This is a genomic window from Limnohabitans sp. 2KL-27, assembly GCF_001269345.1.
Lineage (GTDB): Bacteria > Pseudomonadota > Gammaproteobacteria > Burkholderiales > Burkholderiaceae_C > Limnohabitans_A.
Map to the genome: position 1 here is coordinate 227237 of NZ_CXOP01000001.1, position 56489 is coordinate 283725.

General features: G+C 60.2%; 54 protein-coding genes (2 of these 54 running past the window's edge). 16 read left to right on the forward strand and 38 right to left on the reverse strand.

The window, feature by feature from the left end; translation table 11 throughout:
• The 6 genes from fdhF to LHAB_RS01130 all read right to left on the reverse strand — a co-directional run.
• Positions 1-323: the beginning of a formate dehydrogenase subunit alpha gene (gene fdhF / locus LHAB_RS01105; RefSeq protein ID WP_090043538.1), read on the reverse strand. It extends 2464 nt beyond the left edge of the window; the window shows 323 of its 2787 coding nt (coding positions 1-323); its start codon is at positions 321-323; its stop codon lies beyond the left edge, outside the window.
• Entirely contained in the window at positions 320-2032 is a 1713-nt protein-coding gene (locus tag LHAB_RS01110) for an NADH-ubiquinone oxidoreductase-F iron-sulfur binding region domain-containing protein (RefSeq protein WP_090043539.1), read from the reverse strand. Before LHAB_RS01110 ends, fdhF begins: the two co-directional genes overlap by 4 nt.
• Positions 2033-2037: 5 nt before the next feature.
• Positions 2038-3360, reverse strand: coding sequence for a benzoyl-CoA 2,3-epoxidase subunit BoxA (gene boxA / locus LHAB_RS01115; protein ID WP_090043540.1), 1323 nt, complete (start codon positions 3358-3360; stop codon positions 2038-2040).
• Between the two features lie 459 nt (positions 3361-3819).
• Positions 3820-5247: a benzoyl-CoA 2,3-epoxidase subunit BoxB gene (boxB, locus tag LHAB_RS01120; RefSeq protein WP_090043541.1), complete on the reverse strand. Its 1428-nt coding sequence runs from the start codon at positions 5245-5247 to the stop codon at positions 3820-3822.
• Positions 5248-5336: 89 nt separating this feature from the next.
• The gene (gene boxC / locus LHAB_RS01125) at positions 5337-6995 is read right to left on the reverse strand and encodes a 2,3-epoxybenzoyl-CoA dihydrolase (RefSeq protein ID WP_090043542.1); all 1659 of its coding nucleotides are present in this window, start codon (positions 6993-6995) and stop codon (positions 5337-5339) included.
• 160 nt (positions 6996-7155) lie between these two features.
• Positions 7156-8079: a helix-turn-helix transcriptional regulator gene (locus LHAB_RS01130; protein ID WP_090043543.1), complete on the reverse strand. Its 924-nt coding sequence runs from the start codon at positions 8077-8079 to the stop codon at positions 7156-7158.
• A gap of 208 nt (positions 8080-8287) precedes the next feature.
• On the opposite strand from LHAB_RS01130, the gene LHAB_RS01135 reads away from it, so the two are divergent.
• A complete protein-coding gene (locus LHAB_RS01135) occupies positions 8288-9859 on the forward strand; it encodes a 3,4-dehydroadipyl-CoA semialdehyde dehydrogenase (RefSeq protein ID WP_090043830.1) in 1572 nt (523 codons plus the stop codon).
• A 130-nt stretch (positions 9860-9989) separates the two neighbouring features.
• Positions 9990-11555 (forward strand): benzoate-CoA ligase family protein, encoded by a 1566-nt coding sequence (locus LHAB_RS01140; RefSeq protein ID WP_090043544.1) that lies wholly within the window; start codon positions 9990-9992, stop codon positions 11553-11555.
• A gap of 18 nt (positions 11556-11573) precedes the next feature.
• Here the strand turns inward: LHAB_RS01140 and apbC are convergent, their stop codons facing one another.
• The gene (gene apbC / locus LHAB_RS01145) at positions 11574-12662 is read right to left on the reverse strand and encodes an iron-sulfur cluster carrier protein ApbC (RefSeq protein ID WP_090043545.1); all 1089 of its coding nucleotides are present in this window, start codon (positions 12660-12662) and stop codon (positions 11574-11576) included.
• A gap of 86 nt (positions 12663-12748) precedes the next feature.
• Here apbC and metG point away from each other — a divergent pair, with 86 nt between their 5' ends.
• The 4 genes from metG (at position 12749) to LHAB_RS01165 (ending at position 17738) form a co-directional block, all read left to right on the forward strand.
• A complete protein-coding gene (gene metG, locus LHAB_RS01150) occupies positions 12749-14842 on the forward strand; it encodes a methionine--tRNA ligase (RefSeq protein ID WP_090043546.1) in 2094 nt (697 codons plus the stop codon).
• A gap of 36 nt (positions 14843-14878) precedes the next feature.
• Positions 14879-16537 (forward strand): SulP family inorganic anion transporter, encoded by a 1659-nt coding sequence (locus LHAB_RS01155; RefSeq protein ID WP_090043547.1) that lies wholly within the window; start codon positions 14879-14881, stop codon positions 16535-16537.
• A gap of 74 nt (positions 16538-16611) precedes the next feature.
• Positions 16612-16818 carry a DUF3460 family protein gene (locus LHAB_RS01160; protein WP_090043548.1) on the forward strand — a complete coding sequence of 69 codons (207 nt, stop codon included), beginning with the start codon at positions 16612-16614 and terminating at the stop codon, positions 16816-16818.
• Between the two features lie 62 nt (positions 16819-16880).
• Positions 16881-17738: a segregation and condensation protein A gene (locus LHAB_RS01165; protein WP_090043549.1), complete on the forward strand. Its 858-nt coding sequence runs from the start codon at positions 16881-16883 to the stop codon at positions 17736-17738.
• Positions 17739-17742: 4 nt separating this feature from the next.
• Here the strand turns inward: LHAB_RS01165 and LHAB_RS01170 are convergent, their stop codons facing one another.
• The 4 genes from LHAB_RS01170 to LHAB_RS01185 form a co-directional block, all read right to left on the reverse strand.
• A complete protein-coding gene (locus LHAB_RS01170) occupies positions 17743-18744 on the reverse strand; it encodes an NAD(P)H-dependent glycerol-3-phosphate dehydrogenase (protein WP_090043550.1) in 1002 nt (333 codons plus the stop codon).
• An 18-nt stretch (positions 18745-18762) separates the two neighbouring features.
• Positions 18763-19224: a protein-export chaperone SecB gene (gene secB, locus LHAB_RS01175; protein ID WP_090043551.1), complete on the reverse strand. Its 462-nt coding sequence runs from the start codon at positions 19222-19224 to the stop codon at positions 18763-18765.
• Positions 19225-19346: 122 nt separating this feature from the next.
• On the reverse strand, positions 19347-19607 hold the full coding sequence (gene grxC / locus LHAB_RS01180) for a glutaredoxin 3 (protein ID WP_090043552.1): 261 nt from the start codon (positions 19605-19607) through the stop codon (positions 19347-19349).
• Between the two features lie 15 nt (positions 19608-19622).
• A complete protein-coding gene (locus tag LHAB_RS01185) occupies positions 19623-20024 on the reverse strand; it encodes a rhodanese-like domain-containing protein (RefSeq protein ID WP_090043553.1) in 402 nt (133 codons plus the stop codon).
• 113 nt (positions 20025-20137) lie between these two features.
• Here LHAB_RS01185 and gpmA point away from each other — a divergent pair, with 113 nt between their 5' ends.
• The 5 genes from gpmA to iaaH (LHAB_RS01210) all read left to right on the forward strand — a co-directional run bounded on the left by gpmA (position 20138) and on the right by iaaH (LHAB_RS01210) (position 25881).
• The gene (gpmA, locus tag LHAB_RS01190) at positions 20138-20875 is read left to right on the forward strand and encodes a 2,3-diphosphoglycerate-dependent phosphoglycerate mutase (protein ID WP_090043554.1); all 738 of its coding nucleotides are present in this window, start codon (positions 20138-20140) and stop codon (positions 20873-20875) included.
• A gap of 103 nt (positions 20876-20978) precedes the next feature.
• A complete protein-coding gene (locus LHAB_RS01195; protein WP_090043555.1) occupies positions 20979-22430 on the forward strand; it encodes a S41 family peptidase in 1452 nt (483 codons plus the stop codon).
• A gap of 18 nt (positions 22431-22448) precedes the next feature.
• Positions 22449-23207 carry a HesA/MoeB/ThiF family protein gene (locus LHAB_RS01200; RefSeq protein ID WP_090043556.1) on the forward strand — a complete coding sequence of 253 codons (759 nt, stop codon included), beginning with the start codon at positions 22449-22451 and terminating at the stop codon, positions 23205-23207.
• A gap of 227 nt (positions 23208-23434) precedes the next feature.
• Complete coding sequence (locus tag LHAB_RS01205) at positions 23435-24169, forward strand: response regulator transcription factor (RefSeq protein WP_090043557.1); 735 nt, start codon at positions 23435-23437, stop codon at positions 24167-24169.
• A gap of 200 nt (positions 24170-24369) precedes the next feature.
• Positions 24370-25881, forward strand: a complete 1512-nt coding sequence (gene iaaH / locus LHAB_RS01210) for an indoleacetamide hydrolase (RefSeq protein WP_228763324.1) — start codon at positions 24370-24372, stop codon at positions 25879-25881.
• Between the two features lie 85 nt (positions 25882-25966).
• On the opposite strand, the gene LHAB_RS01215 is transcribed toward iaaH (LHAB_RS01210), so the two are convergent.
• Positions 25967-26923 (reverse strand): Bug family tripartite tricarboxylate transporter substrate binding protein, encoded by a 957-nt coding sequence (locus LHAB_RS01215; RefSeq protein WP_090043558.1) that lies wholly within the window; start codon positions 26921-26923, stop codon positions 25967-25969.
• Between the two features lie 178 nt (positions 26924-27101).
• Here LHAB_RS01215 and LHAB_RS01220 point away from each other — a divergent pair, with 178 nt between their 5' ends.
• The gene (locus LHAB_RS01220) at positions 27102-27881 is read left to right on the forward strand and encodes a helix-turn-helix transcriptional regulator (protein ID WP_090043559.1); all 780 of its coding nucleotides are present in this window, start codon (positions 27102-27104) and stop codon (positions 27879-27881) included.
• Here LHAB_RS01220 and iaaH (LHAB_RS01225) read toward each other — a convergent pair.
• The 3 genes from iaaH (LHAB_RS01225) to LHAB_RS01235 all read right to left on the reverse strand — a co-directional run bounded on the left by iaaH (LHAB_RS01225) (position 27872) and on the right by LHAB_RS01235 (position 30397).
• Entirely contained in the window at positions 27872-29281 is a 1410-nt protein-coding gene (iaaH, locus tag LHAB_RS01225) for an indoleacetamide hydrolase (RefSeq protein ID WP_090043560.1), read from the reverse strand. The two genes, LHAB_RS01220 and iaaH (LHAB_RS01225), sit on opposite strands and share 10 nt — an antisense overlap.
• A gap of 103 nt (positions 29282-29384) precedes the next feature.
• On the reverse strand, positions 29385-29882 hold the full coding sequence (locus tag LHAB_RS01230) for a thermonuclease family protein (protein WP_228763299.1): 498 nt from the start codon (positions 29880-29882) through the stop codon (positions 29385-29387).
• Positions 29879-30397 carry a MarR family winged helix-turn-helix transcriptional regulator gene (locus tag LHAB_RS01235; protein WP_228763300.1) on the reverse strand — a complete coding sequence of 173 codons (519 nt, stop codon included), beginning with the start codon at positions 30395-30397 and terminating at the stop codon, positions 29879-29881. Before LHAB_RS01235 ends, LHAB_RS01230 begins: the two co-directional genes overlap by 4 nt.
• A 139-nt stretch (positions 30398-30536) precedes the next feature.
• On the opposite strand from LHAB_RS01235, the gene LHAB_RS01240 reads away from it, so the two are divergent.
• Complete coding sequence (locus LHAB_RS01240; protein WP_090043563.1) at positions 30537-31868, forward strand: sulfatase family protein; 1332 nt, start codon at positions 30537-30539, stop codon at positions 31866-31868.
• 23 nt (positions 31869-31891) lie between these two features.
• The gene (locus tag LHAB_RS01245) at positions 31892-33577 is read left to right on the forward strand and encodes a SulP family inorganic anion transporter (protein ID WP_090043564.1); all 1686 of its coding nucleotides are present in this window, start codon (positions 31892-31894) and stop codon (positions 33575-33577) included.
• Between the two features lie 6 nt (positions 33578-33583).
• Here the strand turns inward: LHAB_RS01245 and LHAB_RS01250 are convergent, their stop codons facing one another.
• From LHAB_RS01250 to LHAB_RS01310, 13 genes are all read right to left on the reverse strand, one after another.
• Positions 33584-34027 (reverse strand): SRPBCC family protein, encoded by a 444-nt coding sequence (locus LHAB_RS01250; protein ID WP_090043565.1) that lies wholly within the window; start codon positions 34025-34027, stop codon positions 33584-33586.
• Positions 34028-34061: 34 nt separating this feature from the next.
• Complete coding sequence (locus LHAB_RS01255) at positions 34062-35018, reverse strand: putative transporter (protein WP_090043566.1); 957 nt, start codon at positions 35016-35018, stop codon at positions 34062-34064.
• A 4-nt stretch (positions 35019-35022) separates the two neighbouring features.
• A complete protein-coding gene (locus LHAB_RS01260; protein WP_090043567.1) occupies positions 35023-35421 on the reverse strand; it encodes a cupin domain-containing protein in 399 nt (132 codons plus the stop codon).
• A 40-nt stretch (positions 35422-35461) separates the two neighbouring features.
• Complete coding sequence (locus LHAB_RS01265; protein ID WP_194943045.1) at positions 35462-36442, reverse strand: alpha/beta hydrolase family protein; 981 nt, start codon at positions 36440-36442, stop codon at positions 35462-35464.
• Positions 36443-36529: 87 nt separating this feature from the next.
• Positions 36530-37354: a DUF429 domain-containing protein gene (locus LHAB_RS01270; RefSeq protein WP_090043569.1), complete on the reverse strand. Its 825-nt coding sequence runs from the start codon at positions 37352-37354 to the stop codon at positions 36530-36532.
• A 1-nt stretch (position 37355) separates the two neighbouring features.
• Positions 37356-38234 carry a DMT family transporter gene (locus LHAB_RS01275; protein WP_090043570.1) on the reverse strand — a complete coding sequence of 293 codons (879 nt, stop codon included), beginning with the start codon at positions 38232-38234 and terminating at the stop codon, positions 37356-37358.
• Between the two features lie 42 nt (positions 38235-38276).
• Positions 38277-38699: a BLUF domain-containing protein gene (locus tag LHAB_RS01280; protein WP_090043571.1), complete on the reverse strand. Its 423-nt coding sequence runs from the start codon at positions 38697-38699 to the stop codon at positions 38277-38279.
• A 2-nt stretch (positions 38700-38701) separates the two neighbouring features.
• Positions 38702-39430 (reverse strand): GTP cyclohydrolase I, encoded by a 729-nt coding sequence (gene folE, locus LHAB_RS01285; RefSeq protein WP_090043572.1) that lies wholly within the window; start codon positions 39428-39430, stop codon positions 38702-38704.
• An 85-nt stretch (positions 39431-39515) separates the two neighbouring features.
• The gene (gene clsB / locus LHAB_RS01290) at positions 39516-40742 is read right to left on the reverse strand and encodes a cardiolipin synthase ClsB (protein ID WP_090043573.1); all 1227 of its coding nucleotides are present in this window, start codon (positions 40740-40742) and stop codon (positions 39516-39518) included.
• 2 nt (positions 40743-40744) lie between these two features.
• On the reverse strand, positions 40745-41497 hold the full coding sequence (locus tag LHAB_RS01295) for an endonuclease/exonuclease/phosphatase family protein (RefSeq protein WP_090043574.1): 753 nt from the start codon (positions 41495-41497) through the stop codon (positions 40745-40747).
• Between the two features lie 2 nt (positions 41498-41499).
• A complete protein-coding gene (gene nudB, locus LHAB_RS01300) occupies positions 41500-41967 on the reverse strand; it encodes a dihydroneopterin triphosphate diphosphatase (RefSeq protein ID WP_090043575.1) in 468 nt (155 codons plus the stop codon).
• Positions 41968-42013: 46 nt separating this feature from the next.
• A complete protein-coding gene (locus tag LHAB_RS01305; RefSeq protein ID WP_090043576.1) occupies positions 42014-43903 on the reverse strand; it encodes a response regulator in 1890 nt (629 codons plus the stop codon).
• Positions 43903-44247 (reverse strand): putative pterin-binding protein, encoded by a 345-nt coding sequence (locus LHAB_RS01310; protein WP_228763301.1) that lies wholly within the window; start codon positions 44245-44247, stop codon positions 43903-43905. The genes LHAB_RS01305 and LHAB_RS01310 overlap by 1 nt, the downstream gene beginning before the upstream one ends.
• Before the next feature lie 372 nt (positions 44248-44619).
• On the opposite strand from LHAB_RS01310, the gene LHAB_RS01315 reads away from it, so the two are divergent.
• Together LHAB_RS01315 and LHAB_RS01320 are read left to right on the forward strand one after the other, a co-directional pair.
• Entirely contained in the window at positions 44620-45267 is a 648-nt protein-coding gene (locus LHAB_RS01315; RefSeq protein WP_228763302.1) for an ABC transporter ATP-binding protein, read from the forward strand.
• Positions 45268-45542: 275 nt separating this feature from the next.
• The gene (locus tag LHAB_RS01320) at positions 45543-45977 is read left to right on the forward strand and encodes an RNA recognition motif domain-containing protein (RefSeq protein WP_090043578.1); all 435 of its coding nucleotides are present in this window, start codon (positions 45543-45545) and stop codon (positions 45975-45977) included.
• A 246-nt stretch (positions 45978-46223) separates the two neighbouring features.
• On the opposite strand, the gene aspS is transcribed toward LHAB_RS01320, so the two are convergent.
• The 10 genes from aspS to LHAB_RS01370 form a co-directional block, all read right to left on the reverse strand.
• Positions 46224-48038, reverse strand: coding sequence for an aspartate--tRNA ligase (gene aspS / locus LHAB_RS01325; RefSeq protein WP_090043579.1), 1815 nt, complete (start codon positions 48036-48038; stop codon positions 46224-46226).
• A 49-nt stretch (positions 48039-48087) separates the two neighbouring features.
• A complete protein-coding gene (locus LHAB_RS01330; RefSeq protein WP_090043580.1) occupies positions 48088-48759 on the reverse strand; it encodes a DUF502 domain-containing protein in 672 nt (223 codons plus the stop codon).
• Between the two features lie 37 nt (positions 48760-48796).
• Positions 48797-49120 carry an FmdB family zinc ribbon protein gene (locus LHAB_RS01335; RefSeq protein WP_090043581.1) on the reverse strand — a complete coding sequence of 108 codons (324 nt, stop codon included), beginning with the start codon at positions 49118-49120 and terminating at the stop codon, positions 48797-48799.
• A 116-nt stretch (positions 49121-49236) separates the two neighbouring features.
• Entirely contained in the window at positions 49237-50712 is a 1476-nt protein-coding gene (locus LHAB_RS01340) for a high affinity choline transporter 1 (protein ID WP_090043833.1), read from the reverse strand.
• A 24-nt stretch (positions 50713-50736) separates the two neighbouring features.
• Entirely contained in the window at positions 50737-52314 is a 1578-nt protein-coding gene (gene ubiB / locus LHAB_RS01345) for a ubiquinone biosynthesis regulatory protein kinase UbiB (protein ID WP_090043582.1), read from the reverse strand.
• Positions 52311-52871 (reverse strand): hypothetical protein, encoded by a 561-nt coding sequence (locus tag LHAB_RS01350; protein WP_090043583.1) that lies wholly within the window; start codon positions 52869-52871, stop codon positions 52311-52313. Before LHAB_RS01350 ends, ubiB begins: the two co-directional genes overlap by 4 nt.
• 59 nt (positions 52872-52930) lie before the next feature.
• Positions 52931-53938 (reverse strand): Tim44 domain-containing protein, encoded by a 1008-nt coding sequence (locus tag LHAB_RS01355; RefSeq protein ID WP_228763303.1) that lies wholly within the window; start codon positions 53936-53938, stop codon positions 52931-52933.
• A gap of 35 nt (positions 53939-53973) precedes the next feature.
• A complete protein-coding gene (gene ubiE / locus LHAB_RS01360) occupies positions 53974-54705 on the reverse strand; it encodes a bifunctional demethylmenaquinone methyltransferase/2-methoxy-6-polyprenyl-1,4-benzoquinol methylase UbiE (RefSeq protein ID WP_090043584.1) in 732 nt (243 codons plus the stop codon).
• Positions 54706-54715: 10 nt separating this feature from the next.
• Positions 54716-55135, reverse strand: a complete 420-nt coding sequence (locus LHAB_RS01365) for a gamma-butyrobetaine hydroxylase family protein (RefSeq protein WP_090043585.1) — start codon at positions 55133-55135, stop codon at positions 54716-54718.
• 41 nt (positions 55136-55176) lie between these two features.
• On the reverse strand, positions 55177-56489 hold the final stretch of the coding sequence (locus tag LHAB_RS01370; protein ID WP_090043586.1) for a DUF3683 domain-containing protein. Its footprint extends 2566 nt past the window's final position; the window shows 1313 of its 3879 coding nt (coding positions 2567-3879); its start codon lies off the right edge, out of view; its stop codon occupies positions 55177-55179.

Consider the following 56489-nt stretch of genomic DNA (forward strand, 5'->3'; position numbering starts at 1 on the left):
GCGCGGTCGTCCAGCCATTTGTAGCCCTGCTCGGGCAGATCGGCCAACAGCATCTCGAGCACCATTTTTTGGCTTTTGACCGCACGTTCGCTGTTCGTTTGCACCTGCATGCCGGGCGTGGCGCTGCGGCAGCAGCTGGGGGCCAGCGTGCGCTCGCCTTGCACTTCGACCACGCAGGCGCGGCAGTTGCCGTCAGGGGCCAGGCCCTCCTTGTGGCACAGATGCGGGATGGCGATGCCCAGCTCTTTGGCGATTTTGAAAATGCTTTGGCCGGCTGGTGCCTCGACGCTTTGCCCGTTGAGGGTGAATTGAACGGTGCTCATGCTGGTGCCCCCACTTCGTGCGGGAAATACTGCAGCACACACCGGATCGGGTTGGGCGCGGCCTGTCCCAGACCGCAAATCGACGCGTCGCCCATCACCTGCGCCAAGTCTTGCAAGGTGTCGGCATCCCAAACTGGGGCGGTCATGAGTTGCGCGGCTTTGTCGGTGCCCACGCGACAAGGCGTGCACTGGCCGCAGCTTTCGTGCGCAAAAAAGCGCATCACGTTCAGGGCCGCTTCGCGGGCGCTGTCGTGCTGGCTGAGCACCATCACGGCCGCCGAGCCGATGAAGCAACCGTGCGTTTGCAGCGTGTCAAAGTCCAGCGGCACATCGGCCAGCCGCGCGGGCAAGATGCCGCCGCTGGCACCACCGGGCAGGTAGGCGTAAAGCGTGTGCTCCTCGGCCATACCGCCGCAATATTCATCTACCAACTCGCGCAGGGTGATGCCTGCGGGCGCGAGCTTGACGCCCGGGTGCTTGACGCGCCCGCTCACGCTGAAGCGGCGCAAGCCTTTTCGGCCATGCCGCCCTTGCGATGCAAAACTGTCCGCGCCCTGCTCCAACAGTTCGCGAATCCAGTACAAGGTCTCGAAATTGTGTTCCAGTGTCGGTCGACCAAACAGGCCCACCTCGGCGATGTAGGGTGGGCGCATGCGCGGCTCGCCCCGTTTGCCTTCGATGCTCTCAATCATGGCGGACTCTTCGCCGCAGATGTACGCGCCCGCGCCCCGGCGCAGTTCGATGCGTGGCAAGGCGCAAGGCGGCTTGGCCTGCAATGCAGCGATTTCTTGCGTGAGCAAGACACGCGCTTCGTGGTACTCGTCGCGCAGGTAAATGTAGACCGCCTCGCAACCCACCACGCTGGCGGCAATCAGCACGCCTTCCAGAAAACGGTGCGGGTCGGCCTCTAAACAGGTGCGGTCCTTGAAGGTGCCGGGCTCGCCCTCGTCGATGTTCACCGCCATCAGACGTGGGCCGGGCTGGCTGCGCACGATGCGCCATTTGCGCCCGGCCGGGAAACCCGCGCCACCCAAACCCCGCAGGCCCGAAGACTCCAGGCACTGGATGACCGATTCATGGTCCTTAATACCGGCCGCTACCTGCATTGCCAGTTGGTAACCGCCCGATTGCCGATAAGCCTCCAGCCGAATGGCCTCTGGCAAAGGATGGGGCGACGTTTGCTGTGCGACCACCCGCTCGGTCACGGTCTGCACCGTGGCTTGCGCCACGGCCTGCTGGCCGACCTGCGCGGCAGGCGCCTGCTCGCAACGTCCCAAACAAGGCACAGGCACCACTTTCACGTCCAGCAAATCGTTTTGCAATTGACGCAGCAGCGTGTCGCTGCCCGCCAGGCTGCAGCTCAGGCTGTCGCACACCCGCACGGTGATCCGTGGCGCGGTTGCCTCGTCTTTCAGGATCTCGAAGTGGTGGTAGAAAGAAGCGACCTCGAACACCTCGACCACCGACAGGCGCATTTCGGCGGCCAAGGCCACGATGTGGCGCTCGAACAGGCCGTGGAAGTGGTCGTTGAGCACATGCAGGTGTTCGATCAGCAGGTCCCGGCGGTGGCCGTCTTTGGGCGGCAGGCCGATGAGGGTGCGCACCTCAGCGCGGGCCTCATCCGAGGCCTGGCGGCCTTTCAATTGGGCGCGGGGCTGGCGCAGTTGCTGGCGAACCTGGTCCAGGCCAATGTGGGTAGCGTTCGCCATGTTGTTCAGTAGGTTTCGAGGTGCAAACGGCCTTCTTTTTTGAGCGCAGCGCCCACAGTATCCCAATCGAGCCCGGCGTTCTGTGCGATGTCTCGCAAGGCCATGACCACGCCCTCTTCCATGCTCTTGAGGCCGCACACATAAAAACAGGTGTTGGGGTCCTTGAGCTGGGCCGCGATGTCGGCCGCGCGCTCGCGCATGGCGTCTTGCACATAACGCTTGGGCTTGCCCACCTCGCGCGAGAACGCGAACTCGGTGTCGATGAAATCTTTGGGCAGGTTGTTCAGCGGACCAAAGTACGGCAATTCAGCAGGCGTGCGGGCCCCAAAAAACAGCATGAGTTTGCCGCCCTCGAACTTGCCGCTGGCGCGCAGGCGGCGACGCCATTCGGTCATGGCGCGCATGGGGGCCGAGCCCGTGCCGGTGCAGATCATGACGATGTTGCTCTTGGGGTGGTTGGGCATGAGGAAGCTCGCGCCAAACGGTCCAATCACCTGCACTTTTTCACCCACATTCAGATCGCACATGAAGTTGGAGGCCACGCCACGCACGGGTTTTCCGTCGTGGTCTTCAAGCACGCGCTTGATGGTCAGCGACAGGTTGTTGTGGCCGGGGCGCTCGCCATTGCGGGGGCTGGCGATCGAGTACTGGCGGGCATGGTGGGGTTTACCGTTGGCATCCATCCCGGGCGGAATGATGCCGATCGACTGGCCTTCGAGCACCGGGAAAGGCAGGCTGCCGAAGTCCAGCACGATGTGGTGGGTGTCGTAGTCTTGCTGACCATCGAGTTTGCCCACTTCGGTCACACGCAAGTTACCGGTCACGGTAGCGGTGATGGTTTTGTCTTGTGCCTTAGGTCCATACAGGTTGGTGTAGGCGTGGGCCGCAGACCAAGGGGGGATGGTCGCGCCGAACTGGGCCGAGTTAAATCCCGAGGCTGCGGCGGTACTGACGGCCGACGAAGACGATGCTGCAGCTTGCACGGCAGCTTGGGCTTCTTGCTGTGCCAGACCGGCATCGCCACCCGTGTCACCTGTTGCTTCGGCCAATTCTTCGGCGCTCAGTTCAGCGGGCAGGTCGAACCACTTGAGTTGTTCTTCGATGCTGTAGGCCTTGGCCTTGGGCACCATGCGCCAGTTGTCAATCGAGCCTGTGGGGCATGGCGAGATGCAGTCCATGCAACCGTTGCAGATGTCGGCCTTGACGACGTAGTTGAGTGAGTCGTGCGTGATCGCTCCCACAGGACAGATGGCTTCGCAGGTGTTGCAGCGGATGCAAATTTCCGGGTCGATCAGGTGTTGTTTGATCAGCGTGGCTTCGGTGCTCATGTCTTTGACTTTCTTATATTTGGTGTTTTATGTCTGTGGTCTGCGAGGTCCGCAACGGAATGGCTTGGGGCCGGGCACCTCATACGGAGTACCGGAAAATCGGTGCCCGGCCCCAAGCCATTCCGTCGCTCTGAGCCTGCTTCAACGCTCAGAGTCTACTGGGACCCTGATCGCTCAGCACACCCATGTCATTGAAAGGGCAAGGGGCGGGTGACGATTTTCGGTACCCCGTCATGAGGAACCCGCCCCTTGCCCTTTCGATGACCGCCTCCAATCAATGCAGAACATAGAAACGACCAGCCACACAGCCACCAACAGACGCTCAACAAACACCATGCAGTTGACAGGGGACGGGGCGGGTGACGATTTCTGGTACCCCAGTATGAGGAACCCGCCCCTTCCTCTGTCAACTGCCGCCCCCGTAACGAAACAGAGACAGCAGTCAAATCGGAAGATCAATCAATTGAAGCGGACGTAATCAAAGTCCACAGGTTGACGGTTGATGCCCATGACGGGTGGCGCGATCCAGTTGGCGAACTTGCCGGGCTCAACGCAGCGACCCATCAGGCTGGCCACATAAGCGCGGTCTTCGTTGGTGGGCAACCACTCGCCCACTTGGGCCATCCACTCGGCGTCGGTCACCACACGGCCATCGGGCGTGATCTTGGCACCAGACAAAGAACCGATGTTGCGGTGGAAAGCCTTGTGCGGCGCCGTCAAGGTGAAAGGAATGCCGGCCTTGCTGATCACGCGGTTCCAGCGGTCGATGCCGCCTTTGGAGTCGGTGATGTAGTCGTCGCGCAGCACTTCGTTCAATGCGTTGAGCATCGGCACTTCTTTTTCGACCAGTTTGCCGTCTTCGACCGACAAGATCTTGTAGCTGTTGCCCTTGAGCACGTGGTCATCACCACGTTTGCCCTCTTCGTAACGGCCCTTCAAGCCCGAGCTGTAGAAAGTGGCGGCGTTGGACGACTGGTCGGCGCCAAACAGGTCGATGGTCACCGAGAAATGGAAGTTGATGTAGCGCTGGATGGTGGGCAGGTCGATCACGCCGGCGGCACGCAACTTGCCCACGTCGTCGGTCTTGAGCTGGTTCATCACGTCCACCGTGCGCTGGATGGTGCGACTCACGCCGGACTCGCCCACAAACATGTGGTGCGCCTCTTCGGTCAGCATGAACTTGGTGGTGCGGGCCAGGGGGTCGAAAGCCGACTCGGCCAGAGCGCACAGCTGGAACTTGCCGTCGCGGTCGGTGAAGTAGGTGAACATGAAGAAGGACAACCAGTCGGGGGTCTTCTCGTTGAAGGCCTGCAAGATGCGGGGGTTGTCTTCGTTGCCGCTGTTGCGTTGCAGCAGGGCGTCGGCTTCTTCACGGCCGTCCTTGCCGAAGTATTTGTGCAACAGGTACACCATGGCCCACAGGTGGCGGCCTTCTTCGACGTTGATCTGGAACAGGTTGCGCAGGTCGTACATGCTGGGGGCTGTCAGGCCCAGGTGGCGCTGCTGCTCCACCGATGCGGGTTCGGTGTCACCTTGTGTGACGATGATGCGGCGCAGGTTGGCGCGGTGTTCGCCAGGCACGTCTTGCCAGGCTTTTTCGCCAATGTGGTCACCAAAGTGAATCTTGCGGTCTTGCTCGCCAGGGTTCAGAAACACCCCCCAACGGTAGTCGCGCATTTTGACGTGGCCAAACTGGGCCCAGCCTTGTGGGTCCACGCTCACGGCGGTACGCAGGTACACGTCCATGTCGGTGGAGCCTTCGGGGCCCATGTCGTCCCACCAGTTGATGAAGTTGGGCTGCCACTGCTCCAAGGCACGTTGCAGCGTGCGGTCTTCGCTCAGGTTGACGTTGTTGGGGATTTTTTCGCTGTAGTTGATACCGGACATGAGAGTCTCCAGAAATGAAAAGCAACGGTGGGGTCAAATTTCGGTTGCAGCGCGGACCACCGGGCACCACGCAGCACAACGCAAAAACATCAAACGCGGTTCATGTCGAACTGGACTTTTTCGCCCTTGCCGTAGACCTTCAGGGCACCTTTTTCGCCGACGGCGTTGGGGCGCTGGAAGATCCAGTTCTGCCATGCGGTCAAACGACCGAAAATGCGGGTGGCCATGTTTTCCTTTTGGGCAAAACGCAGGTTGGCTTCCAAACCGGTCAGGGCGTCCGGCGACATGGACGAACGCTCTTCCAAGGCCAGACGGATCTCGTCGGACCAATCGATGTCGTCCGGTGCAGCCGTGACCAGGCCCAGGGCCAGAGCGGCGTCGGCATCGAGTGCTTGGCCAATGGCGCCGCGAGCGGCTTCCATGGCAGGCACTTCTTCATAAAAGCGGCGCTGAAGGCGGGTCTGGTCGTTGACCATGGGGAAAAAGCCGAAATTCATCTCGCTCAATTGGATTTTGGGGGCCTTGGCGGCATCGTCAGGCAAAGCCAGCATGTATGCGCGGTCGGCGCAGAAAGCCAGCTCGGCGAGTGTGCCGACAAAGCATGTCCCCTCTTCGATCAGGGCGAACAGGCTGCGCGAAGACACGTCCATGCGCGCCAGTGTGCGGCGCAGGTGGCCTATAGTTTCGCGCACCAACCAGTGGTCTTTGTGGGCCAGCAAGGTCGCGTCAGACGCCAACACGGCGGCGGCATCGCCCGATGTTTTGAGTACCCAAGTGCCGATGTCGAGTTCGTTGGTGCGCATGTGCAAGATGGCGTCGTCGAGTTCGCGCACCATCTGCAGCGGCCACCAGTTCACGCCGGCGGCTTCGATGCCGGCGATGTCGGTGGGCTGCGCTGTGGCGGGGGCCTTGACGGTGAAGGTGGCGATGCGCTTGGCGCGGTCGATTTCCACGGTGACGTTGGTGTAAGTCAGGGCATCGGCCGCAATGCTGCGGTTCAGGGGGGTCAATTCAACGCCTTTGACGCCTGCGGTGCGAATGCTGCCGGCAGCCAGTTTTTTGGCACGGGTTTGCACGGCTTCCTTGAACACAGCAGGCTTGGCGATCGCATCGACCAGACGCCAGTCCACGGCTTTTTGACCGCGAACGCCTTCCACGCTGGTGCAGAAGATGTCGGCCAGGTCGTGGCGCACATGGCGCTTGTCGGTCACGCGGGTCAGGCCACCGGTGCCGGGCAAGACGCCGAGCAGGGGGACTTCGGGCAGCGACACGGCGCTGGAGCGGTCGTCCACCAGCACGATGTCGTCGCAAGCCAGGGCCAGCTCGTAGCCGCCGCCAGCGCAGGCACCATTCAAGGCAGCGACGAATTTCAGGCCGTCGTGCTTGCTGGAGTCTTCAATGCCGTTGCGGGTTTCATTGGTAAACTTGCAGAAGTTCACTTTCCAGCCGTGGGTGGACACACCCAGCATGAAGATGTTGGCACCGGAGCAGAACACGCGGTCCTTCAAACTGGTCACCACCACCGTGCGCACTTCGGGGTGCTCGAAACGGATGCGTTGCAGCGCGTCGTGCAGTTCGATGTCCACACCCAGGTCATAGCTGTTGAGCTTGAGCTTGTAGCCAGGGCGGATGCCGGCGTCTTCGTTGATATTGATCGACAAGGTCGCAATCTCGCCATCAAAAGCCAGGTTGATGTGCTTGTATTGAGAAGGGTTGGTTTGGTAGTCAACCTGGAAAGCTTGCGTCATGTGGGTGTCTCCGTTGAAGAAGGTGGGTCTTGATTTCGGTCAAAAATGCATTTCAGTGCATGTTGCATTGAATTTTATTGCAGGTTATTCGGTCCCGCAACATGCACTTTAATGCATTTACTAAGTATTTACCCTAGGAAATGCATTTTTCTTCCACGCTTCAATTCGGCAGCGTCAAATGCTGGCGAACCGAAGTACGCAAGGCCGCAAAGGCCTGGTCTTCATTCCGCCCACTGGTGTTGATAGCCATGTCCGCCTTGGAATAGAAGGCCGCTCGCCCTTCCAGAATGCGCTTGAGGTCTTCCATGGCTTCGCGGCTGCCGGCCATGGGGCGCATGTCGCCCTGTGCCGCCACGCGGCCCATGTGGTCGGACGCATCGGCTTGCAGCCACACGGTGGTGCAGTGCGAGAGCAGCAAATTGAAGTTGGCCGAATCCGACACCAGGCCGCCCGGCGTGGCGATGACCGCTTCGGGGTAAATCTGGATCGACTCTTCGAGTGCACGGCGCTCGTAACGGCGGTAGGCGTTGGCGCCATAGAGGTTGTGGATCTCGCTGATCTGGCAACCGGCAAACTGCTCGATCTCGCGGCTCAGCTCAATGAAGGGAAAGCCCAGATCGTCGGCCAGGCGCTGGCCCAGCGCGGTTTTTCCAGCGCCACGCAAACCGATCAGGGCGATGCGGTTTTTGCGTTCTTGCGCATTGCCACCTTCGCCAAACATCTCGCTCAGTTGCACACGGGCCCGGCGCAAATCGGCCTCACTGCGCTTTCCCAATAACTCGCGGATCAGCAGCCACTCGGGCGAGGTGGTGGTCACGTCACCCAGCAACTCGGCCAGCGAGCATTGCAAAGCATTGGCCACTTGCAACAGCACCAAGACCGACACATTGCCCGTGCCGTATTCCAGATTGGCCAAATGCCGCTCAGACACATCGGCCGCCACCGCCACAGCGCGGCGCGTCATGCCCTTGCGCGAGCGCAGTGTGCGCACCCGCTCGCCCAGCGATTCCAAAAACGGGCTGCGCTTGCTGTCTGCGTCCTGCGCGTTTGTCTCCACCTGCACCGATTCCTCTTGTGATGCCATGCTCAACTTTCTCCCATTGATTAGGGAAAACCCTTTAATTTCAACAAACACAAAACATGCACTTTAATGCATACTCACGAACACGCAAAATAATGCATCAATCCGTGTTTATACCGCCAACTGAACCCTGGGAACAGTTTTTTGTTGCATGCCACGGCATGTCAACACCCACAAAGCGCCTCAGGGCGCACCCGGAAAGAACTTGCACATGACCACCGCTTTGCTCCCCAACTTTTTCGCAGGCCGCTGGCAAACCGGCTCCGGCGCAGGCACGCCGATGTTTGATCCGGTGCTGGGCACCGAACTGGCTCGTGTGTCCAGCTCGGGCATCGACTTGGCCGAGGGCTTTGCCTTTGCTCGCGAACAAGGCGGTGCGGCCCTGCGCGCCTTGAGCTACGGCCAGCGCGCAGCCCTCCTGACGAAAATCACCGAAGTGCTGCAAGCCCACCGCGATGCCTACTATGAGATCGCCACCGCCAACAGCGGCACCGTGGCCAAGGACTCGGGTGTGGACATCGACGGTGCCATCTTCACCCTGGGCTACTACGCCAAACAAGGCGCGGCCCTGGGCGACGCCACTCTGCTGCTGGACGGCCAACGCATCCGCATGGCCAAAGACCCAGCCTTTCAGACCCAGCACATCCAGGTGCCCACTCGCGGCGTGGCGCTGTTCATCAACGCTTTCAACTTCCCCAGCTGGGGCTTGTGGGAAAAAGCCGCCCCAGCCCTGCTCGCGGGCGTGCCCGTCATCATCAAGCCTGCCACCGCCACCGCTTGGTTGACCCAGCGCATGGTGAAAGACGTGGTCGACGCGGGTGTGCTGCCTGTGGGCGCGCTCTCGGTCATTTGCGGCTCGTCCGCTGGCCTGATGGACCAGTTACAGGCCTTTGACGTGGTCAGCTTCACCGGCTCGGCCGAGACAGGCCAAATCATCCGCAGCCACCGCGCCGTGACCGAGTTGTCGGTGCGTTGCAACATCGAAGCCGACAGCCTCAACAGCGCCCTGCTCTCGCCCGCCGCGACCGCAGACAGCGAAGCCTTCAAGCTGCTGGTGACCGAAGTCGCCCGCGAGATGACCGTCAAATCGGGCCAGAAATGCACCGCAATCCGCCGCATTTTTGTGCCGCGTGCCTTGTACAAAGCCGCTTCAGAGGCCATTGGCGCACGCTTGGCCAAAACCACCGTGGGCAACCCGCGCAATGAGACCGTGCGCATGGGCTCATTGGTGAGCCAGGAACAAAAAGCCAGCGTGCTGGCGGGCCTGGCCCAGCTCAAAACCGAAGCCACCGTGTTGTTCGATGGCAACGCAGCTGGCCTGGTGGACGCCGACGCATCGAGCGCTTGCGTGGCCCCGGTGCTGCTGGGCACCGAGTCGCCCATGACGGCCAAGGTCTTGCATGCGGTCGAGGTGTTTGGCCCCGTGTCCACCCTGATGCCTTACGACAGCATCGAAGAGGCCTACGCCATGATCCGCCGCGGCGAAGGCTCGCTGGTGTGTTCGGTCTACAGCGAAGACCACCTCTTCACCGCACAGGCCTCGGTCGAACTGGCCAGCAGCCATGGCCGGGTGCATGCGATTTCGCCCGACGTGGCGGCCCTGCACAGCGGCCACGGCAACGTGATGCCCATGAGCCTGCACGGCGGCCCCGGCCGCGCCGGAGGTGGCGAAGAATTGGGCGGCCTCAGGGCGCTCAACTTCTACCACTGTCGGACAGCCGTGCAGGGCAGCTCGCTGGCGCTGGATGCGCTGGCGGCTCAAGGCGCAGCCTTGCCCCTGTGACCCTGAAGGAAGCTGCTCCTGCAGTCGAATGTGGGTTCATTGAGCATTCGGTCGCAGGGGCGACCTCCCACAAAAACCTGACACGCAAAACCACATTTTCACCACACTGGACACCCCGAGGAGACAAAAAATGACACGCACTGTGACCGCCCCCAGCACCCACTTCAACTTTGCCCAACACCTGATCGCCACCAACGCTGGCCGTGCGGCCAAAACCGCCCTGATCGACGATGTGGGCACATTGACCTATGGTGAACTGACCGAGCAGATCCGCCGCTTTGCAGGCGGTCTTCAAGCCATGGGCATACGGCGCGAAGAACGCGTGCTGCTCCTCATGCAAGACAGCAGCGACTGGGTGGTGGCTTTTCTGGGCGCACTGTATGCAGGCGTGGTGCCGGTGGCGGTCAACACCTTGCTGACGGCCGAAGACTATGCCTTCATGCTGAGCAACAGCCGGGCGCAAGCAGCACTGGTGTCGGGCGCCTTGCTGCCCACGCTGCAAGCGGCGATGGATCTGGTCAAAACCGAAGTGCGCCAAGTGGTCGTTTCACGCCCAACCACAGCACTGGCTCAAGGCCAATTCAACATGACCGACTTTGTGGCGCAAAACACCCCGGTGTTGCCCGCGCAAACACTGGCCGATGAACCGGCTTTTTGGCTGTATTCGTCGGGCTCCACCGGCAAACCCAAGGGCACCGTGCACAGCCAAGGCAACTTGTATTGGACGGCCGAGCTGTATGGCCAAGGGGTGCTGAACCTGCAAGACAGCGACACCGTGTTCTCGGCCGCCAAGCTCTTCTTTGCCTACGGTCTGGGCAATGCCCTGACCTTTCCGCTGAGCGTCGGGGCCACCGTGGTACTGATGGCCGAGCGCCCCACGCCGCAAGCCACATTCAAACGCCTGGTCGAGCACCAACCCACCGTGTTTTATGGTGCGCCCACCGGCTACGGCGGCATGCTGGCCAACCCCGAGCTGCCCGCCAAGAGCCAGGTCGCACTGCGCCTGTGCTCGTCGGCCGGAGAAGCCTTGCCGCGCGACATCGCCGAACGCTGGTCGGCGCACTTTGGCTGCGACATCATCGACGGCATTGGTTCCACCGAAATGCTGCACGTGTTTTTGTCCAACCGCCCCGGCGACGTGCGCTATGGCACCACCGGCAAGGCTGTGCCTGGCTACGAGGTGCAGTTGCGCAACGAAGACGGCAGCGTGGTCACCGGCCACGACGAGATTGGCGACCTTTATATCCAGGGCCCCAGCAGCGCCTTGATGTACTGGAACAACCGCGAAAAAACCCGCGACACCTTCCAAGGCGTGTGGACCAAAAGCGGTGACAAATACACGCGCGACCCAGACGGTTACTACACCTACGCGGGCCGCAACGACGACATGCTCAAAGTCAGCGGCATCTATGTCTCGCCTTTTGAGGTGGAGTCCACCCTGGTGCAACACCCCGCCATCCTGGAAGCCGCCGTGATTGGCAAGGAAGACACCGACGGCCTGACCAAGACCAAGGCCTTCATCGTGCTCAAACCAGGCCAAAGCCTGACACAAGAGGAGGTCAAGGCTTTCGTCAAGGAGCGCCTGGCCCCTTACAAATACCCGCGCTTCATCGACTTTGTGGCCGAGCTGCCCAAGACGGCCACGGGCAAGATCCAGCGCTTTCGGCTGCGTGACTTGGAAAACAAAACCGCTTGAAGGGCCAGGCCCAGGGCCTCAAGTGTCTTTGCTGACCTTGATGGTCGGGAACTTGCTCGAAAAGTCCTTGGCCTTGGCCGCGATCTTCACCGCCACCTGGCGGGCCACCGCCTTGTAGATTTGGGCCACTTCGCCGTCGGGGTCGTAGACCACGGTGGGTTTGCCGCTGTCGGCCTGCAGGCGAATTTGCATGTCCAAAGGCAGTGCGCCCAGGTAGTCCATGCCGTATTCGGCCGCCATTTTTTTGCCGCCATCGGCCCCAAAGATGTGCTCCACATGGCCGCAATTGGTGCACACGTGCACCGCCATGTTTTCCACCAAACCCAAAATCGGCACGCCGACTTTTTCAAACATCTTGACGCCTTTTTTGGCGTCCAACAGAGCGATGTCCTGCGGGGTGGTCACGATCACCGCGCCGGTCATGGGCACGCGCTGGCTCAGTGTGAGTTGGATGTCGCCGGTGCCGGGGGGCATGTCGACGATCAAATAATCGAGCTCTTTCCAGTTGGTCTGGCGCAGCAGTTGCTCGAGCGCTTGGGTGGCCATGGGGCCGCGCCAGATCATGGCTTCGTCCTGGCTGACCAGAAAACCGATGGACATGACCTGTACGCCGTAGTTTTCCATCGGCTCCATGGTCTGCCCGTCTTCGCTCTCAGGCCGGCCTTCAATGCCCATCATCATGGGCTGGCTGGGGCCGTAAATGTCGGCGTCCAGCAAGCCCACTTTGGCGCCCTCGGCGGCCAGCGCCAGCGCCAGGTTGACGGCGGTGGTGCTCTTGCCCACGCCGCCCTTGCCCGAGGCCACGGCCACGATGTTTTTGACCTGCGGCAGCAGGGCCACGCCGCGCTGGGCGGCGTGCGCCGTGATCTTGCTGGTCACGTTGGCCGACACGTTGGCCACACCTGCCACGCCCTTGGCCGCAGCAATCAAGGCCTGGCGAATCCCGGGAATTTGGCTCTTGGCCGGGTAGCCCAGTTCCACGTCGAAAGAAACATCGCCGCCTTCGACTTGCAGGTTTTTCAGGGTTTTGGTGGAAACGAAATCTTTGCCCGTGTTCGGGTCAATGACGGCTTGCAGGGCCTGCAGGAGTTGTTCGGTGGTCGCCATGGTCACTTTCTAGAATGGGGCGGAGTTTACCGACAAGCTGGGCGGTACACCCTAAAATCACCGATTCCCCTACAAACTGCCCCACCATGTCTGCCCCCAACGCGCCCCGCCAGCTTTTTGTCACCACCGCCCTGCCCTACGCCAACGGCAACTTCCACATCGGCCACATCATGGAATACATCCAGGCCGACATCTGGGTGCGTTACCAACGCATGCAGGGCAGCCAGGTCAACTTTGTCGGGGCCGACGACACCCACGGCGCGCCCATCATGATCGCCGCCGAAAAAGCGGGCAAGACACCCCAGCAGTTCGTGGCCGACATCGCCGCGGGCCGCAAGCCTTATCTGGACGGTTTTCACATCGCGTTTGACAACTGGCACAGCACCGACGCCGCAGAAAACCACGAATTGGCCCGCCAAATTTACCGCGACCTGCGCGACATCTCGGCCGCCGATGGTGGCTCGCTGATCGAAGTGCGCGCCGTCGAGCAGTTCTTTGACCCGCAAAAGAACATGTTCCTGCCCGACCGCTTCATCAAAGGCGAGTGCCCCAAGTGCCACGCCAAAGACCAGTACGGCGACAACTGCGAGGTGTGCGGCGCGGTCTACGCACCCACTGACCTGATCAACCCGTTTTCGGCCTTGTCGGGCGCCAAGCCCGAGCTCAAAACCTCAGAGCATTTTTTCTTCAAGTTGTCTGACCCGCGCTGCGTGGACTTTTTGAGCCAATGGACGCAAGACGGCAAGCTCCAGCCCGAAGTGGCCAACAAGGTCAAAGAGTGGTTCAGCGTGCGCACCAACCCCGATGGCACCACCAGCGAAGGCCTGGGCGACTGGGACATTTCGCGCGACGCGCCCTATTTCGGCATCGAGATCCCCGACGCCCCGGGCAAGTACTTTTATGTCTGGCTGGATGCGCCCGTGGGCTATCTGGCATCGCTGAAAAACCTGCTAGATCGGCGGGGCGAAGACTACGCCGCCTACATGGCCAACCCGAATCTGGAGCAGATCCATTTCATCGGCAAAGACATCGTCACTTTCCACACCCTGTTTTGGCCCGCGATGCTGCACTTTTCTGGGCGCAAAACACCCAACAAGGTGAACGTGCACGGCTTTTTGACAGTGAACAACGGCGAAAAAATGAGCAAGAGCCGGGGCACGGGTCTGGACCCGCTCAAGTACCTGAGCCTGGGCATGAACCCCGAGTGGCTGCGCTACTACCTGGCGGCCAAGCTGTCGGGGCGCAACGAGGACATCGACTTCAACGCCGAAGACTTCATGGCCCGCGTCAACAGCGACTTGGTGGGCAAGTTCATCAACATCGCCTCGCGCTCAGCCGGTTTCATTGCCAAGCGTTTTGACGGTCAACTGGGCGCTGTCAGCGCCGACGGCCAGGCCCTGCTGGCCGCCTTGCAAAGCGCCACGCCTGCCATCGCGGGCTTTTACGAAGAGCGCGAATACGGCAAAGCCCTGCGCGAGATCATGCTGCTGACGGACAAAGTCAACAGCTATGTGGACCAAAACAAACCCTGGGACCTGGCCAAGCAAGCCGGCCAGGACGGCCGTCTGCACGACGTGTGCACCACCTGCATCGAAGCCTTCCGCCTGCTGACCCTGCAACTCAAGCCCGTGCTGCCCGCCCTGGCCGCGCAGGTCGAATCGTTCCTGAACGTCGCCCCCTTCAGCTTGACCCAAGCGCAAAGCCTGCTCGGCGCGGGCCACGCCATCAACGCTTACCAACACCTGATGCAGCGCGTCACCCCCGAACAACTCGACGCTTTGTTCGAGCCGCCTGCGGTGCTGGAGGGAAAAGTCATCCCCGGCGGCGAAGAGATCGCCCCCACCATCGGCATAGACGACTTTGCCAAGGTGGACCTGCGCATTGCCCAAATCGTCAACTGCGAGCCCGTGGAAGGCTCGGTCAAGCTGTTGCGCCTGACGCTCGATGTGGGCGAAGGCCGCACGCGCAACGTCTTTTCGGGCATCGCCAGCATGTACAAGCCCGAAGACCTGATCGGGAAACTGACGGTGATGGTGGCCAACCTGGCCCCGCGCAAGATGAAGTTTGGTGTGTCTGAAGGCATGGTGCTGGCCGCCAGCCACGCCGACAACAAGACGGACGCGGGCATTTACGTGCTGCATCCCTGGCCTGGCGCCAAGCCCGGCATGCGGATTCACTGACCTGTCCATCAAGCCAAACAGCCGGGGCCTGAACGCATGAAATGGCATTTCGACTTGTTTCGCCCCCGGCTGCTGGACAGCCTGCAAGGCTACAACCGCCAACTGTTCACCCAAGATGTGGGCGCTGGCATCACCGTTGGTGTCGTGGCCCTGCCGCTGGCCATGGCCTTTGCCATCGCCTCCGGCCTCAAACCCGAGGCGGGTCTGTTCACCGCCATCATCGCCGGCTTTCTGATCTCGGCACTGGGGGGCAGCCGGGTGCAAATCGGCGGCCCAGCCGGTGCCTTCATCGTCATCGTCTATGGCATCGTCGAGCGCTATGGCCTGGCCAATCTGATTTTGGCCACCGCCATGTCGGGGGTGCTGCTCTTTTTGATGGGCTTGTTCCGCCTGGGCACACTGATCCGCTTCATCCCGGTGGCGGTGGTGATCGGTTTCACCAACGGCATCGCGGTGCTGATCATGCTGACGCAAATCAAGGACTTGCTGGGCCTCAAAGTCGTCAGCATGCCGGCGGATTTTTTTGGCATATTGAACACACTCTGGCAAAACCTGCACACAGCCAATCTGGCCGCCTTGCTGCTGTCCTTGGCCTCTTTGTCACTGGTGGTGGGCTGGTTGCGAATGAGCCGCCGGCTGGCGCACACCCCTTTGAAAGCCATCAGCATCGTGCCCGGCTCCATCATTGCGCTGGTTTTTGCCACCCTGGCCACTTGGTTGCTGTCTTTGCCTGTGGAGACGATCGGGAGCAAGTTTGGTGGCATTCCTTCGGCCATGCCTGGTTTGGTTTGGCCGGATTTCAGCTGGGACAGCGCCCGCTTTTTGCTCATGCCCACCTTGACGCTGACGCTTTTGGGGGCGATTGAATCGCTGCTGTGCGCCCGCATCGCCGACGGCATGATTGGCGACCGCCACAACCCCAATCAAGAGCTGATGGCGCAGGGCGTGGCCAACTTTGTCACGCCATTTTTTGGCGGCATGCCGGCGACCGGCACCATTGCCCGGACCGTGACCAACATCAAAAGCGGTGGCACCACCCCGATTTCGGGCATGGTGCATGCGCTGACCTTGCTGGCCGTGGTGTTGGTGGCAGCGCCGCTGGCCGGGCACATTCCGCTGGCAGCGCTGGCAGCCATCTTGATGTTTGTCGCCTGGAACATGGGCGAGTGGCGCGAATTTTTGCACCTGCGCCAGTACCGCATGCCCTACCGCATCACCTTGCTGGCGGTGTTTTTCCTGACCGTGGTGTTTGACCTGACGGTGGCCGTCGAAGTGGGCCTGATCGCCGCCTGCCTGACCTTCATCTACCGCATCTCCAGCCTGAGCCGCTGCGAGGCGGTCAGCCGACTGGACCATCCCGGCTTGGCTGGGCAAGACGGCGCCATCCAAGCCTGGCGCCTTTATGGCGCCCTGTTTTTCGGTGCCGTGAAGTTGATCGAAGACATCGAGGACAAAATCAGCACTCCAGTATTGTTGGTGGACCTCAAAAACGTGATTTACATCGATTCATCGGGTGCAGATGCTTTGATGAACTTGATCGATACCTGCCGCCGCAAAGAGGTGACGCTGATCGTTTGCGGTTTGCAGCACCAACCGCTGGACATTGCCCGACGCAGCGGCTTGCTCAATCACCTGCAAGGCCCCCTGGAATCGGACTTGCCTGCGGCCATCCAGCGGGCCCTCAGCCTGTCGTGATGGCCGAACCCTTAAAATCCAGCCCTGTTGGGCCCCATCCCCTGATTCTCTTGTTATCCGCCTGAAAGCTTGCCATGTCCTTTTTCCGCCGCCCTGACTACACATCTGACACCACCCAGTTCATCGAGCAACTCAAGGCGCAGCACCCCGAGTTGGAGGCCGAGCAACGCCAGGGCCGCGCCCTGCTGTGGGACAAGCAGCTGAGCCGTGACGAGCAGCAGGCTTTCAAAAACGCACGCGTGGCCCAAAAGCCCTACGTCTACCAAACCCAGGCCTCCTGAATCTGGCGCTGAACTTGGCGCTGATCGCGCGCAGAGCAAACTCCGCCTCCAACGGGACCCCCATGACCTTGCCCTCCTACCCCACCGAGCTGCCCGCAGCGGGACAGGACACGCCTGCCTCCATGCCGGTGGTGGTGGACCATGTGGCCGTGGCAAGGTTGTATGGCGAGCCGCTGTTTTCTATGCCCACCGACCTGTACATCCCACCGGATGCACTGGAGGTGTTTCTGGAGGCCTTCGAAGGGCCGCTGGACTTGCTGCTCTATTTGATCCGCAAGCAGAACTTCAACATCCTCGACATCCCCATGGCGGGTGTCACGCGCCAGTATTTGGCCTATGTCGATGAAATCCGTCAGCGCAATTTGGAGCTCGCCGCCGAGTACCTGCTGATGGCGGCCATGCTGATCGAGATCAAATCGCGCATGCTGCTGCCCCCCAAAAAGGTGGCCGAAGGCGAAGAAGCCGAAGACCCGCGTGCCGAACTGGTGCGCCGCCTGCTCGAATACGAACAAATGAAATTGGCTTCGATGCAGCTCAATGCCGTGCCCCAATATGGCCGTGATTTTTTGCAGGCCGAGGTCTACATCGAGCAAAGCCTGCAACCGCGCTTTCCAGACGTCAGCATGGACGAGCTGCAAACAGCCTGGCGCGACATCCTCAAACGCGCCAACCTGGTGCAGCACCACAAGATCAGCCGGGAAGAACTGAGCGTGCGCGAGCACATGAGCATCGTGCTCAAGCACCTGCAAGGGCGCAAATTTGTCGAATTTGAACACCTGTTCGACCCCACTTTGGGCGTGCCGGTGCTGGTGGTGACCTTCATTGCCCTGCTGGAACTGGCCAAGGAAACCCTGATCGAGATCACCCAAGCCGAAGCCTTTGCGCCGATTTACGTTCGGCTGGCTTACACGCCCAATTGATCGGTCAAACCGCCTCGCCCCGAGGCCCACGCCCCATCAAGACCTGAACGGCCTCTCGGGCTTGCAAGCGGCCATCGAGCAGCGCCACCACGGCCTCGGTGATGGGCATGTCCACCCCCAAACTTTGGGCCCGTTGCCAGACGGTGCGGGCGCTGTAAACGCCTTCGGCCACATGGCCCAGCGAAGTCACGGCTTGTGCCAAGCTCAGGCCTTGTGCCAGCAGCAGACCCACTTTGCGGTTGCGGCTCAGGTCGCCTGTGGCCGTCAGCACCAGATCACCCAGGCCCGACAAGCCCATGAATGTTTCGGGCTTGGCGCCCAGCGCCACACCCAAGCGGGTCATTTCAGCCAGGCCTCGGGTGATGAGCGCGGCCCGGGCGTTCAGCCCCAGCTGCAAGCCATCGCACAGGCCCGTGGCGATGGCCAGCACGTTTTTAACAGCGCCGCCCACCTCGACACCGACGATGTCTTCATTCGCGTACACGCGCAGCGACCCGCCATGAAAGGCCTTGACCAGCGCATCACGCACCGAGGCGTGTGGGCTGGCCGCCACCAGCGCGGTGGGTTGGGTGCTGGCCACCTCTTGTGCAAAACTGGGGCCGCTCAGCGCCCCTGCCCGCAGTTGGGGGGCGACCTCAGCCTGCACTTCGTGGGGCATGAGGCCTGTGCCCGCCTCAAAGCCCTTGCACAACCAGGCCACCGATGCGGGCACGTCCTGCAGCGCCAGCAAGGTGCTGCGCAGGCCAGCCATGGGGGTGGCAATGATGAACAGGTCTTCGGCCGTGGCGGACTGCAGCAGAGCGTCCAGCGGGCCTGAAATGATGGCGAGCGCTTGCGGCAGTTCGATGCCGGGCAGGTAGCGCTCGTTGCGGCGCTGCTGCTGCAGGGTGAGGGCCTGTGCAGCGTCACGCGCATGCAAAACCACCCGGTGGGTCGCGGGCTGTTGGCTGGCGGCAATGGCCAACGCGGTGCCCCAGGCCCCTGCACCGATGAAGGTGATCTGCATGCCGGGTGCGGTGTTGTTTTACTGCTGGGTGGCGGCAGCTTGGGCCTGCTGCTGCTCGAACATGGCCTGGAAGTTGATTTCGGCCAAATGCACAGGCGGGAAACCCGCACGGGTGATCAGATCGGCCACATTGCCGCGCAAGTAGGGGTAAACGATTTGCGGGCAAGCAATGCCCATGATCGCGCCCAACTGGTCTTCGGGCACGTTGCGGATTTCAAAGATGCCGCCTTGCTTGCATTCGGCCAGGAACACCGTCTTGTCAGCGATCTTGGTGTGCACGGTGGCCGTGACACAGACTTCAAACACGCCTTCGGCCACCGGAGTGGCTTCCACACCCAGCTGGATGTCCACGCTGGGCTGCTGCTGCTCGATCAGGATGGCAGGGGAGTTGGGTTGCTCCAGCGAAGCCTCCTTGAGGTAGACGCGCTGAATCTGGAAAACAGGGGCTTGGGCTTCGGCGTTGACGGCGGTATCGGTCATGACATTCTCTTGAAAAAATACGGGCAGTCCACAAGGGACCGCCCAAGGATGAAACGGGTCAATTATCAGCGATCACATGTGGGCCGGGGACATCGCCCTGCCTGTGAAAACCCCAAGGGTTGTCAGGCCGCTTGCAACAAAGGCACCAAGCCGCCTTTGGCGTCCAGCGCCATCAGGTCGTCGCAGCCGCCCACGTGGGTGTCACCCACATAAATTTGCGGGACGGTCCGCCGACCGGTGATCTGCATCATGTGGTCGCGCTGGGCCGGGTCCAGGTCGATGCGGATTTCTTCGATCTGCTCGACGCCTTTGGCTTTGAGCAACTGCTTGGCACGCACGCAGTAAGGGCAGACAGCCGTGGTGTACATCTTGACGTTTTGCATGGGAGCTTTCTGGGTTCAGGCTTTTTCGACGGGCATGCTGGCGGCTTGCCAGGCTTTGAGGCCGCCGGCCAAGGATTTCACATTTTCAAAGCCCAGCTTGCGGGCTGTGGCAGCGGCGCGGGCCGAACGCGCACCCACCTGGCAAACCATGACCACCTGGGCCGATTTGCTCTTGACGAGCTGGGCCAATTTGTCTTCCAACTGGCCCAAAGGCAGGTTTTTGGCGCCCATCACATGGCCGCGCGCGAATTCGTCGGGTTCGCACACGTCGATGACGATGGCTTTTTCGCGGTTCATCAGCTGCACCATGTCCTGGGGGCTGAGGCCTTGGCCTTTGTTCAAAGTGGGAAGAAGCAAGGCCAATCCCGAGGCCAGGGCCATGGCGATGAGCATCCAGTTGTCGAGGAGAAATTTCACGAATCAGACCTTTTTAAACCACAAAATACCGGCCCGTCAGCGGGCCGCCAAGTGCTGATTCTAAAATGAGGGACTTTCCCTCTGTTTTTCGCAGCCTCTGCTGCTTGCCCAACATGTACAAAATCGTCCTCATACGCCACGGCGAATCCACTTGGAACCTTGAAAACCGATTCACCGGCTGGACCGATGTGGACCTGACCCCCACCGGCGTGAGCCAAGCCATGTCGGCGGGCAAATTGCTCAAGGCTGAAGGCTTGGAATTTGACCTGTGCTACACCTCGGTGCTCAAGCGGGCCATCCTCACCCTCTGGTTCACCCTGGACGAGATGGACCGCACCTGGCTGCCGGTGGTCAATGACTACCGCCTGAACGAGCGCCACTATGGCGCACTGCAGGGGCTGAACAAAGCCGACATGGCCAAGCAATACGGTGACGAACAGGTGCTGGTCTGGCGTCGCAGCTACGACACCCCGCCGCCGGCACTGGAAGCGACCGACCCCCGCTGCGAGCGCAGCGACCGCCGCTATCCCCAGCCCGATGTCGTGCCGCTGACCGAATGCCTGAAAGACACCGTGGCCCGCGTGCTGCCTGCTTGGAATGACAGCATCGCCCCCAGCATCAAGGCCGGCAAGCGCGTGCTGATCGTGGCGCACGGCAACTCGATCCGAGCCCTGATGAAGTACTTGGACGGCATCTCTGACCAGGACATCGTGGGTGTGAACATCCCCAACGGCATCCCCTTGGTGTACGAGCTCGACGAGAACCTGAAGCCGATTCGCCACTACTACCTGGGTGACGCCGAAGCTGCTGCCAAAGCCGCTGCCGCGGTCGCCAGCCAAGGCAAAGCCTGAAGGTTGATCTGCACGGGCGTGACAGGGGATTTACACCCCGTCACCCAACTCACCTGCTGGCGGGTGTATATTGATTCGCTTCTGATGGGGAACACACAAGCACATGGGACAAAAACTCAAAATCGCGGGCTGGCTCAGCGTTGGGGCACTGGCCGGTGCGTTGACCACCGTGTCGCTGCAAACCGTGGCACGCGGCAACATGGCCCCCTTGCCGCTGGAAGAGCTGCAGCAGCTGGCCGCTGTGTTTGGCATGGTCAAGAGCGACTACGTTGAGCCCGTGGATGAGAAAAAACTGATCTCCGAAGCCATCTCCGGCATGGTCGCCAGCCTGGACCCCCACTCCCAGTATTTCGACAAAAAAACCTTCAAAGAATTTTCTGAAGGCACCTCGGGCAAGTTTGTCGGCGTGGGCATCGAGATCAGCCAGGAAGACGGTTTGGTCAAGATCGTCTCGCCCATTGAGGGCTCACCGGCCGATCGGGCCGGCCTCAAGCCCAACGACCTGATCACCAAAATCGATGACACCGCGGTCAAAGGCCTGAGCTTGAACGATGCGGTCAAACGCATGCGCGGCGAGCCCAAAACCAAGGTATTGCTGACCATCTTCCGCAAGTCCGAAAACCGCACCTTCCCGGTGACCATCGTGCGCGAAGAGATCAAGACCCAATCGGTCAAATCCAAAATCGTCGAGCCGGGTTATGGTTGGATTCGCGTGTCCCAGTTCCAAGAACGCACGGTGGACGACTTTGCCCGCAAGATCGAAGAGATGTACAAGCAAGAGCCCCAGCTCAAAGGCCTGGTGCTCGACCTGCGCAACGATCCCGGGGGTCTGCTGGACGCGGCCGTGGCCTTGTCTGCCGCATTTTTGCCTGAAAACGTCACGGTGGTCACCACCAATGGCCAGCTTGAAGAAAGCAAATCCATCTACAAGGCGACACCCCAGTTCTGGCGTCGCAACAGCAGCAACGACCCCATCACCCGCATGACGGTGGCCACGGGTGGTGCGCTGAAAAAAGTGCCTTTGGTGGTGCTGGTGAACGAAGGCTCGGCCTCGGCCAGCGAGATCGTGGCGGGCGCCCTGCAAGACTACAAGCGCGGCACCCTCATGGGCAGCCAGACTTTTGGCAAAGGCTCGGTGCAAACGGTGCGCCAACTGGGTCCTGACACCGCCCTCAAAATCACCACGGCCCGCTACTACACGCCCAATGGCCGCGCCATCCAAGCCAAAGGCATCGTGCCGGAGGTGATGCTGGACGAAACCGAAAACGGCAACGTCTTCTCGGCCCTGCGCCCCCGCGAAGCGGACCTGGACAAACACCTGTCCAATGGCAAGGAAGCCCAAGAGAAAAAAGACCCGGTCCGCGAGAAAGCCCGCGAAGACGCGATCAAGAAACTCGAAGAAGAGTCCAAAAAGCCTGTGGCCGAACGCCGCTTGCCCGAGTTCGGCTCGGACAAGGATTTCCAGTTGATCCAGGCCTTGAACCAGCTCAAGGGTCTGCCCGTCAAGGCCAGCACGACGCTGGCCGAACGCAAGATCGAAAAGAAAGTCGACTGAGCCCCACAGGTGACGCGCATGGATGACACGCAGCTGCTGCGCTATTCGCGGCACATCCTGCTCAACGAACTGGGCATCGACGGCCAGGAAAAACTCTTGGCCTCCCACGCCCTCATCATCGGTGCGGGTGGGCTGGGTTCTCCGGTCAGCCTGTATCTGGGCAGTGCAGGTGTAGGCCACATCACCGTGGTCGACCACGACGAGGTGGACGCCACCAATTTACAGCGCCAAATTGCCCACACGCTGGACCGGGTGGGCCAATCCAAAGCCGACTCGGTGCGAACCGCCATCGCCCAGATCAACCCCGATGTGCGCGTCACCCCCATCACCCAACGCGCGGAGGCTGCCCTGCTGGACACGCTGGTGGCGCAAGCCGATGTGGTGGTCGACTGCTGCGACAACTTTGAAACCCGCCAGGCCGTGAACCTGGCCTGTGTGGTGCACCGCAAGCCGCTGGTCTCAGGCGCGGCCATCCGCATGGACGGCCAGGTTTCGGTATTTGACAGCACGCAGGCTGAAGCGCCCTGCTACGCCTGCATTTTCCCGCCTGAGCAGCTGCCCGAAGAAACCCGCTGTGCCACCATGGGCGTGTTCGCACCGCTGGTGGGCATCATCGGCACGGTGCAGGCGGCTGAAGCCCTCAAAATCCTGAGCGGCATGGGCAGCCACATGGCCGGACGTTTGCTGATGCTCGATGGGCGCGAACTGTCTTGGACCGACATCCGCATGCAACGCAACCCGGCTTGCCTGGTGTGCGCACCGCACCGCCAAGGCTGAACAGACTCAAGCAAGCCAGCATTCGGCTGCAGGGGGGGCCTCCCACAGCGCAGACGCCCTGAAATCTTCGTGGGAGCGAGCCCCTGCTCGCGAATGCATGCAAACCGTTGGCGCCTATTCAAAGAGCTCTCCCATCCTGAATAAAGAGGATGGGGCAAACCCGGACCTCCAAGCATGCCGATTCGGTATGTAATCCATAAAGGCCATTCCGTAAAAACACGCACACCATGTACCTGAGCTCCAAACAGGCGACGCTACTGGGCCAGATCATGCAAACTCTGGCCGAGCCGCATGAAGAAACCGAGATTCGCGAGATCATGGGTGACTTGGTCATGCAGCTGGTCGGGGCTCAGTATTACGCCAGCTTTGTCTGGCAGCCCGACAGCCAAATTTTTGCCCAGCCCATCCAGATCAACATGGACCCGATGAATCTGCGGGCCTATGAAAGTTATTACCAGTTCCATGACCCCATCACGCCACTCATGCAGCGTTACCAGGTGGCCGTGCGTGCCACCGATGTGCTGGGAATTGACGAGCTGAAGAAAACCGAGTTCTTCAACGACTTCCTGAACAAGGATGGCTTGTATTGGGGTGTGAACCTTTACGCCTGGCACCAAGGGCAAAACCTGGGTGACATGCGCATCTGGCGCGACAAACGCAGGGATAACTTCACACCCGACGAGCTGCGCTTGCTCGACATGCTGCAGCCGGCTTTTGTCACGGCGCTGGCCCGTGCGCAAAGACCCAAGCAGCACGAAGTCTTGACGCTCAACACCCTGTCCCAACGCCTGACCACGCGCGAGCAGGACACCGCACGGCTCGTCATGCTGGGCATGACCGATAAGGAAATAGCCCGGGCGTTGGACATTTCCACCACCACGGTGCGCACCCACCTGGAAAACGCATTTCGCAAAGTCGGTGTGAGCAATCGGGCCGCACTGGTGCACAAACTCAGGCCCTGAAGGTATCCTGCGAATCAAGGATGGTGGCTCATCCAAGGTTTTCTTAGCATGGTGTGAACGCTCATTTCAGCGTTGACAACACCTCACAGGAGACCCACATGAGCATGGATACATCACGACGCCAATTTTTCAAAAACACCACAGCCGTCTCTGCAGCTGCCGTCATGGGCGACTTGGCCCTCACGGCCGCCGGCGGCCACATGGCACAGGCCAAAACGAAGGATGCGCTGTCTGAATTGACCGCGACGCAAGTGGTTCGCGACATCAGCAATGGCAAGCTCAAGGCCGAAACCTATATGGCCGCCATGATTGCGCGTGCCAAGGCTGTCAGCAGCCTCAATGCCATGATTTACCTGAATGAAGACAAAGCCATGGCGGCGGCACGTCAGGTCGATGCGGACCGTACCGCCGGCAAAAAACTCGGTGCTTTGGCCGGTTTGCCGATTGTCGTCAAGGACAACATCAACACCAAGGACATGAAGACCACGGGGGGCACACCCTCGCTGCGCCATTTTCAGCCCAGCAAAAATGCACCCTCCGTTCAAAAGTTAATCGATGCTGGCGCCATTGTCCTGGGCAAATCCAATCTGCACGAATGGGCTTTTGGCATCACCAGTACCAACTTCACGCTGGGCACAGACCAATCTGGCGGCGCTGCACGCCCCTGCAAAAATCCCTATGACAGCACCCGCATTCCTGGCGGCTCGTCGGGGGGCACGGCTGCAGCCATTGCCGCAAGATTTGCACCGGCCGGTCTGGGCACAGACACGGGGGGGTCAACCCGCGTGCCAGCCTCCTTCTGTGGTGTGGCCGGTTTCCGTCCCTCGGTGGGCGATGGCGAAGGCAAAGGCCGCCGCTACCCCGACACCGTCAACGATGCCCTGCCCATCAGCACCACGCGCGACACGGTGGGACCCATGGCCCGCACAGTGGCCGACTTGGCCTTGTTGGATGCCGTGATTGCAGGCGGCGATGTGCCTGTGGCCAAATCGCTCAAAGGCCTCAAAATCGGCATTCCTGCCACCTTCTGGGCGGGCTTGGATGACAGCGTGAAGACGGTGGCCGATGACGCCAAGAAAAAGCTGGCGGCTGCCGGTGTGGTGTTTGTGGATGCCGATCTGGCGGGCATCATGGCACTCAATGGGGAGATGTCGTTTCCGATTGCCTTGCACGAGCCGGTGCACGCCATTCCGGCCTATTTGTCGGCCAATAACGCGCCTGTCAAAACCGTCAAGGAAGTGGCGGATCAACTTGCCAGCCCGGATGTGGCGGGTGCCTTTGGCGCCATTCAAGGCCCCTTCAGTGAAGCCGCTTTCCACGATGCGTATTTGGGCATCATGGCCACCAAGCGTCCAGCCTTGCAAAAACTCTACAAAGACTATTTCGCCACGCAAGGTGTGGAGTGCGTGTTGTTACCAACAACCCTCTTGGCCGCGCCCAAGATCGACGCCGCCAATGGCTCCAAAAACCTCAGCTACACCGTCGGCGGTGTGGTGCAAAAAGACAAAGACACCTTTGGCACTTGCATCCGCAACACCGACCCCTGCACCAATGCTGGCATTCCCAGCGTGTCGATTCCGGCAGGTTTGACGGCAGGCGGTTTGCCCGTGGGCATGCAAATCGACGGCCCCTTGGGCTCGGACAGCAATCTGCTGGCCATTGGCATGGGCATCGAGGCGGTTTGGGGGTCGGTCAAAGCACCGGCAATCTGATCAAGACCGGCCCTGAGCCGGTCAGAAACGCCAGAAAAGGCCGGGTGTCATTCAAAGCACCTGGCCTTTTTTGTGGAGATCTGGCTCAGTCCGCCGTAAAACCAGAGGCCTTCACAACCGGTGCCCAGCGAGCGGTTTCTGAGCTGATCAATGTCTGAAGGTCTTGCGGGGTACCGCCGCCGATTTCTAAGCCCATTTTGGTGAAACGATCTTTAATCGCCGGGTTTTTCAACGCGCGGTTCACAGCGGCATTCAAAGTGGTGATCTGCGCGGAATCCATGCCGCCCGGCGCGAACAGGGCAAACCAGCCCACGCCGACCAAATCCTTGAAGCCTGACTCGCGCAGCGTGGGCACATCCGGAAACAAGGCATTGCGCTGAGGGCCTGAGGTGGCCAGGATGCGGCTTTTGCCTGCGCGGTGCATCTCGCCCTGGTCGACCAAGGTGTCAATGCCCAAGGTCACTTGATCGCCGATGAGGGCCGTCATCAATTGCGCACCGCCGTTGTAGGGCACATGGGTCAGATCGAGCCCCGTCTTCTGGCCAATCATCACGCCAAAGAAATGCGGCAAACTGCCTGGGGCAGGTGAGCCAAATGAGCCGGTTTTGGGATTCTTTTTGACCACGGGCACCAAGTCCGCAATGCTGCGAATCGGGCTGTCGGCCTTGACCGACACACCAAACTGGAAGTCGGCAATGTGCGCCACAGGTGCAAGGTCTTTTTGCACGTCGTAGTTGAGTTTCTTGAACACCAGCGGCGCCAGCACCGGCACCACAATCGGTGCCAGCATGATCGTGGTCCCGTTGGGCGCAGCATTCTTCAAGGCTTCAGCGGCGATGCGGCCACCTGCCCCCACGCGGTTTTCGACCACCACAGGGCGGCCCAATTCGTCCTTGAGGCGTTCGGCCAACAGACGTGCGGCCAGATCGGCAGAGCCGCCAGCACCAAAACCCACCAACACTTTGAGGGGGACCGGCTCGTTGGCTTGCGCCAACCCAGACAACAACAGCAACATGCTGCCCAACCAGAGTTTCGTTTTCATCGCGCTTCCTTGATATTCAAAAGTTGAAAAACACACCAGAGGACTTTAGGGTTTTCTGCCGGTAGCGAACACCCTCAAAATTGATGGTTGGTCCAGTTCAAGGCGCCCATACAGCGGGTAATCTCTCTTGACCTTGCCCTTGGATTTGTTAATTTGAAGTGCTTGTGAGAAGACCCCCATGTACCTGAACACCCAACAATCCAAAATGCTGGCAGATCTGTGCGCGGTCATGGCCTCGGATGTCACGAAAGCGCAATTGCTCCAGTCCTTGGCGCAACCCTTGGCGCAGTTCATGCAGGCCGATCATCTGGTCTCGCGCCAATGGAATGCCCAGACCAATCGCTACGCCATCTGCGCGTCTTACAACGTCAAGCCATCGAGAATCCGAGCGTATGAAGCGCATTTCCAGTTTTGCGACCCCATCACACCGCGCCTTCGGGCCATGCGTACACCCGCGCGGGTCAGCGATGTGTGTTCTGCGCAAGAACTGGAGGGCTCCGAGTTTTACAACGACCACCTGCGCCAGGACGGCATTCACTGGGGAGTGAACCTCTACGCCTACCGTGGTGATACGTGTCTGGGCGATCTCGTCATTTATCGGGCCAGGGGACGAAAAGACTTCAGCCCCCAGGACATGGCTTGCCTGAACATCCTGGCGCCAGTGTTCACAGCGGCATTAAGCCGACTGGAGGCGGTGGATTCCACCAAACCCGCCTGGATGGGCCATGAAGAAGCCGAGCTGCGCAGCTTGTTGAGCGGGCCTTGTCAGCTCAGCCAGCGCGAGGCCGATGTGGTGCTGCTTTGCCTGAACGGCTGCTCAGACAAGGACATTGCGCGGGAGCTTCAGATTGGCTTTACCACTGTGCGCTACCACCTGGGCCACGCGTTTGAAAAGCTCGGCGTTCAGGGGCGTAACAAATTGCCCGCCCGCATTGGGCAACTTTTGCATCAGGCCTGAACCATCGGTGGCCGAGGCAGGCGTGGCAAAACCCGCTCAATGGCCGCCGCCACAGTCAACAGGTGGCGATCCGAGCCCAAGGGGCCGTCCAGCTCCAGCCCCACGGGCAAGCCCTCCGCAGTCAAACCTGCCGGAACGCTGATGCCGGGCAGTCCGGCATTGCTGCCGGGATCGGTGTTGCGGATCAAGGTTTTGAATGTGGGCACTGCTTGCCCATGCAAATCCACCAAGTCGTCGTGACCAATGGGTGGGGCCGTCATGAGGCAAGTTGGGAAAGCCAGGGCATCCAGGCGGTGGTCGGCAAAGTGCCGGGCATAAGCGGCCTGCAGCTTTTGCCGCCTGGCCAGCGCCGCAGCGTAGGCCGGGGCTGTGACGCGTTCATGGCCGAGTTGCCGAGACAAGATCCGGACCACATCCGGGCTGCCCACACCCGCCAGCAGGGCGTCCATCGACAAGCCCTGCGCCTTGGCATAAGCGGGCAGGCTTTGCATCATTTCGAACATCACCAAGGTCGATCCCGTGGTGTCGTTGTGCCGCTTCAGGTCGGGCACATCCAAAGTCACGCACACAACGCCTTCAGAGGCCAGCGTATCCAGCGCTTGTTCAATGACCGCCAAAACTTGCGGGTCGGCACCTTCAAAAAAGTCCCCACGCGGAATGCCCAAGCGCAGGCCTTTGAGTGACACATCCGGCAGGTCAGCTGGGTCTTGAGCCAAGAGCGCGTCGAGCCAAGCCACGTCGGCAACGCTGCGGGCCATCGGCCCCACGGTGTCTTTGCTGGGTGACAAGTGCAAGATGCCTTGCGAGGGGTAGCGGCCCATGCTGGGCCTGAACCCCACCACACCACACAAAGCGGCTGGTAGGCGCACCGAAGCACCGGTGTCTGTGCCCAGAGCGGCGGGCACCATGCGTGAGGCCACGGCCACGGCCGATCCACCAGAGCTGCCACCCGGGACGCGCAGGGGGTTCCAGGGGTTGCGACAAGGACCCGTGACCGCGTTGTGGGTGGTGCCCCCCAAGGCCAATTCGTGCAGATTGGTTTTGCCAGCGATCAAGCCGCCGGATTGCAGCAGGCGATCGACCACAGCGGCATTGCGCTGAGGTCTGGAAGCGAGCAATGCCCGCGTGCCACCACTGGTGGGCAGATCGGCGGTGTCGATGTTGTCCTTGATCGCCACGGGTATGCCAATCAAGGGTCGGCAATCAGGCTGTGCACAGGAGGCTTGGTCAAGGACTTTGGCTTGCTGGATCAGTCGCTCCCTATCTCGGCTGATCCAAGCATTCAGATGTGCCAATCGGTCGGTTTGCTGCAGCAAGGCGTGAACGTACTCTTGGTGCCCCAGCTTTCTGCGACGGATCGCTTTTTGAGCTTCAATCAGTGAGAGTTCAATGGGGTCCATAGAGGTTCAGAATCAAACCCATTAACTCTATGAGACTGGCCATGCATTGAACACCCCTATGAATGATGGTGTTGACGCGCGTGGAAGAAGGCCCCTGCCGCGCTCAGTCGCCATGGCAAGCGCCATGAAATTTTCTAAAGACGGGAGGCGACATGGCGACCTCAGGTGCAGCAAAAAGACCGATTTTTTGTTTTTGGGCCTGACGTTGCAGACCCGCATAGGGGCCTTTGCCTGTGCGAAACCGGTAGGCCCAAGCCATGCCCGAGCGCACCATCTCAGCACCTAAATCCACGTCATCCATCAACAAACGGCCAATCTGCCGGCCATAAACATCGTGGCCGTGATCCAGCACTTGCACAGACTTGCGCAAGGCCAGGCGAATCATCGCGTCGCGGGCTTCAGGTCCGCCGGGCTGACAGGTCTCGGGGGCGTCAATACCGTCGATGCGCAACTTCACCGGATCAGGCAGCCCGTCGCGCACAAGCAACACGGTGTCGCCATCCATGACCCAACTCACCCATCCCTTCCAAGCCTCGGAAGCCTGGCCCTCTAGAGGCAGCGCAAAGGCCAACACACACAAGCAAAGACGCCATGGCGTCATGACACCTCCTTGCTACGCTGGCCCTGACGACGATTGGCCTTGGGTAAGTCGGGGCTCAGTTCGGTAAGCAAGGTTTGGGCGCGGGCTTGCAAGCGCTCCAATGCTTCGTCAAATTGAGCAGCTTCTTCTGGTTGTAGCGCTTTCAAAATTTGGCTATTGATGGCTTGAATCTGAGGCATCAACACCTCATAAATCTGCCTACCTGCAGGCGTCAAACTCACCAATGCACTGCGCCTGTCGTGAGCGGGAATGGTGCGCAAGACCAAGCGTTTGGCCACCAAAGCGGTCAGGGTGCGCGAGGTGCGGGCACGGTCGCGGTGCATGCGCTCGGCGAGAGCAGATGGCGGCAAGCTGCCGTTTTCATAAAGTTGGGCCACCACGGACCATTCGCGACGGGTGATGCCATAGCCGCCTTCACACAAGCGCACCACCATCGCCCCTGCCACGCTCGACAACCGTCCCAACCTGTACAAAAGCAGATCTTCAATCGAGGCCAGACGTTGAGATGGAGACATGGACATCAGGGTTTTCCGGGGGGATGATTGTTTAGATCAATTGTCGGTCAGGGCGCTACATTCTGTCTTGCTTATTCCACAAGAGGGCCTGAGCCCCATCGTGCGCTGATTTTCAGGCACGCCACACCCACCTGGTCACATGATCTCCCAACGCCCCAACATCATTTTCATCGTGGCCGACGACCTCGGCTTTGCAGACCTGGGCTGCTACGGCGGCCGCGACGCAAAGTTTGGCAAGGTCTCGCCTGTGCTCGATCAACTTGCAGCCAACGGCCTCAAGTTCACGCAAGGTTATTCCAACTCGCCTGTGTGCTCGCCCACCCGCTTTGCGCTGATGACCGCCCGCTACCAGTACCGCCTGCGCGGCGGGGCCGACGAGCCCATCAACAGCAAGAGCAAAGGCAGCGCTGTGCTGGGCCTGCCGCCCGAGCACCCCACGCTGCCCTCGCTGCTCAAGGCCAGTGGCTACCGCACGGCGTTGATCGGCAAATGGCACCTGGGCTACCCACCCCACTTCAGCCCCATCAAGTCGGGCTACGAAGAATTCTTCGGACCCATGTCGGGCGGGGTGGATTACTTCACACACTGCGCCTCCAGCGGCGCGCACGACCTTTACAGCGGTGAAGACGAAACGCCCGAAGACGGCTACCTGACCGACCTGATCTCACACAAGGCGGTCAACTTTGTCGAACGCATGGCCCCGGGCGCTGCGCAAGGCACGCCCTTCTTTTTGAGCCTGCACTACACCGCGCCGCACTGGCCCTGGGAAACCCGCGAAGACCATGCGCTGGCGCAAGAAGTCAAAGACAACCTGTTCCACCTGCACGGCGGCAACATCCACACTTACCACCGCATGATCCACCACATGGACGAAGGCATTGGCTGGGTGGTGGACGCACTCCAAAAGACAGGCCAACTCGACAACACCCTGATCGTCTTCACCAGCGACAACGGCGGCGAGCGCTTCTCTGACAACTGGCCCTTGGTCGGCGGCAAGATGGACCTGACCGAAGGCGGCATCCGCGTGCCATGGATTGCACACTGGCCCGCCGTCATCGCGCCGGGCGGCACATCGGCCCAACACTGCATGACCATGGACTGGTCGGCCACCATGGTGGCGCTCGCCGGTGCCCAGGCCGACGCGGATCACCCGTTTGACGGTGTGTCGCTCGCCCCCGTGCTGCGCGATGCGAAGCACCAGTTTGACCGCCCCTTGTACTGGCGCATGAACCACCGGGGCCAGCGCGCCTTGCGCATGGGCGACTACAAATACCTGAGGGTGGACGGCCACGACTATTTGTTCAACATCCCGGCCGACGAACGCGAGCGGGCCAACCTGGCCCAGCGCCAGCCTGACAAGCTGCAAAGCCTGCGTGCCGAATGGGAGGCCTGGGACAGCACCGTGCCCGCCATCCCCGAAGACGCCACCATCAGCCTGGGCTACTCGGTCAAGGACATGCCTCAGCGCTGAGGCCTTGGCGGCTAAGATCGGGCATGCTTGACCTGCAACGCTTTTTGACTTTTCGCCAATGGCCACGCCTGACGGCGCCCCTGGCCCGTACCGAGGTGCTGGCTGGCCTGACGGTGGCCTTGGTCATGATCCCTCAGGCCGTGGCCTATGCGGGCCTGGCTGGCATGCCGCTGGTCACTGGGCTGTACACCTGTCTGATACCCGCTTTGCTGGCCGTGCTGTTTGGCAGCGCCAACCGCTTGTCAATCGGCCCGGCTGCACTCACCTGCGTGCTGATTGGCGCCTCGCTCACGGGCATGGCACAACCCGGCTCGCCCGAATGGGTGGCGCTGGCGGTGTGGTTGTCGTTGCTGTCGGGGGCCATTCAGCTGTTGCTGGGCTTAGGACATTTCGGCTGGCTCATCAACCTGGTCAGCGCCCCGGTGATGACGGGCTTCACCCAAGCCGCATCTTTGCTCATCATGGCCTCGCAAGTGCCCGGCTTGCTGGGTGTCAAGGCCTGGAGTTGGAACGTGCAGACTTGGCCCAGCTGGCTGAGCAGTTGGCCCGCCTTGTTTGGCCTGGGTAGCCTGGCTGTGCTTTTGCTGCTGCGGCGTTTCAAGCCGCGCTGGCCTGGCATCATGATCGTCATGGGCATCGCCTCGGCCATCGCTTATGCCACCGATTACCAGAACCATGGCGAAGTGGTCGGGCTGCTGCCCTCGGGGCTGCCCGATTTTTACTGGCCTGCGTGGCCGGGCCTACCCATCATCAACCAGTTGTGGGTGCCCGCCATGGTGATCGCGCTGGTGAGCTTTTTAGAAACAGCATCGAGTGCCCGCATCGAATGCCGCCGCGACGGCAAGCGCTGGGACGACAGCACCGAACTCTTCAGCCAAGGCTTGGCCAAAATCGCCTCGGCTTTTTCGGGCAGCTTTGCCACCAGCACCTCTTTTTCTCGCTCGGCCCTGATGCTCTACGCCGGTGCGCGATCGGGCTGGGCGGTGGTCGCTTCGGTCGGCTTTGTGCTGTTGGCTTTGCTGATCCTCATGCCCGCGCTGCAATATGTGCCGCGCTCGGTCATGTCGGCAGCCGTGATCGTGGCCGTGCTCAATTTGTTCCAACCCCGCCAGTTCCTGAACCTCTGGCGCGTGGACCGCATCGAGACCGTGACGGCTGGCATCACCTTTGCCATGACCTTGTTGACTGCGCCGCGCATTTACTGGGGCGTGCTGACCGGGGTCCTGGTGGGCCTGAGTCACTTTTTGCACACCCGTCTGCACCCACGCATCATCGAAGTGGGCCTGCACCCCGATGGCAGTTTGCGCGACCGGCATCTGTGGCATTTGCCACCATTGGCACCTCATTTGTACGCATTGCGCATGGACGCTGAACTGGACTTTGCCGCCGCCAGCGAATTTGACCGGGCCATCACCGACCACTTGGCACGCCACCCCGATGTGTTGCATGTTTGCCTGTTTGCCCAACCCATCAACCGCATCGACGTGACAGGCGTGGAGACCTTTGGCCAGCTGCACCGTCAACTGAGCAGCCGGGGCATCACGCTGCACATCAGCGGACTCAAGCTGCCCGTCGAAAAAGCTTTGCAGCGTGCCGGGGAACTCGCTGAGAGTGCCCACCTCAAGATGTACCGCACCGACGCAGAGGCCTTGCAGGCCCTCAGGTCACTCGATCCCTTACCAGCCGACATGGGCGCAGCCGCCATCTGAGGGCCATCAACCGGGGATTTCCGCCTCCACCAAGAGCGCCAGCAACTGCAAGGACTCTTGCCAACCCAGGCAACAGGCCTCTGGCGGAATCATGTCGGGAATGCCAGCTTGTTCGATGTTCACTTCAGTGCCCACCAACACGGGCTTGAAAGTGACCGTGGTCACCATCTGACCAGGCAAGTTCGGATCATCGAAGGTGTCGGTGTGGCTCAGCCTTTCCCCACTCACCAGCTCCAAAAAGGTGCCGCCAAAACTGTGGCTTTGGCCGCTGCCCAGATTCGTGAACGACATCCGATAGCCACCCCCCACGCGGGCGTCCATGTCGTGAACACGGCCCGTGAAGCCGTGCGGTGGCAACCACTTGGCCATGGCATCGGGGTCAATGAAAGCGCGAAACACACGTTCGACAGGGGCGCGCAAAACGCGCTGGAATGTGACGGTATGGGGCATGCGTTCTCCTTGCTAACGGCCATTTTGCCAACGCTCAGGCCAAACCCTTTTCAAATTCGGTCAAGCGCTTGTGGATCGAGCGCAGCTCGGTGATGTCGGTCCAACGCTCAATCAGGTACGAGAACGCTTCGTTCACCTTGCCGAACGCATTGCTGACCTGCTGGATCACACCCAGGGTGATCAAGCCTGTGAACAGCGACGGCCCCATGAGCAGGTAAGGAAAGATCACCATGGTCTGGCTGTAAAAATTGCTCCACAAATGGAAATAGGCATAGTGGTTGAACAGCCGAAAATTGTTCAAGCGCACACCCGTGAACAGGCCCATCACTGTGGGCAAATCCATGCGGGCACGGTCATCCTCAGCAAACACCAGATCCTTGCGCAAAGCGGCCTCGGTCTTTTGGTTGTTGTACTCCAGCCCTGGCAGGCGGATGCCCACAAACCACGACAGCACCGTCCCCCCCAGCGCGGTGACCAGCGCCACCCAGAACAGCGAGCCCTCAAACTGCAACCAGGCAATGGCCATGCCTTTGGAGAGCAACCACAAAATCGGGATGAAAGACACCAGCGTGAGCACCGCACGCACCAGCCCCAAGCCGAGGTTTTCGGTCTGGCGGGCAAAACGCATGCAATCTTCTTGGATGCGCTGGGAAGCGCCTTCCACCGTTTCTGTGGTTCGCTGCCAACGGGGCAAATACAACTCGGTCATCGCCTGGCGCCACCGGAACGCGTAGTGCGAGGCCAGATAAGTCTCTAAGCTGCGCAACAGCATGTAAGGGAAAGCGATCCATGCGAACTGTTGCATGAAGCCCCAGAACTTCTCCAGACCACCAGCTTGCTCGGGCTTTTGCAGCAGGTCGTAAAAATCACCGTACCAAGCATTGAGTTTGACCGTCTGCTGCACCGTGATGAACACCAGGGCCACCAACACCAGCAATCCGCCCCAGGCCCACAAAGCCCAACGGCGAGAAAGAAAAAAACTGCGAAACATGGGCTCAAGCCTCTTTCGGGTTGACGTCATCCACCGTCACGGTGTCGAAGTCGGCGGGCAGCACCACCTCGAGCAGTTCCACATCGTGGCTGTGACCCATCTCGCGGTGGCGAATGCCGGGCGGTTGGTGCACGCACGAGCCGGCCTCCAGCCGCACCACGCCCTGCCCTTCGTACTCGAACTCGATCCAACCCTTGAGCACATAGACCAGCTGAAACTGCGTCTTGTGGAAATGCGGCTGACTGGAAAAATCTTGCCCTCCGGCTGCACGGATCACGCTGGCCGTGACCCGCCCGTCCGTGGCATGCTTAAACCCCAAGTCACGGTATTCAAAAAACGAGCGCAGGCCTTTTTCAAACTGCGCGTCCTTGGCGTGGGTGACCACGAAACCTTGTGTCGTCATGTGCAAATCCTGAGGGGTGAAGACTGCTGGATTGAATGGGTCATTGTTTGGATTTGAGATATTTTTGAACATCATCGAGCAACTTGGTTTTTGCCGAATTTTCAGCCCCCACCCAAGCAAACCGACGCATGTCCACGCCGTAGGTAATCACGTTCTTTTGAATGGGTCCGAGAAAAATTCCATGGGCTGCATTGTCATAAAACCAAATTTCAATGTCTGCGCCTTGACTCTTTTGGGCTTCAAACCAGTCAATAGGCTTTGGGGTCTGTTCAAAACGATTCACCAGCCCATTACAGGTTTGTGCGTTGCCATGAGGATGGATGAAGGCCGCTGTATTGGTGAAGCAGGGGTCTTGCCGGATCCAAATCCAATCTTCTTCTGTTTTGCCACCGTAGTTGTCTATCTTTCCATATACAAGGCGCAAGGGAACTTTTAATTTATCCGGGAGTCCAAGACCCATGCCAGGAGCACCTTCCGCAAACACGCCCTTGACATGGTCTGGCGACACAGCACCCGCAATATTGGCGACCACAATGCCGCCGTTAGACAGTCCATGAAAGTAAATTTGCGATACGTTGATGTCTTTGCGCTTGATCGCCCACTCATAAGCGCCCAAAGTGACTTTGTAAATCATCTTTTGCCGGGCTTCATTGGTCGCTTGAGAAGCCCAGAACCTCATGCCTTGGTAAAACCCATTGTGTTCATAGGCATCGAACAAAAGCGTAGCAAAGCCCCTGCTGCGAAAAGCATCTGCTGCATTTTTCGTGGCGCTGTCAACGCCGCCGCCGCCATGAACCAGAATCATCAATGGTGACTTGTCACTGAACAAGGGTTTTTGAAATTTCACTGAAGAATGACACGGGTCAAACTCAGCCAGAGGCCCCTCAACTGTGTGGAATTGAGGACGAATCACTTTGAGCGTTGCAACATCTTTGGGTGAAGGGTTGCAGTCTTGAGCCATCACGCTGCTTGCCATTGAGACAAAAGCAAAAACAATTTTCCAAACCGACAAATGACGCATGCTTTTCTCCCATTGGTAAAACTCGGGCTCAATATTCAAAAATTTTCACACACACCGGCTGCCTGGTCTTTCACTGGCAGCTGACTTTCAAGTCGTCACTATCCATCCCTCCAGCGGATCAAAGCTCGGCAAGCCGTATTGCGGGTGTCCAGCTTCGTGCTGTTGTTGCGCCCAAGCCGCTTGCATCAGGCACAGGGTCGCATCGAGGCTGTCGCCGCTGGCGTCGTCGGCCAGACGCCCCAATAAGGCGTTGCTGGCCACCAGGCGCAGGCCAAGGCGGGTTTGGCCGCGCTCCAGTGCGCTCAGCAGTTCGCGCCGGGCCAGCAGGCGCTCGGGGGTTTGTTTGGCTTTGTCGTCGCTTTTGTAGCTGGTGTTGACCAGCACCTCTCGGGCCAGCAGGCCGGGGTAGGCCTCCAGCGCCACGCGGCGCCCATCACCTGCGTGCAAGCCGGGCAGATGCACACCCGCTTGGCGCAGCAGCGGCACGCCCGCGTGCAGCATGTAAGCCACTGGCGGGTTGACCCATTTCATGGACGGGCTGGAGCCTGCGGGCCGGTCGGCAGCGCGGTGCGCGAACTTGCCGCCTGCGGGGCGGGCGTTGCAAAACGCCGCAAATTGCTCGCGAATCTGGGGGCGCGCCAGCGCACAGTAATGGTCCATGCAGGCGGCCCAGTCGGTGGGCCAGCCCAAGGTCTCAACCAATTCGCGCGGCAAGCCAAAAGGCAAATCAAAACCGCCCACCCAGTCGGCAGGTTGCGCCAGCCAGGCGCCAAAAGCGGCCAGCGAGTCAAAGGTTTGCAGCGCCTGCAGTTGCACCCTGCCCTGCCGGGCTTGGCCAAGCGCCAGCACGATAGGCTTGCGTTTAGAGGGGCTGCTGGAGAAATCGCAACCAATCAATGGCGCACTGTTCATCTCACCACCCCAAGGCCATGACACCAGCGGCAATCAGCACGGCCCCGGCAATGCGCGGTCCCCGGTCTTTTTCGCCCAACAGGTGACCACCCAGCAAGGCGGCAAACAGCATGGACACTTCACGCGCCGGGGCCACATGCGACAGGGGCGCCACCTGCAGTGCGTACAGCACCAGCACGTAAGACAAAGGGCTGAAGATGCCAACGATCAAGGCGTAACGCCTTTGCTGCAGCCACAATGCCCACACAGTCTGTCGATCGCGCAGCAACGTGGGCGTCAAAAATACCAGGCGCACCAGGTTGCCGAAGTAGTCCACCAAAATGGGCGACATCAGCGCCACCTTGACGGCGTAGCCATCGACCACGGTGTAGCTGGCGATGAACAGGCCGGTGATGCCGCCATAAAAAATACCTGTGCGCACACGCGCTTGCTGCTGCGGGTCTTGCGCGGCTTGCCACAAGCCTGGGCCACCCGCGATCAGAAACACGCCACCGACCACGCCGAGGATGCCCATCAGGCCCAGCGCCGAAATCTGCTCCCCCAAGAAAAAAATCGCCACCATGGACGACAGCAACGGCCCCGAGCCTCGCGCCAGCGGATAGACCACCGTCAAGTCGGCTTGTCGGTAACCGCGCAGCAAGACGATGAAGTAGCCAACGTGCAGCAAGGCACTGGCCAGCACCAAGGCCCATTCCAGCAGTCCCCAGGCGGGCACTTGCTGCCAGCCCACCCACAGGCCTACAGGGGCCCAAAACACCATCAGCACCACCGAAGTGAAGGCGACAAAACGCACATCGCCACCGGCTTTTTTGGCGGCGATGTTCCAACAGGCGTGGATGAAACCCGCCAGAACGACAAGGGCAAGCGCACTCAGGGGCATGGGCGTAAAAAAGCCCCTTGCGGGGCTTGGCATGGAGTGGGTTTAAGCCCGACCGATGATGGACGCGGTGGCCATGAGCTCTTCCAGCAGTGCCAGTGAAACTTTGCCAGACACGTTGTACGGGTCGAGCTCGGCACGCTCAGAGTATTTGAGCAAGATGTTGGTGTTGACCCGCGAGGCATCAACTTGGCCCATGGTCCAACCGCCGAAGCGGCGTTCAGAGATTTCTTCGTAGTGCAACAACACCACATCCTTGTGGCGCGGGTCCTTCTGGATGTGGCCGTACAGCTCGCTGACGGCATTGCGCCCGCCTTCGATGGCTTGCAGGAAGATGCCGCCACCATAGCAAAGGATGCCGGTGATGCCGCTGGTCGGATTGAACTGGCGCGACTGGGCCAAGATGGATTCAATGGTCTCCGCACGGGTGTCCACAGCGCGGCTGGCGTAAAGCAGGCGTACCAACATGGTCAGTTCTTTCCAGGAATCAGGGAGAGGAATTCACGGCGCAGGTTCGGGTCCTTCAAGAAGGCACCACGCATGACCGAGTTGATCATCTTGCTGTCCATGTCTTTGACGCCGCGCCAGCCCATGCAGTAGTGGCTCGCTTCCATGACGATGGCCAAACCATCGGGCTGGGTTTTGCGCTGGATCAGGTCAGCCAGTTGCACCACGGCTTCTTCCTGGATCTGGGGGCGGCCCATGATCCACTCGGCCAGACGGGCGTATTTGGACAAGCCAATCACGTTGGTGTGTTCATTGGGCAGCACGCCGATCCAGATCTTGCCGATCACCGGACAAAAGTGGTGGCTACAAGCGCTGCGCACCGTGATGGGGCCGACGATCATCAGCTCGTTGAGGTGCTCGGCGTTGGGGAATTCGGTGATCTCGGGGCCTTCGACATAGCGGCCCTTGAACACCTCCTTGAGGTACATCTTGGCCACTCGGCGGGCAGTGTCCCCCGTATTGTGGTCGTTCACCGTGTCGATGACCAAGCTGTCGAGCACACCCGCCATCTTGTCGGTGACTTCGTCCAGCAATTTGTCCAACTCACCGGGTTCGATGAACTCGGCGATGTTGTCGTTGGCGTGGAATCGCTTGCGGGCGGCGTTGATGCGCTCGCGGATTTTGACGGAAACAGGAACGCCTTCGTCTTCGGGCGTGGCGGCAGAGGCAGTCATGGCGTCTGGGGCTTTCATTAACATGTCAGGGATCGTAACAGCGATTGATCAGCGCCCCCCACGGCCAGCAAACGCCCATGACGGGCAGGGGGGGATCGCCATCCTAATAGCGGTTGCCGGTCAAAAACAAGGCCAAACGCATCAAACCGAACGCAACCCGGTCGCGCAGCCTTTGATGCCAAGGCCTTTGGGTGTAATGGGCGGCCACCACATCAGTGCTTTGTTGCTCGATGGCCAAGCACAGCCTTTGGTACAACTGCTGGGCAAAGGCTTTGTCGGCCACCACCACATTCGCCTCACGCGCCAGCAGCAAACTGAGCGGGTCCAGGTTGGACGACCCCACTGTGGCCCAAGGGCGATCGTTGTCCGGGTCCACCACGGCCACTTTGGCATGCAAAAAGCTGGCGGTGTACTCGTGGATTTCGACGCCCGCATCCAGCAACACCCCGTAAACGGGGCGGGCGGCGTGGTATTGCATGAAGTATTCGTAACGCCCTTGCAGCAGCAGGCGCACGCGCACCCCCCGTTGCGCCGCATGGATCAGGGCTTTTCGCAATCGCCGACCGGGCAAGAAATAAGCATTGGCGATGACAATCTCGTGGCGGGCCGCACCGATGGCTTTCAAGTAAGCGCGCTCGATCTGGGTGCGGTTGAGCACATTGTCACGCAGCAACAATCCAGCCTTGGCCACCAGGTGCACCTCGGTAGGTTCAGTCTGCTGCACCCACGGCGCATGCAGCCCTGCCGCCCTGAACGAGCTGAACGCTTGCGGGAATTGCTGCTGCCGGACATGCCGCACCCCTTCGATGCGCCACCACAGCTGCGTCATCGTCTCCTGCATTTGCTGCACCAATGCCCCCCTGGCGCACACGGCAAAGTCCAGCCTGGGCTGGAGCAAGGCGCCATGGTGCGGGTCGTACCAATCGTCCAGGATGTTGATGCCGCCACAAAAAGCCAGATGGCCATCGATCACACACAACTTGCGGTGCAAGCGCCGCCATCGGCTGGGGATCAACAAACCCCAGGTGCCCAAAGGCGAATAAATACGCCAATCCACCCCGGCACGCTCAAAGCGCTCGCGCCAGGCCGGCGGCAGCGCCAATGTGCCGACACCATCGACCACCACCCAAACCTGCACGCCGCGCAAGGCCGCACGCTCGAGCGCCTCGGCCACCCGCTCGGCTGCACCGTGGAAATCAAAAATATAGGTCTCGATGTGCACCTGCGATCGGGCCTGCTCCAAGGCGGCCTCCAAGGCTTCAAAATAGGCTTGCCCCCCTTCGATCAGGCGGATTTGATGGCCGTCACGCAAGGTCACGCCGTGGCGCATGGTCAATCGATCCAGGCAAATTCGGCCACCAGGGGGAGGTGGTCCGACATGCGTTGCCAAATGCGCCCCGTCGGGGCCATGGCATGGACGGGTGTCAGGCCACGGGCATACACATGGTCGAGCTGGTTGAGCGGCAATCTCGATGGGTAGGTGGGCGTGGGCTGCTCACGCCACTCGCGAAAACCGGCGCCAGCCATGCGCCGCCCCAGCCCGGTGCCCCAATCGTTGAAATCGCCAGCCACCAGCACGGGCGCGTGGGCCGGGATGGTCTGATCGATGAAAGCCAGCAACTGCACCACTTGACGCACCCGGCTGGCAGGCACCAGGCCCAAATGCACCACGATCACGTGCACCACGCGGTCCACCACCTGCACCTCGGTGTGCAACAAGCCCCGCTGCTCAAAACGGTGGTCAGACATGTCCTGGTGCTGGTGTGACAGCACGGGCCAGCGCGACAGCATCGCGTTGCCATGCTCGCCATGGCGGGTGATGGCATTGGTGCGGTACACCGACGCATAGCCTTCAGGGGCCAGGTAGTCGGCTTGCGGCTGACTCGGCCAATGCGCAAAAAACCGCTCCTCGCGACGGTGCATGCGGCGCACCTCTTGCAAGCACACGATGTCGGCATCGAGCTGCTCGACCGCGTGACCCAGGTTATGAATTTCCAGCCGCCGGGTTGGGCCCAAGCCCTGCACCCCCTTGTGGATGTTGTAGGTGGCCACACGCAAGAGCGGGTGTTCGTGTCGCTTGGGCATCTTCAGCCGATGGCCTTCAAAAAACGGGGAAGCATCAAAATGGCCTCGGCATTCGAGGGCGAAAAACACTGGTCAGCCGCTGCATGCCAAGGCAGCCACATCCAGTCGGTGTGCTCGGCAGGGCTCAGTGTGATGGGCATTTTGTAGGGCACGCTCAGACCGAACACGCGCTCGGTGTTGCGACTGACCTCGGGCGCGTACTTCCAGCGCCAGGCCGGGTAAATGTCGTACTGGTTTTCCAATGCCCAGTCGTGCAAAAAACAGCCTGAATGGCCGGCATCGATGCCGGTTTCTTCGTGGACCTCGCGGATGGCCGTATCGGCCCAGGACTCGTCCGGGTGGTCTTTGCTGCCGGTGACCGACTGCCAAGTGCCCGCATCGGTGCGGCGGATCAACAAAACCTCTTGCTCAGGGGTGTGGATCACCACCAGCACCGATTCCGGAATTTTGTAAACCGCAGAAACAGACATGGGCTTGGGTACTCGGGTTGCCATTCACAGGGTCAACCCATTGTAGTCAGCGGTCTGGGCATCCCGTCATGGGTTTTGTACGCAGCAACACCGCTGCCAACTGTTCTTTCTGCAAGGGTTTGGCCAAAAAAGCGTTCATCCCTGAATTCAGGGCTTGCTCGGCCGCATCGTTCATGACATCGGCCGTCAGCGCCACGATCGGCACCCGGGCTTTGGGACCGGTCAAAGCTCGGATGTGGCGCGCACAGCTCAGGCCATCCATCACCGGCATGTGGATGTCCATCAACACCACATCCACATCATGCGCACGGACCCATGCCAAAGCTTGCTCCCCGTTTTCGGCAAAGCTCACTTGATGGCCCATGCTTTGCAGCAGCAGGCCCACCACTTTGCGGTTGACCGGGTGATCTTCAGCCACCAACACCCGCAACGGCACTGCAGGCTGAATTTGCGGGTCCGTTTCAGGGGTGGCGAGGGGCAAATCTGAGGCTTTAAGGCCTTCCTTGATGGGGTCCACCGCGCAAGTCGTGGGCAAGTGCAATGTGAACACCGAGCCCTGCCCTTCAGTGCTGCGGGCCATCAGGTCGCCGCCCATCAAATGCGCCAAAGAGCGGGAAATCTCCAGTCCCAAGCCTGAGCCCGATTGCCTGCGGGTCAAGGAGGCATCACCCCAGTGAAAGCGCTCAAACAAACCTTTTTGCAAGGCTTCACTCATGCCCACACCTGTGTCGATGATCTCGATTTGCCACAGCACCTGCTGCGCCGATTGGCGGACTTGGACCTGGATATCAATGCGGCCATGGTCCGTGTACTTGACCGCATTGCCCACCACATTGAACAAAATTTGTCGTAACCGCAAGGGGTCGACCATGACACGGCAAGGCCCCAACTTCTCACCTGTCAATTGCAGCACAAGGCCTTTGGCGGTGGCCTGAGGGGCCATGACTTGGCGTACCTCCTCCAACAAAGTGCTGATGTCGGTGGCCACCGGACGGATTTGGATCTTGCCCGCATCCAGCGCTGAGACATCCAGCACATCGTTGAGCACATTGAGCAAGTGGGATGCACTGCTTTTGGCGGTCCCGATCAAATCGACTTGCTCAGGGTTGAGTGGGGTTTTTTCGAGCAAACCCAACATGCCCAATATGCCATTGAAAGGGGTGCGCAACTCGTGGCTCATGTTCGCCAAGAAGCGGCTTTTCCCCAGGCTTGCCCGCTCGGCCTGGTCTTTGGCCAGCTCCAACTGGGCGTGCAAACGTTGCTGCGCTCTTTGGGCCTTGTTTTGTTTGCGCTCGTGCACATACAAGCCCCAAGCGCCCAGAAGCAAACCCAGCACTTGTGCGGCGGTCAACCAAACGATCCACCAACTTTGCTCTTGCACCGTTTGCGCTTGGCGATGCACCCAATCACTCAGCACGGCATCGGAAGCTGCATTCAAGGCTTGGACATCGGGGGCCATGCTTTGCAAGGTGTTCAGAAGACCCGGCCATTGGGCTGCGTCCCAATTTTTTTGATCGGCCAATGGGCTGGCTTGCGCCAACCAATCCACCCAACGAGGCATCAAGGCGGTGTACTCCTCGCGGTGGTGCAACCTCGTCAAACTTGGACTGTTGAGCAGCAAGTCCACCCGACTGACCAAAATGTCAAACCGCAAGGCGCGCTGGGTGTCTTGCTCCGCCGTCGCACGCTCTGTTGGCCGCATGGCAGCCGCAAATCGCCACAATTCACGCTCCAAATTCGTGATCATGGCGGTGGGCGAATCTTCTTGCAAACGCGCCGCCGTTTGCAACGCTTGGGCCTGGCGCCATTGCACATGGGTGGCCACCATCAAGGCCGAGATCACCAATGCGGTCCATATCGCCAAGCCCCAGAAAAAGCGGGAGGCAGGCCGCCACGGCTCGGGAGGTGTCTGAATGGGTGCTTCAGACTCAGACATCACTCCACCTCAATCGCCTTGAGTTGCCAAATGGAGCGCTCGTAATAGGTTTTGTGCTGCAGCTGCTTTTTGGCATCGAATGGGTAAATGATGAACAGAGGTCCTTTGGTGCGCACAGGAATCATCAGCCCGTTCATTTGCAAGGCCAGCACAACGTCGTGTTCAATGGCATCCGAAACGGGCAATCTGACCCGGTAATCGTTGAGGGCGACGGCTCGGATGTGCTGCCCTCTGGATTGGACCAACTGCAGCACGTCGCGCAGCCAAGGGCCCGTGAAGGTCACAGGCTTGTGTTCCCACGGCGTTTGGGTCGTGAAGCTTTTTTGCGGCAAGGCTTGCAGCATCGCCATGTCCAACAGGGCCCGCTTGCCTTGGTTGGTTCGATCGATAAGGCCTGAAACCTCCAACACCACTGGCCCTTGGGGCGGCCCCAGCGCCCATGCGCTGTGACCGAAGATCATCCACACCCAACAGCCCGCCACACACCACCGCAGCAACCGTGTTGCTTGTCGATTTTTCGATGTTTGACTGAATTTAAATGGAGGACTGCAGTTCATGGTCGAATTTTTTCGATTGATTTATTGAATTATTAAGAAGTATATTTTGTTGCATAAAAAATTAAAAATAATTTTTATTCGATCAGTTCACAGTTCCAGGCCTCAAGCCCTCTGGATTGGCGGTTTAGGACAGCCGAACCGGCTGTTAGCATGCCGAACATGTCGATGTCCAACCGCCCCCCCCATCCGCTTGCGCACAACATGGTGTTGCAAGTCACCGGGCTCACCGGAGGCCCTGGTGCAACGCCTTTTTTTTCCGGCATGGGTCTTTCTTTGCCCCCCGGAGTCTCTGCATTGATTGGCGATGAGGGCAGTGGAAAAACCACCCTGCTGCGATTGCTGGCTGGAGATTTGCAGGCTCAATCGGGACAGATGTCGCTCTTGGGCGCGGCTGTGCCTTGGCCCCAACCTCAGCCCAGCGCTGTGTTTTGGACCGACTTGCGTCTGCCCCTGCACGATGAAGACACGCCTGTTCAATGCTGGTCAGCTTGGGCATCGCGCCTGCCCCATTGGTCGGAGACAGTGAAAACGTCCCTGATCCAGGCCCTTCAGTTGAGCCCCCACCTGGACAAGCGCTTGAACATGTTGTCGACCGGCAGTCGACGCAAAGTCGGCTTGGTCGCATCGCTGGCGGCAGGGGCCACGGTCACTTTGCTGGACCAACCTTTTGTCTCACTCGATGCAGCGTCCATTCGGACCTTGCAAGAAGTGTTGAGTGCCCATGCCTCAAGCCCTGACCGGGCGTGGCTGATTGCCGACTATGAAAAGCCGGCGCATATCCCCCTGGCTGCGGTGCACCCACTCTGACCCGCCCTGGGAGGGCTTGGCACCCCCCATGCACGCGATCCGGCCCATGACAAATCTCAAGACGGGCTTTCCCTTTGCAACGCAAGGCCAATCACACCCCCGCGGTCCCATTCCCCCCTTTTTCTCGCTATGCCCCATAATGCATGCGTGCACGTCTTGAAAAACGGCACAAGTCAGGTGATCGGTCAGTTTCGCGCGCTACGGCGGCAGTTTTCAGTTTGTTGTGCTTTCGGGACCCCATCGCTTTGTTTTTTTGTATTTCTGAGGAGTCCTCCATGGGCAATAAACTTTACGTCGGCAACCTGCCGTACACCGTTCGCGACGAAGACCTGCAACAGGCATTCGGCGAATTCGGCGCCATCACCAGCGCCAAAGTCATGATGGAACGCGACACCGGTCGTTCTAAAGGTTTCGGCTTTGTCGAAATGGGCAGCGATGCCGAAGCGCAAGCCGCTATCGCTGGCATGAATGGCCAGTCTTTGGGTGGCCGCAGCATCACCGTGAACGAAGCCCGTCCGATGGAGGCACGTCCTCCACGCACCGGCGGCTTCGGTGGTGGTGGTGGCGGTTACGGCGGTGGCGGTGATCGCTCCGGCGGTGGCGGCTACGGCGGCGGTGGCCGTTCCGGTGGCGGCGGCTACGGCGGTGGCGGCGATCGCTCCGGCGGTGGCGGCTACGGCGGTGGCGGCGGCGGTCGCGGCGGCTACTAAGCCCTGCAAACCCCGCAAACGGCAGCGATGCCGTTGCAAAATTTCTGGCCCTGCTCCGCGCAGGGCTTAGACATCAAAAGGCTTCATGACTTCGGTTTTGAGGCCTTTTTTGTGGGCGTGTCATCACTGCCACAGTCGCGATGCGTTTGTACCGTCTGACCCATTGCGGCGAAGGCCAGCACATCTCATCCACAAGCGACAACGCCACCCGAAGGTGGCGTTGTCGCTTTGCAGGTTCAGCGCTGCTTAAGCGGCTTTGACAGCATCCACATTGCGCAAACGGATGTGCAGTTCGCGCAATTGCTTCTCGTCCACAGGGCTGGGCGCTTGCGTGAGCAAGCACTGGGCACGCTGTGTCTTGGGGAAGGCGATCACGTCACGGATCGACTCGGCACCGGTCATCAAAGTCACGATGCGGTCGAGACCAAAGGCCAGACCGCCGTGGGGTGGTGCGCCGTATTGCAAGGCGTCGAGCAGGAAACCAAACTTGAGCTGGGCTTCTTCGGGCGTGATTTTCAAGGCGTCAAACACTTTCTGCTGCACGTCAGCGCGGTGAATACGCACCGAGCCACCGCCCATTTCCCAACCGTTCAAGACCATGTCATAGCCTTTGGAGATGCACTTCTCGGGCGCGGTGACCATCCAGTCTTCATGGCCGTCTTTGGGCGCGGTGAAGGGGTGGTGCACAGCGGTGTAGCGCTGGCTTTCATCGTCGTATTCGAACATCGGGAAGTCCACCACCCACATGGGCGCCCAACGGTCTTCGAACAAACCATTCTTTTTGCCGAACTCGCTGTGGCCGATCTTGATGCGCAGGGCACCAATGGCATCGTTGACGATTTTTTCCTTGTCGGCCCCGAAAAAGATCAGGTCCCCGTTTTGGGCGCCCGAACGCTCCAGCACAGCGTTCAGCGCCTTGTCGTGGATGTTCTTGACGATGGGCGACTGCAAACCGTCACGGCCTTTGGACAGGTCGTTGACACGGATGTACGCCAGGCCTTTGGCACCGTAGATCTTGACAAACTCGGTGTAGGCGTCGATCTCGCCACGGCTGATGCCGCCGCCTTCAACCGAGCCACCGGGCACGCGCAGGGCGACCACACGGCCGCCTTTCATGTTGGCAGCACCCGAGAAGACCTTGAAGTCCACATCGCCCATGACATCCGTCACTTCAGTGAACTGGAGTTTGACGCGCAGATCGGGCTTGTCAGAGCCATAGATGTGCATGGCGTCTTGGTACGTCATGACCGGAAACTCGCCCAAGTCCACGCCAATGGTCTTTTGGAACACACGCTTGATCATGCCCTGGAACATGTCGCGAATTTCCTCTTCGGTCAGGAAGGAGGTTTCGATATCGATCTGGGTGAATTCGGGCTGGCGGTCGGCGCGCAAGTCTTCGTCGCGGAAGCACTTGGTGATCTGGTAATAACGGTCATAGCCCGCCACCATCAAGAGCTGTTTGAAGAGCTGAGGCGACTGGGGCAAAGCAAAAAACTGGCCGTCGTGCACACGGCTGGGCACCAAATAGTCTCGCGCGCCTTCGGGTGTGCTCTTGGTGAGCATGGGGGTTTCGATGTCGACAAAGCCGTTTTCGTCGAGGTACTTGCGCACTTCCATGGCCACCTTGTAGCGCAGCATCAGGTTGTTTTGCATGTACGGGCGACGCAAGTCGAGCACGCGGTGCGTGAGGCGGGTCGTCTCGGACAGGTTGTCTTCGTCGATCTGGAAAGGCGGTGTCACCGAGGCGTTGAGCACGATCAGCTCGTGGCACAGCACTTCGATCTTGCCGCTTTTGAGGTTGTCGTTGGTGGTGCCGTCTGGGCGGGCACGGACCACGCCTTTGATCTGCACGCAGAACTCGTTGCGCACCTCTTCGGCCACCTTGAACATGTCGGGTCGGTCCGGGTCGCACACCACCTGCACATAGCCTTCGCGGTCGCGCAGGTCGATGAAGATCACGCCGCCATGGTCACGGCGACGGTTAACCCAGCCGCACAGGCTCACGGATTCGCCCGTCAGGGCTTCGGTCACCAGACCGCAATAGTGGGAACGCATGGACATGTTGAGGAACTTTCAGGATTCGCGGGAACAAGATTCAGAAGAAGGCGCGTCAGTCCAGCTTGGGCTGGACCGGGGCTGCAGGCGGCTTGGGGACAGGCGTGCCGGGCACCACCACACCCATGGAGATGATGTACTTGAGTGCATCGTCAACGCTCATGTCGAGCTCGATGACATCGGCTTTGGGCATCATCAGGAAAAAGCCCGACGTGGGGTTGGGCGTGGTGGGCACATACACACTCACCATGGGCTGACCCAGATGTTTGGCCACTTCGCCCCCGGGACTGCCGGTCAAAAAGGCGATGGTCCACGAGCCCTGACGCGGGTATTGGACCAACAAGGCTTTGGAAAACGCATTGCCACTGCCCGAAAACAAGGTGTCGGCCACCTGCTTGACGCTGGTGTAAATGCTGCGCACCACGGGGATGCGGTTCATGAGGCCATGCCATTTGCGCAACCACCACTGACCAAACATATTGGCCACAAACACGCCCGTGGCAAAAATGAACACGGCCACAATGGCGACGCCCAACCCGGGGATGCCTCGAAGGTACTCGGCGCTGGCATGAACGCCAGGAATCAGGGTGTCGGCCGCATGCAGCACCGCCAGAAAGATGGCATCGAGCATGCCCACCAACCACATGATCACCCAGACGGTGATGCCCATGGGCAGCCACACCAGCAAGCCGGTGACGAAATACTGTTTGAAGCTGCGGTGTTTCATGGGGTGGGGCAATCGGTGAGGTCAGCGTTCAGAAAAATCAATGGCAAGCGCATGAAGCGGCGCAGCCTGCGGCGCTGGCCGTTGCTGCAGGCGCTGCGCTATCGCTGGCTGGGGCGGCTGAAGGTGTGGTCACGGCATCGGCTGCGGTGCCAGCTGCGGCAGGCACTGCAGCCGCTCCACCACCCTTGAAGTCAGTGGCATACCAGCCTGTGCCCTTGAGCTGAAAACCCGGGGCCGTGAGCTGTTTGCTGAATTTGGGGGCACCGCAAGCGGGGCAGTCGGTCAGCGGGGCATCGCTCATTTTTTGCAGAACATCCTTGGCATGGCCGCAGGCGTCGCATTTGTAGGCGTAAATGGGCATGTGAAGAGCCTTTGAAGGTGATGCAAGAAAACCTTCAATTATAGGCTTGGCAGTGCCCTTCAAGCGCCCAAGTCCATTGCCGCGCCCAAGTGATCCAGGGCAGCGGCTCAGCTGGGTCAACGATTGGCGCTGTCTTGGGCGGCATGCCCCAAGGCGCTGGCCATGGACTGTCCCCTGTTGGCAATCAGGCTCGGCGCCAAAGAACCCAGCAGCATGCCCACGAGGGACGCCATCAGGCCCAGCAAATTGGCAGGCACCAGGGTATCGGGGGCCAGGAAGTTGAACACCAGCCAGGTCCCCACGCCCAATACCACCGAGAACAAGGCCCCTTGGGTGTTGGCCCGCCGCCAGAAGGCACCTGCCACCAGCGGCACAAAGGCCCCGGTCAGGGTGACGTTGTAGGCGTTTTGCACCATCTCGTACATGGTGCTGGTGCTGTTGAGGGCAAACAGCAAGGCAAACGAGGTGAAGGTGACCAGGATGACGCGCAGCAGCAGCAAGAACTGGCGGTCGCTCATGTGGGGCACAAAGGGTTTGAGCACGTTCTCGGTGAAAGTGGCCGTAGGGGCCAGCAAGGCGCCGCTGGCGGTGGACAGGATGGCCGAGAGCAAAGCGCCAAAGAACAATATCTGCGCCCACATCGGCATCTTGCCCAACACCAGATCGGGCAGGATCCGCTGGATAGCGCGGGCGTCTTCTGACTCGAACAAGGCTTTGAGCTCGGGGTGAGCAATCAGGGCCGCATAAGCGATGTACAGGGGAATGAAAGCGATCACAAAGTACATCAAGGCCCCGATGACGGTGCCGCGCACAGCAGTTTTTTCATCCTTGACACTGGTCATGCGCTGAAACACGTCCTGCTGCGGGATGGAGCCAAAGGCAAACGCAAAAAAAGCACCGGCCATGGCCCACCAGGCGGCGGCATCCGTGTCGGCCGGGAACATGTCGAACTTGCCATCGGCTGCTGCTTGGGCAATGACTTTGTCAAACCCACCGGCGTTGCCTCCCACCAGCAAGGCCACCGCGATCAGACCCACCACGATCACCACGGTCTGAAACAAATCGGTGAAGGCCACCGACCACATGCCGCCAAACACGGTGTAGACCAGCACCACAGCCGCGCCCATCATGATGGCGTAGTTCAGGTCAATGGCCCCGGATGAGAGCACATGGATGACCAGACCCAGCGCTGTCAATTGCGCCGAGGTCCAACCCAGGTAAGACAACACAATCGCCACACTGGTCAGCACTTCCACCGACTTGCCGTAGCGCACCTTGTAGAAGTCACCAATCGTCAGCAGGTTCAGTCGGTAAAACAGTTTGGCAAAGAGCAAGGCCGCCAGCACCAGGCACACGGTGGCACCAAAGGGGTCACCGGGGATGCCGTTGAGGCCATCCTTGGCAAAGGTGGCCGAGACCGACAAGACCGTCTCGGCCCCAAACCAGGTGGCAAAAACCGTGGCCACGTTCATGTACAGCGGCAAACTTCGGCCTGCCACCAGGTAATCCTTGGCCCCATGGACTCGGCGTGCAGCCAACAAACCAATGCCGATGGTCACGGCCAAGTAGGCGATCACAAAAGTCAGCAGCACCTTCAACTCCTCCAGATATCAGGTTCAGATGAAAAGTTGCAGGTGCATGCCCACCTGCAAAACGAGCAAGGAGACCACAAAGCCCAGCCCGGCGTAAATAAGGGTTTGTAGCAATCTGTTGGTGCGTCTTTGCTCTGCCACCAATTGCTCCAGCTGACGGGCGTCTTGTTGACGTGGCTTTTGCAGGTACTCGTGCAACAGGCGTGGCAACTGTGGCAGCAGTTTGGCGTAATGCGGGGCTTGCGACTTGAGCTCTTCCCACAGCTTTTTGGGGCCAATTTGCTCCAGCATCCACCTTTCCAGGAAAGGCTTGGCCGTGCTCCACAGATCGAGTTCTGGGTCCAGGTCACGGCCCAAGCCTTCGATGTTGAGCAGGGTTTTTTGCAGCAGCACCAGCTGCGGCTGGATCTCCACCTGAAAGCGGCGCGAAGTCTGGAACAAACGCATGAGCACCATGCCCAGGGAAATTTCCTTGAGTGGGCGATCAAAATAGGGTTCACACACCGCACGGATGGCCGACTCCAGCTCATCGACCCGCGTCTCGGGCGGCACCCAACCGGACTCGATGTGGAGTTCTGCCACCCGCTTGTAATCGCGGCGGAAAAAAGCCGTGAAGTTTTGCGCCAAATACTCTTTGTCGTACTCGGTGAGCGTGCCCACGATGCCAAAGTCCAGCGAGATGTAGCGGCCAAAGGTCTCGGGGGCCAGGCTGACCTGGATGTTGCCCGGGTGCATGTCGGCATGGAAAAAGCCGTCGCGGAACACCTGCGTAAAGAACAGCGTCACGCCATCGCGGGCCAGCTTGGGGATGTCCACGCCCGCTTCGCGCAGGCGGTCGACTTGGCTGATGGGCACGCCGTGCATGCGCTCCATGACGATGACCTCGGGGTGGCAAAAGTCCCAGATCATCTCGGGAATCAGCACCAGATCGAGGCCTTGCATGTTGCGGCGCAGCTGTGCGGCATTCGCCGCTTCGCGCACCAGGTCCAGCTCGTCGTGCAGGTATTTGTCGAATTCGGCCACCACCTCGCGGGGCTTGAGGCGTTTGCCGTCGGCGCTCAGGCTCTCCACCCAACCGGCCATCATGCGCATCAAGCTCAGGTCTTTGTCGATGACGGGCAGCATGCCCGGACGCAAGACCTTCACGGCCACTTCGCGCACTTTGCCCGATTTGCCGCGCAAGGTGGCAAAGTGCACCTGCGCGATCGAGGCGCTGGCCACGGGTTCGCGCTCAAAGGTCTCAAAGATGTCGTCCACCGGGCGGCTGAAAGCCCGCTCAATCGACGCCACCGCGATGGCCGAACTGAAAGGCGGCACCCGGTCTTGCAGCTTGGCCAGTTCTTCGGCGATGTCGGGGGCCAGCAGGTCGCGTCGGGTCGACAGCACTTGACCAAACTTCACAAAAATGGGGCCTAGCCGCTCAAGCGCTTCCCGCAGGCGAACTGCCCGTGGAGAGCGAAGGTCACGTCCCACCGAGAGAACACGGGCCAGCAAGCGAATCCAGGGTTTCTGAAAGCTGGAGAGGACCAACTCGTCCAAGCCGTAGCGCAGGACGATGAAAACGATGAATGCACCGCGCCCGAAACGGCCCCAGCGCATCATGCTGCGCTGCCCGCGCGCAGTCCGGTGCCGGGGCGCTGTGCGACAAAACTGCGCAAAGCCGACAGGGCCTGACGGGCCGCTTGAGCCAGCGTGTGTGCGGGGGCGTCGCCGATCAGGCGGGCCAAGTCCTCTTCGGCATCCCAGCGCACATGGTCGATCAGCCAATTGATTTCGGCGGCCAGTTGCACATCGCCTTCGATGCGCACCTTGGGTTTGTCGCCACGGGCCAAGGCCGAGGCGATCGAGACGGGTGAGTCTTCGGTCACCGTCAGGCGCAAGTCAAAGCCTTCAAAATGGCCACGCTCGAGCAGGCCTGCTGGGGTGGGGCTCAGTTGAAGTTGCATGCGGTCCCAAACCAGCTCGATGCGTTGGCCTTTTTGGCGGGCCAGGCGGGCCATGGCCTCAGGCTCGCTCATCAGCACGTGGTTGAGGAACAAAACCAGGCGATTGACACCCTCGTCCACCGCCCAAGCCGGGGGCTGGAAGTTGGCCGCGAGCCGGTTGACCATGTCGGGGAGCGCCTGAGCGGCCCATGAGAAAGGGGACTGTGTTGCCATAGTCCCCGATTATTCCCGAAAGTGCCAGCCCCAAAGCGTCAGGGCTTTCTGGCCCAGGTTTATTGCAGCGCTTGCACGCCAGCGACCAACCAACCGCCGCCTTGTTTGGATTTGCTCATGTTCCAAACTTCACGGAACGGGCTGGGGCCGGAAGCCGCGTCTTCACGGATCATGCCGTTGAACTCGACACTGGCCAAATAAGCATCGGCCTGCTCTTCAATGCCCAGCAGCTGGGCTTCGAGCATGACCACTTCGGTCTTGTTGGGCTGGCCGGGGAACTGCGCTTCGCGCTCGGACAGCTGGTTGCGGATTTCCACCACCATGGCGTCGGTCATCATGGAACGCAGGGCGCTGATGTCCGAGCGGTCCCAGGCGTCTTGCAAAGTGACGAAATTGCGCTTGGCTGCGGTGACAAAGCTGTCCACATCAAAGCCGGCAGGGATGCCCCAGGTTTGTGAACCGCTCAGACCTGAACCGATGCCCGAGCCGATCATGGAGCCGGTCGATTGCGATGCAGCAGAGCTGTCAAAACGGGTGTTTTGGCCTTCCCAAGGGCGGGCCGAAGCATCGTTGCCCACGTTTTGGGGGCTGTATTGTTTGTAAGTGGCGGGGTTTTCTGCCGAGGCACCTGCACCTTGATAAGCCAGGCCACCGTTTGCGCCCGTCTGCGAAGCGCCACCACGACGGGCCCGCATGATCATGCCGATCACAGCCAGGACAGCAACGCCGATCAACAAAGCCATCAAGATGTTGCCAAAGGCTTCACCCATACCGAGCGAACTGGCCAACCAAGCCAGGCCCAGACCAGCGGCCAAGCCGCCCAACATGGCACCCCAAGGCTTCTTGGGTGCAGCGGCTGCAGGTGCAGCAGCGGGTTTGGCGGCGTTGGTGGGCGCAGCGTTTTGCGCAGGTGCTGCCGGGGTTTGTGGCGCGGCATCGCGCTTGGTGACTTGGTTTGACTGCTGACCCACAGATTTGCCACCACCCATGCGGCGAGCGGCCTCTGCATTGAGGCTGCCCAAGGCCATCACGCCTGCGAGCATCAGTGTCATCAACTTGTTGTTCATGGTGTCTCCAACTCAGGAAATACAGTTTTCAGGCCTCAACATTTGATGCCCATGTGCAAGGCTACCACCCCGGCCGACAAATTGTGAAAATCCACATGACCAAATCCGGCATTTTTCATAAGGGTTTTCAGGTCTTCCTGCCCGGGGTGCATGCGGATGGATTCGGCCAGGTAACGGTAGCTGTCGGCATCCCCCGCCACCAGCTTGCCCAATTGGGGCAAGATCTTGAAGCTGTACCAGTCGTAGGCTTTTTCCAGCGGCTTGGCCACCTTGGAAAACTCCAGCACCAGCAATTTTCCGCCGGGTTTGAGCACACGGCACATTTCCTTGAGCGCGACATCCTTGTGCGTCATGTTGCGCAGACCAAAGGCCACGCTGACCACATTGAAGTGACCATCTGGAAAGGGAAGCTTCTCGGCATCGCACACCAACGTGGGCAAGGCCAGGCCTTGGTCGACCAAGCGATCACGCCCAGTGGAGAGCATGGCTTCGTTGATGTCGGTGTGCACCACACGGCCTGAAGCGCCGACTTTTTTGGCGAAAGCCATCGACAGGTCACCCGTGCCGCCTGCGATGTCCAGCACCTGATCACCCTCTTTGAGGTTGGCCACCTGTACGGTGTAAGCCTTCCACACGCGGTGCAGGCCCATGGACATCAAGTCGTTCATCACGTCGTATTTGGACGCGACAGAGTCGAACACGCCGCGCACATGCTTGGCTTTTTCGCTTTCGTCGACGGTTTTGAAACCGAAGTGGGTGCTGCTCATGCCGACGTCCTCAATGCTTGTGACCACAGCTACCGCCTGCTGCAGCCTCGATCATGGGCGCGTCGCGGCTCATGCCTGCAGCTTGCAGGCGGTCTTCGTACTGCTGCCAAAGGGCGGCTTCTTGGTCACCCAGAAAGTACAGGTACTCCCAAGTGAACAAGCCCGACTCGTGGCCATCCGTGAAGGTGGGCTTCACGGCGTAATTGCCCACAGGCTCGATCTCGGCAATGCCGACCTCGCGCTTGCCGGTTTGCAGCACTTCCTGTCCGGGGCCGTGGCCTTGCACCTCGGCCGAAGGCGAGTACACGCGCATCAGCTCAAACGGGATGCGAAACTGAGCGCCATCAGAAAACCCGATCTCCAGCACCCGGGTCTGGCCGTGCAAGGTGAGCGACTCGGGGTGGGGCATGTCTTTTTTCAATCCGGCCATCTTTTGCTTTCGAAATCTTGCTGTCGGGTTGCGCGCCGGGCTTACACCAACACGCGCTCGATGCCACCGGCATTGGCGGCATTCACGTACTCGGGCATCCACTCTTCGCCCAGGATGTGTTTGGCCATCTCGACCACGATGTAGTCGGCTTCGAGAAGGCCATTTTTCATGTCGTCGCCAAAACGCGACAAGCCTTGCAAGCAGCTGGGGCAACTGGTCAGGATTTTCACGTTGGCCTCAGGCGTCAGGGCACCGCTGCCACGCAAAGCGGCTTCACCCTTGAGCAGCTCTTCTTCCTTGCGAAAGCGCACCTGGGTCGAGATGTCCGGACGCGTCACACCCAAAGTACCCGACTCGCCACAGCATCGTTTGCTTTCCAGCACGTTGTCGCCCATCAAGGCCTTGACGGTCTTCATGGGTTCTTGCTGCTTCATGGGGCTGTGGCAAGGGTCGTGGTACAGATAAGCGCCGCCTGCGTCGAGCTTCATGCCTTTTTCGAGCAAAAACTCATGGATGTCGATGATGCGGCAGCCGGGGAAGATTTTGTCGAACTGGTAGCCCTGCAGCTGGTCGTAACAGGTGCCGCAGCTCACCACCACGGTCTTGATGTCCAGGTAGTTGAGCGTGTTGGCCACGCGGTGGAACAGTACGCGGTTGTCGGTGATGATCTTCTCGGCCTTGTCGAACTGGCCCGAGCCCTTTTGCGGGTAGCCGCAGCACAAATAACCCGGTGGCAGCACGGTCTGCACGCCCACATGCCAGAGCATGGCCTGAGTGGCCAATCCCACCTGACTGAACAATCTCTCCGAGCCGCAACCGGGGAAGTAAAACACCGCTTCGGACTCCGACGTGGTGGCTTTCGGGTTGCGGATGATGGGCACGTAGTCGTTGTCTTCGATGTCCAGCAAAGCCCGCGCGGTTTTCTTGGGCAGGTTGCCCGGCATCTTCTTGTTGATGAAGTGGATCACCTGCTCCTTGATCGGGGCTGTGCCCACCGAGGCGGGCGGTGCGCTGGTTTGCTTGCGGGCCACGCCCTTGAGCAAACCGGCCACAAAACGCTGCGCCTTCATGCCCACGCCCACCATGGCCATGCGGGCCAACTTGATGGTCTCGGGGTTGGTGGCATTGAGCATGAACATGGCGGCCGCATTGCCGGGGCGGAAGCTTTTTTGCCCCATTTTGCGCAGCAGGTTGCGCATGTTCATGGACACATCGCCAAAGTCGATGTTCACCGGGCAAGGCGTCAGGCACTTGTGGCACACGGTGCAGTGGTCGGCCACGTCTTCGAATTCCTGCCAGTGCTTGACCGAGATGCCCCTTCGCGTCTGCTCCTCATAAAGGAAGGCCTCAACCA

What these genes read in the sequence shown, in the direction of transcription:
- gpmA (WP_090043554.1), top strand. Translation starts at nt 20,138, where the DNA reads ATGTACAAAATCGTCCTCATACGCCACGGCGAATCCACTTGGAACCTT.
- LHAB_RS01200 (WP_090043556.1), top strand. Translation starts at nt 22,449, where the DNA reads ATGGATGACACGCAGCTGCTGCGCTATTCGCGGCACATCCTGCTCAAC.
- LHAB_RS01155 (WP_090043547.1), top strand. Translation starts at nt 14,879, where the DNA reads ATGAAATGGCATTTCGACTTGTTTCGCCCCCGGCTGCTGGACAGCCTG.
- iaaH (WP_228763324.1), top strand. Translation starts at nt 24,370, where the DNA reads ATGGCACAGGCCAAAACGAAGGATGCGCTGTCTGAATTGACCGCGACG.
- LHAB_RS01215 (WP_090043558.1), bottom strand. Translation starts at nt 26,923, where the DNA reads ATGAAAACGAAACTCTGGTTGGGCAGCATGTTGCTGTTGTTGTCTGGG.
- LHAB_RS01245 (WP_090043564.1), top strand. Translation starts at nt 31,892, where the DNA reads ATGCTTGACCTGCAACGCTTTTTGACTTTTCGCCAATGGCCACGCCTG.
- LHAB_RS01255 (WP_090043566.1), bottom strand. Translation starts at nt 35,018, where the DNA reads ATGTTTCGCAGTTTTTTTCTTTCTCGCCGTTGGGCTTTGTGGGCCTGG.
- LHAB_RS01365 (WP_090043585.1), bottom strand. Translation starts at nt 55,135, where the DNA reads ATGGCCGGATTGAAAAAAGACATGCCCCACCCCGAGTCGCTCACCTTG.
- LHAB_RS01355 (WP_228763303.1), bottom strand. Translation starts at nt 53,938, where the DNA reads ATGAACAACAAGTTGATGACACTGATGCTCGCAGGCGTGATGGCCTTG.
- ubiB (WP_090043582.1), bottom strand. Translation starts at nt 52,314, where the DNA reads ATGATGCGCTGGGGCCGTTTCGGGCGCGGTGCATTCATCGTTTTCATC.
- LHAB_RS01330 (WP_090043580.1), bottom strand. Translation starts at nt 48,759, where the DNA reads ATGAAACACCGCAGCTTCAAACAGTATTTCGTCACCGGCTTGCTGGTG.
- LHAB_RS01205 (WP_090043557.1), top strand. Translation starts at nt 23,435, where the DNA reads ATGTACCTGAGCTCCAAACAGGCGACGCTACTGGGCCAGATCATGCAA.
- LHAB_RS01280 (WP_090043571.1), bottom strand. Translation starts at nt 38,699, where the DNA reads ATGTTGGTACGCCTGCTTTACGCCAGCCGCGCTGTGGACACCCGTGCG.
- LHAB_RS01160 (WP_090043548.1), top strand. Translation starts at nt 16,612, where the DNA reads ATGTCCTTTTTCCGCCGCCCTGACTACACATCTGACACCACCCAGTTC.
- LHAB_RS01270 (WP_090043569.1), bottom strand. Translation starts at nt 37,354, where the DNA reads ATGAACAGTGCGCCATTGATTGGTTGCGATTTCTCCAGCAGCCCCTCT.
- LHAB_RS01260 (WP_090043567.1), bottom strand. Translation starts at nt 35,421, where the DNA reads ATGACGACACAAGGTTTCGTGGTCACCCACGCCAAGGACGCGCAGTTT.
- LHAB_RS01320 (WP_090043578.1), top strand. Translation starts at nt 45,543, where the DNA reads ATGGGCAATAAACTTTACGTCGGCAACCTGCCGTACACCGTTCGCGAC.
- LHAB_RS01195 (WP_090043555.1), top strand. Translation starts at nt 20,979, where the DNA reads ATGGGACAAAAACTCAAAATCGCGGGCTGGCTCAGCGTTGGGGCACTG.
- clsB (WP_090043573.1), bottom strand. Translation starts at nt 40,742, where the DNA reads ATGCGCCACGGCGTGACCTTGCGTGACGGCCATCAAATCCGCCTGATC.
- LHAB_RS01305 (WP_090043576.1), bottom strand. Translation starts at nt 43,903, where the DNA reads ATGTCTGAGTCTGAAGCACCCATTCAGACACCTCCCGAGCCGTGGCGG.
- grxC (WP_090043552.1), bottom strand. Translation starts at nt 19,607, where the DNA reads ATGCAAAACGTCAAGATGTACACCACGGCTGTCTGCCCTTACTGCGTG.
- boxB (WP_090043541.1), bottom strand. Translation starts at nt 5,247, where the DNA reads ATGTCCGGTATCAACTACAGCGAAAAAATCCCCAACAACGTCAACCTG.
- LHAB_RS01130 (WP_090043543.1), bottom strand. Translation starts at nt 8,079, where the DNA reads ATGGCATCACAAGAGGAATCGGTGCAGGTGGAGACAAACGCGCAGGAC.
- LHAB_RS01295 (WP_090043574.1), bottom strand. Translation starts at nt 41,497, where the DNA reads ATGCCCAAGCGACACGAACACCCGCTCTTGCGTGTGGCCACCTACAAC.
- LHAB_RS01275 (WP_090043570.1), bottom strand. Translation starts at nt 38,234, where the DNA reads ATGCCCCTGAGTGCGCTTGCCCTTGTCGTTCTGGCGGGTTTCATCCAC.
- ubiE (WP_090043584.1), bottom strand. Translation starts at nt 54,705, where the DNA reads ATGAGCAGCACCCACTTCGGTTTCAAAACCGTCGACGAAAGCGAAAAA.
- LHAB_RS01170 (WP_090043550.1), bottom strand. Translation starts at nt 18,744, where the DNA reads ATGCAGATCACCTTCATCGGTGCAGGGGCCTGGGGCACCGCGTTGGCC.
- LHAB_RS01230 (WP_228763299.1), bottom strand. Translation starts at nt 29,882, where the DNA reads ATGACGCCATGGCGTCTTTGCTTGTGTGTGTTGGCCTTTGCGCTGCCT.
- boxC (WP_090043542.1), bottom strand. Translation starts at nt 6,995, where the DNA reads ATGACGCAAGCTTTCCAGGTTGACTACCAAACCAACCCTTCTCAATAC.
- metG (WP_090043546.1), top strand. Translation starts at nt 12,749, where the DNA reads ATGTCTGCCCCCAACGCGCCCCGCCAGCTTTTTGTCACCACCGCCCTG.
- LHAB_RS01335 (WP_090043581.1), bottom strand. Translation starts at nt 49,120, where the DNA reads ATGCCCATTTACGCCTACAAATGCGACGCCTGCGGCCATGCCAAGGAT.
- LHAB_RS01220 (WP_090043559.1), top strand. Translation starts at nt 27,102, where the DNA reads ATGTACCTGAACACCCAACAATCCAAAATGCTGGCAGATCTGTGCGCG.
- secB (WP_090043551.1), bottom strand. Translation starts at nt 19,224, where the DNA reads ATGACCGATACCGCCGTCAACGCCGAAGCCCAAGCCCCTGTTTTCCAG.
- boxA (WP_090043540.1), bottom strand. Translation starts at nt 3,360, where the DNA reads ATGAGCACCGAAGCCACGCTGATCAAACAACACCTGATCGACCCGGAA.
- LHAB_RS01310 (WP_228763301.1), bottom strand. Translation starts at nt 44,247, where the DNA reads ATGCTGCAAGCCTTGCCGCAAAAAAGCTTCACGACCCAAACGCCGTGG.
- LHAB_RS01235 (WP_228763300.1), bottom strand. Translation starts at nt 30,397, where the DNA reads ATGTCTCCATCTCAACGTCTGGCCTCGATTGAAGATCTGCTTTTGTAC.
- LHAB_RS01250 (WP_090043565.1), bottom strand. Translation starts at nt 34,027, where the DNA reads ATGCCCCATACCGTCACATTCCAGCGCGTTTTGCGCGCCCCTGTCGAA.
- apbC (WP_090043545.1), bottom strand. Translation starts at nt 12,662, where the DNA reads ATGGCGACCACCGAACAACTCCTGCAGGCCCTGCAAGCCGTCATTGAC.
- LHAB_RS01240 (WP_090043563.1), top strand. Translation starts at nt 30,537, where the DNA reads ATGATCTCCCAACGCCCCAACATCATTTTCATCGTGGCCGACGACCTC.
- LHAB_RS01265 (WP_194943045.1), bottom strand. Translation starts at nt 36,442, where the DNA reads ATGCGTCATTTGTCGGTTTGGAAAATTGTTTTTGCTTTTGTCTCAATG.
- aspS (WP_090043579.1), bottom strand. Translation starts at nt 48,038, where the DNA reads ATGTCCATGCGTTCCCACTATTGCGGTCTGGTGACCGAAGCCCTGACG.
- iaaH (WP_090043560.1), bottom strand. Translation starts at nt 29,281, where the DNA reads ATGGACCCCATTGAACTCTCACTGATTGAAGCTCAAAAAGCGATCCGT.
- folE (WP_090043572.1), bottom strand. Translation starts at nt 39,430, where the DNA reads ATGAAAGCCCCAGACGCCATGACTGCCTCTGCCGCCACGCCCGAAGAC.
- LHAB_RS01315 (WP_228763302.1), top strand. Translation starts at nt 44,620, where the DNA reads ATGTCGATGTCCAACCGCCCCCCCCATCCGCTTGCGCACAACATGGTG.
- LHAB_RS01135 (WP_090043830.1), top strand. Translation starts at nt 8,288, where the DNA reads ATGACCACCGCTTTGCTCCCCAACTTTTTCGCAGGCCGCTGGCAAACC.
- LHAB_RS01110 (WP_090043539.1), bottom strand. Translation starts at nt 2,032, where the DNA reads ATGGCGAACGCTACCCACATTGGCCTGGACCAGGTTCGCCAGCAACTG.
- nudB (WP_090043575.1), bottom strand. Translation starts at nt 41,967, where the DNA reads ATGTCTGTTTCTGCGGTTTACAAAATTCCGGAATCGGTGCTGGTGGTG.
- LHAB_RS01140 (WP_090043544.1), top strand. Translation starts at nt 9,990, where the DNA reads ATGACACGCACTGTGACCGCCCCCAGCACCCACTTCAACTTTGCCCAA.
- LHAB_RS01165 (WP_090043549.1), top strand. Translation starts at nt 16,881, where the DNA reads ATGACCTTGCCCTCCTACCCCACCGAGCTGCCCGCAGCGGGACAGGAC.
- LHAB_RS01350 (WP_090043583.1), bottom strand. Translation starts at nt 52,871, where the DNA reads ATGGCAACACAGTCCCCTTTCTCATGGGCCGCTCAGGCGCTCCCCGAC.